This is a genomic window from Shewanella sp. Isolate13, from assembly GCF_022398325.1.
GTDB lineage: Bacteria > Pseudomonadota > Gammaproteobacteria > Enterobacterales > Shewanellaceae > Shewanella.
Window position 1 is genome coordinate 56,920 of the sequence record NZ_JAKEVD010000009.1, and the last position, 57,671, is coordinate 114,590.

Annotated in this window: 51 protein-coding genes (2 of these 51 only partly in view); 22 read left to right on the forward strand and 29 right to left on the reverse strand. The window is 46.2% G+C overall.

The features are described from left to right. Both L1D44_RS08195 and L1D44_RS08200 read right to left on the reverse strand, forming a co-directional pair. Positions 1 to 388: the 5' portion of a DUF3019 domain-containing protein gene (locus tag L1D44_RS08195; RefSeq protein ID WP_345773630.1), read on the reverse strand. The gene continues 29 nt to the left of window position 1, outside the view; only the first 388 of its 417 coding nucleotides appear in the window; the start codon lies at positions 386 to 388; the stop codon falls past the left edge of the window. Positions 389 to 393: 5 nt separating this feature from the next. Next, the gene (locus L1D44_RS08200; protein ID WP_239889671.1) at positions 394 to 1,269 is read right to left on the reverse strand and encodes a MipA/OmpV family protein; all 876 of its coding nucleotides are present in this window, start codon (positions 1,267 to 1,269) and stop codon (positions 394 to 396) included. A 248-nt stretch (positions 1,270 to 1,517) separates the two neighbouring features. Between L1D44_RS08200 and L1D44_RS08205 the strand changes: the two genes are divergently transcribed. Then, the gene (locus L1D44_RS08205; protein WP_239889672.1) at positions 1,518 to 2,054 is read left to right on the forward strand and encodes a GNAT family N-acetyltransferase; all 537 of its coding nucleotides are present in this window, start codon (positions 1,518 to 1,520) and stop codon (positions 2,052 to 2,054) included. On the opposite strand, the gene L1D44_RS08210 is transcribed toward L1D44_RS08205, so the two are convergent. Further along, positions 2,051 to 2,536: a YcxB family protein gene (locus L1D44_RS08210; RefSeq protein WP_239889673.1), complete on the reverse strand. Its 486-nt coding sequence runs from the start codon at positions 2,534 to 2,536 to the stop codon at positions 2,051 to 2,053. The genes L1D44_RS08205 and L1D44_RS08210 overlap by 4 nt on opposite strands. Before the next feature lie 136 nt (positions 2,537 to 2,672). Here L1D44_RS08210 and L1D44_RS08215 point away from each other — a divergent pair, with 136 nt between their 5' ends. Next, the gene (locus L1D44_RS08215) at positions 2,673 to 3,008 is read left to right on the forward strand and encodes a DUF1971 domain-containing protein (RefSeq protein WP_239889674.1); all 336 of its coding nucleotides are present in this window, start codon (positions 2,673 to 2,675) and stop codon (positions 3,006 to 3,008) included. 33 nt (positions 3,009 to 3,041) lie between these two features. Here the strand turns inward: L1D44_RS08215 and L1D44_RS08220 are convergent, their stop codons facing one another. Continuing rightward, positions 3,042 to 3,926 carry a universal stress protein gene (locus L1D44_RS08220; protein ID WP_239889675.1) on the reverse strand — a complete coding sequence of 295 codons (885 nt, stop codon included), beginning with the start codon at positions 3,924 to 3,926 and terminating at the stop codon, positions 3,042 to 3,044. Positions 3,927 to 4,250: 324 nt separating this feature from the next. Between L1D44_RS08220 and L1D44_RS08225 the strand changes: the two genes are divergently transcribed. The 3 genes from L1D44_RS08225 (at position 4,251) to L1D44_RS08235 (ending at position 5,641) form a co-directional block, all read left to right on the forward strand. Further along, positions 4,251 to 4,487 carry a hypothetical protein gene (locus tag L1D44_RS08225; protein WP_239889676.1) on the forward strand — a complete coding sequence of 79 codons (237 nt, stop codon included), beginning with the start codon at positions 4,251 to 4,253 and terminating at the stop codon, positions 4,485 to 4,487. A 23-nt stretch (positions 4,488 to 4,510) separates the two neighbouring features. Continuing rightward, positions 4,511 to 4,756, forward strand: a complete 246-nt coding sequence (locus L1D44_RS08230; protein WP_239889677.1) for a hypothetical protein — start codon at positions 4,511 to 4,513, stop codon at positions 4,754 to 4,756. A 129-nt stretch (positions 4,757 to 4,885) separates the two neighbouring features. Further along, entirely contained in the window at positions 4,886 to 5,641 is a 756-nt protein-coding gene (locus L1D44_RS08235) for an SDR family oxidoreductase (RefSeq protein WP_239889678.1), read from the forward strand. A 98-nt stretch (positions 5,642 to 5,739) separates the two neighbouring features. Here L1D44_RS08235 and L1D44_RS08240 read toward each other — a convergent pair whose 3' ends face one another. Together L1D44_RS08240 and L1D44_RS08245 are read right to left on the reverse strand one after the other, a co-directional pair. Beyond that, complete coding sequence (locus L1D44_RS08240; RefSeq protein ID WP_220769100.1) at positions 5,740 to 6,159, reverse strand: VOC family protein; 420 nt, start codon at positions 6,157 to 6,159, stop codon at positions 5,740 to 5,742. Between the two features lie 37 nt (positions 6,160 to 6,196). Then, complete coding sequence (locus tag L1D44_RS08245) at positions 6,197 to 6,805, reverse strand: NAD(P)H-dependent oxidoreductase (protein ID WP_239889679.1); 609 nt, start codon at positions 6,803 to 6,805, stop codon at positions 6,197 to 6,199. A gap of 149 nt (positions 6,806 to 6,954) precedes the next feature. Between L1D44_RS08245 and L1D44_RS08250 the strand changes: the two genes are divergently transcribed. The 3 genes from L1D44_RS08250 to L1D44_RS08260 all read left to right on the forward strand — a co-directional run bounded on the left by L1D44_RS08250 (position 6,955) and on the right by L1D44_RS08260 (position 9,395). Beyond that, a complete protein-coding gene (locus L1D44_RS08250; protein WP_239889680.1) occupies positions 6,955 to 7,590 on the forward strand; it encodes an HTH domain-containing protein in 636 nt (211 codons plus the stop codon). Between the two features lie 3 nt (positions 7,591 to 7,593). Next, complete coding sequence (locus L1D44_RS08255; protein ID WP_239889681.1) at positions 7,594 to 8,298, forward strand: 16S rRNA pseudouridine(516) synthase; 705 nt, start codon at positions 7,594 to 7,596, stop codon at positions 8,296 to 8,298. Between the two features lie 497 nt (positions 8,299 to 8,795). Next, positions 8,796 to 9,395 carry an acetate uptake transporter gene (locus L1D44_RS08260; protein WP_239889682.1) on the forward strand — a complete coding sequence of 200 codons (600 nt, stop codon included), beginning with the start codon at positions 8,796 to 8,798 and terminating at the stop codon, positions 9,393 to 9,395. A 119-nt stretch (positions 9,396 to 9,514) separates the two neighbouring features. Here the strand turns inward: L1D44_RS08260 and L1D44_RS08265 are convergent, their stop codons facing one another. The 3 genes from L1D44_RS08265 to L1D44_RS08275 form a co-directional block, all read right to left on the reverse strand. Beyond that, positions 9,515 to 11,050 carry an MFS transporter gene (locus L1D44_RS08265; RefSeq protein WP_239889683.1) on the reverse strand — a complete coding sequence of 512 codons (1,536 nt, stop codon included), beginning with the start codon at positions 11,048 to 11,050 and terminating at the stop codon, positions 9,515 to 9,517. A gap of 423 nt (positions 11,051 to 11,473) precedes the next feature. Further along, on the reverse strand, positions 11,474 to 12,163 hold the full coding sequence (locus L1D44_RS08270) for an LrgB family protein (protein ID WP_239889684.1): 690 nt from the start codon (positions 12,161 to 12,163) through the stop codon (positions 11,474 to 11,476). Further along, a complete protein-coding gene (locus L1D44_RS08275; protein ID WP_239889685.1) occupies positions 12,160 to 12,618 on the reverse strand; it encodes a CidA/LrgA family protein in 459 nt (152 codons plus the stop codon). The genes L1D44_RS08270 and L1D44_RS08275 overlap by 4 nt, the downstream gene beginning before the upstream one ends. A gap of 109 nt (positions 12,619 to 12,727) precedes the next feature. Here L1D44_RS08275 and L1D44_RS08280 point away from each other — a divergent pair, with 109 nt between their 5' ends. Further along, complete coding sequence (locus L1D44_RS08280; protein WP_239889686.1) at positions 12,728 to 13,627, forward strand: LysR family transcriptional regulator; 900 nt, start codon at positions 12,728 to 12,730, stop codon at positions 13,625 to 13,627. A gap of 91 nt (positions 13,628 to 13,718) precedes the next feature. Here the strand turns inward: L1D44_RS08280 and L1D44_RS08285 are convergent, their stop codons facing one another. From L1D44_RS08285 to amrB, 3 genes are all read right to left on the reverse strand, one after another. Beyond that, positions 13,719 to 13,883, reverse strand: coding sequence for a YqaE/Pmp3 family membrane protein (locus tag L1D44_RS08285; RefSeq protein ID WP_220769109.1), 165 nt, complete (start codon positions 13,881 to 13,883; stop codon positions 13,719 to 13,721). 279 nt (positions 13,884 to 14,162) lie between these two features. Continuing rightward, positions 14,163 to 14,750: an AmmeMemoRadiSam system protein A gene (gene amrA / locus L1D44_RS08290; protein WP_239889687.1), complete on the reverse strand. Its 588-nt coding sequence runs from the start codon at positions 14,748 to 14,750 to the stop codon at positions 14,163 to 14,165. Then, positions 14,728 to 15,564 carry an AmmeMemoRadiSam system protein B gene (gene amrB, locus L1D44_RS08295; protein ID WP_239889688.1) on the reverse strand — a complete coding sequence of 279 codons (837 nt, stop codon included), beginning with the start codon at positions 15,562 to 15,564 and terminating at the stop codon, positions 14,728 to 14,730. The genes amrA and amrB overlap by 23 nt, the downstream gene beginning before the upstream one ends. Positions 15,565 to 15,637: 73 nt before the next feature. Here amrB and amrS point away from each other — a divergent pair, with 73 nt between their 5' ends. Next, positions 15,638 to 16,747, forward strand: coding sequence for an AmmeMemoRadiSam system radical SAM enzyme (amrS, locus tag L1D44_RS08300; protein WP_239889689.1), 1,110 nt, complete (start codon positions 15,638 to 15,640; stop codon positions 16,745 to 16,747). A 138-nt stretch (positions 16,748 to 16,885) separates the two neighbouring features. Here the strand turns inward: amrS and L1D44_RS08305 are convergent, their stop codons facing one another. Continuing rightward, a complete protein-coding gene (locus tag L1D44_RS08305; protein ID WP_239889690.1) occupies positions 16,886 to 19,849 on the reverse strand; it encodes an ImpA family metalloprotease in 2,964 nt (987 codons plus the stop codon). Between the two features lie 401 nt (positions 19,850 to 20,250). On the opposite strand from L1D44_RS08305, the gene L1D44_RS08310 reads away from it, so the two are divergent. Then, positions 20,251 to 21,972: a methyl-accepting chemotaxis protein gene (locus tag L1D44_RS08310; protein ID WP_239889691.1), complete on the forward strand. Its 1,722-nt coding sequence runs from the start codon at positions 20,251 to 20,253 to the stop codon at positions 21,970 to 21,972. Between the two features lie 104 nt (positions 21,973 to 22,076). Here L1D44_RS08310 and L1D44_RS08315 read toward each other — a convergent pair whose 3' ends face one another. Further along, complete coding sequence (locus L1D44_RS08315; protein WP_239889692.1) at positions 22,077 to 24,977, reverse strand: valine--tRNA ligase; 2,901 nt, start codon at positions 24,975 to 24,977, stop codon at positions 22,077 to 22,079. A 19-nt stretch (positions 24,978 to 24,996) separates the two neighbouring features. Continuing rightward, positions 24,997 to 25,488, reverse strand: coding sequence for a DNA polymerase III subunit chi (locus L1D44_RS08320; protein WP_275660430.1), 492 nt, complete (start codon positions 25,486 to 25,488; stop codon positions 24,997 to 24,999). A 254-nt stretch (positions 25,489 to 25,742) separates the two neighbouring features. Between L1D44_RS08320 and L1D44_RS08325 the strand changes: the two genes are divergently transcribed. Together L1D44_RS08325 and L1D44_RS08330 are read left to right on the forward strand one after the other, a co-directional pair. Next, positions 25,743 to 27,032, forward strand: a complete 1,290-nt coding sequence (locus L1D44_RS08325) for a DEAD/DEAH box helicase (protein WP_239889693.1) — start codon at positions 25,743 to 25,745, stop codon at positions 27,030 to 27,032. Positions 27,033 to 27,074: 42 nt separating this feature from the next. After that, complete coding sequence (locus L1D44_RS08330) at positions 27,075 to 27,983, forward strand: LysR family transcriptional regulator (protein WP_239889694.1); 909 nt, start codon at positions 27,075 to 27,077, stop codon at positions 27,981 to 27,983. A gap of 21 nt (positions 27,984 to 28,004) precedes the next feature. Here the strand turns inward: L1D44_RS08330 and L1D44_RS08335 are convergent, their stop codons facing one another. Together L1D44_RS08335 and L1D44_RS08340 are read right to left on the reverse strand one after the other, a co-directional pair. After that, positions 28,005 to 28,538, reverse strand: a complete 534-nt coding sequence (locus tag L1D44_RS08335) for a peroxiredoxin-like family protein (RefSeq protein ID WP_239889695.1) — start codon at positions 28,536 to 28,538, stop codon at positions 28,005 to 28,007. Positions 28,539 to 28,638: 100 nt separating this feature from the next. After that, positions 28,639 to 29,175 (reverse strand): nuclear transport factor 2 family protein, encoded by a 537-nt coding sequence (locus tag L1D44_RS08340; RefSeq protein WP_239889696.1) that lies wholly within the window; start codon positions 29,173 to 29,175, stop codon positions 28,639 to 28,641. Between the two features lie 469 nt (positions 29,176 to 29,644). On the opposite strand from L1D44_RS08340, the gene L1D44_RS08345 reads away from it, so the two are divergent. Further along, positions 29,645 to 30,967: a hemolysin family protein gene (locus L1D44_RS08345; protein WP_239889697.1), complete on the forward strand. Its 1,323-nt coding sequence runs from the start codon at positions 29,645 to 29,647 to the stop codon at positions 30,965 to 30,967. Between the two features lie 267 nt (positions 30,968 to 31,234). Here L1D44_RS08345 and L1D44_RS08350 read toward each other — a convergent pair whose 3' ends face one another. From L1D44_RS08350 to pepA, 3 genes are all read right to left on the reverse strand, one after another. Further along, on the reverse strand, positions 31,235 to 32,464 hold the full coding sequence (locus L1D44_RS08350) for an EAL domain-containing response regulator (RefSeq protein WP_239889698.1): 1,230 nt from the start codon (positions 32,462 to 32,464) through the stop codon (positions 31,235 to 31,237). Next, positions 32,461 to 36,453 carry a transporter substrate-binding domain-containing protein gene (locus L1D44_RS08355; RefSeq protein ID WP_239889699.1) on the reverse strand — a complete coding sequence of 1,331 codons (3,993 nt, stop codon included), beginning with the start codon at positions 36,451 to 36,453 and terminating at the stop codon, positions 32,461 to 32,463. Before L1D44_RS08355 ends, L1D44_RS08350 begins: the two co-directional genes overlap by 4 nt. 392 nt (positions 36,454 to 36,845) lie before the next feature. Beyond that, entirely contained in the window at positions 36,846 to 38,354 is a 1,509-nt protein-coding gene (pepA, locus tag L1D44_RS08360; RefSeq protein ID WP_239889700.1) for a leucyl aminopeptidase, read from the reverse strand. A 223-nt stretch (positions 38,355 to 38,577) separates the two neighbouring features. Here pepA and lptF point away from each other — a divergent pair, with 223 nt between their 5' ends. After that, complete coding sequence (gene lptF / locus L1D44_RS08365; protein WP_239889701.1) at positions 38,578 to 39,693, forward strand: LPS export ABC transporter permease LptF; 1,116 nt, start codon at positions 38,578 to 38,580, stop codon at positions 39,691 to 39,693. Further along, the gene (gene lptG, locus L1D44_RS08370) at positions 39,690 to 40,748 is read left to right on the forward strand and encodes an LPS export ABC transporter permease LptG (RefSeq protein WP_239889702.1); all 1,059 of its coding nucleotides are present in this window, start codon (positions 39,690 to 39,692) and stop codon (positions 40,746 to 40,748) included. Before lptF ends, lptG begins: the two co-directional genes overlap by 4 nt. Before the next feature lie 155 nt (positions 40,749 to 40,903). Here the strand turns inward: lptG and L1D44_RS08375 are convergent, their stop codons facing one another. The 4 genes from L1D44_RS08375 to L1D44_RS08390 form a co-directional block, all read right to left on the reverse strand. Beyond that, positions 40,904 to 41,413: an RDD family protein gene (locus tag L1D44_RS08375; protein ID WP_220769132.1), complete on the reverse strand. Its 510-nt coding sequence runs from the start codon at positions 41,411 to 41,413 to the stop codon at positions 40,904 to 40,906. 71 nt (positions 41,414 to 41,484) lie between these two features. Next, complete coding sequence (locus L1D44_RS08380; RefSeq protein WP_202720540.1) at positions 41,485 to 41,739, reverse strand: DUF2960 domain-containing protein; 255 nt, start codon at positions 41,737 to 41,739, stop codon at positions 41,485 to 41,487. A 45-nt stretch (positions 41,740 to 41,784) separates the two neighbouring features. Further along, entirely contained in the window at positions 41,785 to 42,264 is a 480-nt protein-coding gene (locus tag L1D44_RS08385; protein ID WP_239889703.1) for a GNAT family N-acetyltransferase, read from the reverse strand. Between the two features lie 69 nt (positions 42,265 to 42,333). Then, positions 42,334 to 43,824 carry a carboxypeptidase M32 gene (locus L1D44_RS08390; protein ID WP_239889704.1) on the reverse strand — a complete coding sequence of 497 codons (1,491 nt, stop codon included), beginning with the start codon at positions 43,822 to 43,824 and terminating at the stop codon, positions 42,334 to 42,336. A 496-nt stretch (positions 43,825 to 44,320) separates the two neighbouring features. Between L1D44_RS08390 and L1D44_RS08395 the strand changes: the two genes are divergently transcribed. Then, the gene (locus L1D44_RS08395; RefSeq protein ID WP_239889705.1) at positions 44,321 to 46,147 is read left to right on the forward strand and encodes a S8 family serine peptidase; all 1,827 of its coding nucleotides are present in this window, start codon (positions 44,321 to 44,323) and stop codon (positions 46,145 to 46,147) included. 84 nt (positions 46,148 to 46,231) lie between these two features. Here the strand turns inward: L1D44_RS08395 and L1D44_RS08400 are convergent, their stop codons facing one another. The 3 genes from L1D44_RS08400 to L1D44_RS08410 form a co-directional block, all read right to left on the reverse strand. After that, positions 46,232 to 46,870: a DUF2913 family protein gene (locus tag L1D44_RS08400; RefSeq protein WP_239889706.1), complete on the reverse strand. Its 639-nt coding sequence runs from the start codon at positions 46,868 to 46,870 to the stop codon at positions 46,232 to 46,234. A 193-nt stretch (positions 46,871 to 47,063) separates the two neighbouring features. Then, entirely contained in the window at positions 47,064 to 48,362 is a 1,299-nt protein-coding gene (locus tag L1D44_RS08405) for a DEAD/DEAH box helicase (protein ID WP_239889707.1), read from the reverse strand. A gap of 464 nt (positions 48,363 to 48,826) precedes the next feature. Then, positions 48,827 to 50,614: an aminopeptidase P family protein gene (locus L1D44_RS08410; protein WP_239889708.1), complete on the reverse strand. Its 1,788-nt coding sequence runs from the start codon at positions 50,612 to 50,614 to the stop codon at positions 48,827 to 48,829. 255 nt (positions 50,615 to 50,869) lie between these two features. On the opposite strand from L1D44_RS08410, the gene L1D44_RS08415 reads away from it, so the two are divergent. Continuing rightward, complete coding sequence (locus L1D44_RS08415; RefSeq protein WP_239889709.1) at positions 50,870 to 52,057, forward strand: MFS transporter; 1,188 nt, start codon at positions 50,870 to 50,872, stop codon at positions 52,055 to 52,057. A gap of 163 nt (positions 52,058 to 52,220) precedes the next feature. Continuing rightward, a complete protein-coding gene (locus L1D44_RS08420; protein ID WP_239889710.1) occupies positions 52,221 to 52,991 on the forward strand; it encodes an ROK family protein in 771 nt (256 codons plus the stop codon). Positions 52,992 to 53,060: 69 nt separating this feature from the next. Here L1D44_RS08420 and L1D44_RS08425 read toward each other — a convergent pair whose 3' ends face one another. Beyond that, complete coding sequence (locus L1D44_RS08425; protein ID WP_239889711.1) at positions 53,061 to 53,861, reverse strand: phytochelatin synthase family protein; 801 nt, start codon at positions 53,859 to 53,861, stop codon at positions 53,061 to 53,063. Between the two features lie 344 nt (positions 53,862 to 54,205). On the opposite strand from L1D44_RS08425, the gene L1D44_RS08430 reads away from it, so the two are divergent. Continuing rightward, on the forward strand, positions 54,206 to 55,423 hold the full coding sequence (locus L1D44_RS08430; protein ID WP_239889712.1) for a Xaa-Pro peptidase family protein: 1,218 nt from the start codon (positions 54,206 to 54,208) through the stop codon (positions 55,421 to 55,423). Between the two features lie 78 nt (positions 55,424 to 55,501). On the opposite strand, the gene L1D44_RS08435 is transcribed toward L1D44_RS08430, so the two are convergent. After that, positions 55,502 to 55,972 carry an FKBP-type peptidyl-prolyl cis-trans isomerase gene (locus L1D44_RS08435; protein WP_239889713.1) on the reverse strand — a complete coding sequence of 157 codons (471 nt, stop codon included), beginning with the start codon at positions 55,970 to 55,972 and terminating at the stop codon, positions 55,502 to 55,504. 273 nt (positions 55,973 to 56,245) lie between these two features. Here L1D44_RS08435 and L1D44_RS08440 point away from each other — a divergent pair, with 273 nt between their 5' ends. Then, positions 56,246 to 57,316: an OmpA family protein gene (locus tag L1D44_RS08440; protein WP_239889714.1), complete on the forward strand. Its 1,071-nt coding sequence runs from the start codon at positions 56,246 to 56,248 to the stop codon at positions 57,314 to 57,316. Between the two features lie 2 nt (positions 57,317 to 57,318). Next, a protein-coding gene (locus L1D44_RS08445; RefSeq protein ID WP_239889715.1) for an Ig-like domain-containing protein crosses the window boundary here: on the forward strand, positions 57,319 to 57,671 show its 5' portion. The gene runs 4,648 nt beyond the window's last position; 353 of the gene's 5,001 nt are visible here — the first part of the coding sequence; its start codon is at positions 57,319 to 57,321; its stop codon lies off the right edge, out of view.

Here is a 57,671-nt window from a genome sequence, read left to right on the forward strand (position 1 = left end):
GTCGCCTAACTTGAGGCGAAGAAGCTGGTGTTACTTTTAATTTTACACCCGCTAATGTCTCGTGGGTATCTTTGTCTATCATCACAAACTGAATATCACGATCAGAACTGATATTGACGGTTAAAGAGTGAATGCTTGGTGACGGAGAGCACCATTTCTTTAAATCTTTGTAGTCAGATATGATGCAGATTGTTTTGTTTGTTAACTGGTTCCATTCTAAAGTGACTTCAATATCGCAGGACTGCGCATTCTCGGATGTAATGCAGATCTCTGGAGATAGACTGAAATTAGGCGTCGAGTCTTCAGTACTACCTACTGCGACAGCAGAGGAGCTCAGGAATGAGCCCAACAGTATCCACAGCAATATGAGTTTTAATTTTGAAAACACTCGAGTTAAAACCTATACGCTGCGCCAACAAAATAGGTGGTCGTATAATCTTTATCGACAAGAGGGCTGTCAACGATTTCATCGGCGATGTCGGTGTAACGAGCAACTAAGAGTAAATTCCAGTTTTCAGTGAGTACATACTGACCCGTAAACTCAATGCTCTGATTCAATGCAGACTCCGCTTGATATTCTTGGTTCCAGAAGAGGCTCTCGCTCGGCCTTACACCATAATAGTAATCGACCACCTCTTCACTCTTCCAGTCTAATACGGCAGCAAACTCAAAATTCCATTTATCTAGAGGAATGTTGTAGAACCACTTTAACTTAGACTCAAGGCCGTCATGAACATTTAAAATATCATGAGCGACGCTGGCATGCACTATACCAAATCGGGTGTAAATAAAAGCCTCGGCTCCGCCAAGATATGTAAAGTTTCGATTTTCTAGTTCGCCAATAACAGGTTCCGGTGCCACTCTGCTACCGAAGGTGGAGACCATAGGTGAAATGGCACGTTGATTACCGCTACCACTTAATAGAAAAATATTCGAAGGATCCCAACGATAGAAGAATGCGCTGTCATTACTGAAGGTGGTGACGAGGTTAAGGGTGTAGTTTTCTCCCTCTGCCAAGGTGTAGCCAATATTCCCGTTATCAAAAAACCAACGCTCGCCGTAATAGGCGATGGTCGGTACCACATAGAGCGGAATATCTTTGTAATCTTTGAGGAGGTTAGATTTATTACCATAGCCAAGAGTAAAGCCAAGATCCCAACGACCGACTTCAATACAATCGGTGTTGTTGTCACAGCTTGTTGGAACGCTCGCTGAGCTAGGGCCAGAATATAGGCTAATAGCCAACAAAAGCGCTAATAAATATGGCATTGAAAAAGTCGACTCACGATTACAAAATTAACAAATGAACCCATAGAGTATCATCTATTAGAAAAAGCAGCATGTTAGATAATAAATTTGTTGCAAACTGATACAGGTTGTAAATTGAACAATTTCTCTTGTCGATTTATCCATTAAGAGGAAGTAAGTAAGGTTAAGAAAAACCTTAGGCCTTGACACTCAAGGCGTTTTCTTGAAAGTTAACCTATAGGAATAGCATAGAGAAATAGGAGAGGCTGGTGACTGACTCGCATATACCACTGGATACGGTGAAAACTAATTTGGTAGATATTGATATTCGTCACAGTCTAGATGGCGATATCGAGGGGATCTGTCAGCTCTATAGCCAACCTAGCTGTTATAGAGAAACACTGCAGCAGCCTTTTCCATCTTTGCAGTTATGGCAAAAACGGTTGCAGGACTTGCCAGCTAACTTCTATAGCCTAGTGGCTATCAGAGATGGCGAGGTTGTGGGCCAAATCGGGATGGAGGTGTTTAGTAATCCGCGTCGAAAACATGTGGCCAATATTGGTATGGCGGTGCATGAGGCTTACCGAGGAATGGGTATCGCTTCGGCTCTACTCGATACCATGGTGTCCTTGGCGCAAAACTGGCTTGCAGTGAGGCGGATTGAACTTGAGGTCTATACGGATAATCACTTAGCGATCAGCCTCTATAAAAAGCATGGCTTTGTGATAGAGGGAGAAATGCGTGAATATGCTTTTCGTGATGGCGAATATATCGACGCATTTCTGATGGCGAACGTCAGAGACTAACCGTTTTTCTCTGGTGTCTTGTTGAGCACAAATTGAGTGGCGGTCTCATCTAAACTGCGCTTCGATAGGTAACTGGTTCCTTTACTGTGTTTGATTAAGAAACCTTGTTCTGTTGGCGTGATGCTAGTGACATCTTGCCACAAGATAGTACCTTGCACATAGAATGAGTCATTAGTAATGCCTGACTCATCTATGGTAAGGGTCACTTCGTTGTTAGCGGCTTTGCTCATCATCTGGCGCATCAGCCACCAGGGCTTTCTAAAGTAGACACTGACGGCTTCGAGTGCGCCTAGGGCGATGATGAACCAAGAGGCATAACCGTTGATATTGGTTAGCATTAAGGCGGTACCCACTACCGTGAAGATAATGGCCTTGCGATACGCGCGTATAGAGGTGTCGACCACAACAGATTCATCGTAGCACTCACTAAAATGGCTTTTATCTAATGTGTATTGTGTGGTGTAGCTATATTGTTCGTTCATTGTTTCTCATTATTACTGCAAGGACTTGCGAATGAATATCGGAATAATTGCGGTTGATTATAGTGGTTAGTTTGCTGATAGTCGCTTAACTTGAGCTTAAATAGCATTAATTAGATTTTATAAATAAGGATGGAGTATGGCTAAGATCCCTGCTGATTACGTGAACTACAAATCCACTCCGGTATTTGAAAAAAATAATGTACCTAAGATGTTTCTTCATCTGCATAACACTAAGGCGGGTGTTTACGGCCAAATTCAGGTGTTGAGTGGAGCGCTTAAGTTCTATGGATTTAAAGACCGGCGTGGAGAGGTGGAGCAAGAGCTTGTCATCAAGGCGGGCGATACAGGTGTATCACCTCCTCAGTATTGGCATAAGGTGGAACTTCTCAGCGATGATACCCAGTTTAGAGTCGACTTCTGGGCACAAAAGGACTCAGATATCGTCGTTCAAAATTTATCAGAGCGTGATTAAAACAGCCAATGTTAGTGAGTTAGTGTTAGTGGATTAGTGCAGGTGGGGTTTGATGGCTAATATATCGCATTTCAGTTCATCAACGAGTACAGATGATGTGTGGCCCTTTAACTCACTGATTAACCCATGGTGCTCTCCGGCGCCAATAACCAAAAGGTTGGCATCACATTGGTTTGCGACGGTGGGGATCACGTGATCAGGTAACCCCAGCTCGAGGTGTAGCTGGTCATTTGTTAGATGGTAGCTTTTGGCGCTGCTGACTAAACGGTCCCAGTGTTGTTGTTTTTGCTCTTTATCAGAGCTTTGGTTACTCACTTTATTAACCGACATACTCCAGTTTTCCAACTGATAGCAGTTAAGTAGGTGGATGTCATTGTCCAATAGTGATGCGAGTTGTTGGCTATCATCGATTAGGCACTGGTTTAACTCTTTGTGTTCGGTATTGGAATCGGCAGTTTCTAAGGCTGTGAGGATATGTCCTTGAGCACGCCAGCTTTTATTGCCCACAATCATAATGGGTTGCTCACAGTCACGCAAAAGATGGGCTTCACCGCGAGGGAGAAACTCACTCAAGATTGCATTGTGATGTTTATTGTTGATGATGATTAAGTCGTAATCGCCGCTATGGGTTTCATTGAGGAGCGCGACATGGTCTTTGAGGTTATTGATACTTTTTATCTCAACCTCTACGCCTTGGCGTTGGTATTTGGCTAAGAGTTTTTTGACGTAAAGCATAGGGTCGAGAGCGTTATTTGGAATGAGCCCTATTTTGCTTAATAGGTTGCTGTAGGGGCGATCGATTTTCAGTGCAGTGACTTTAGAGTGGGTTTTTTTGGCGAGCTGTAATGCCTTGTTTAGTGCAAATTGTGCCGGCGAGTCATTATCTATCACCGTTAATGTATGGTGGTACGCTATCATGGGGAGGTACTCCGTTAGCCTTACACTCCCTTGCGATTAACGCTTGTCCTTAACTTAAGTAAACTTAGCCCATTACCCAGTAAAGGCACAGGTTTACTAATACTAAATCACACTTAAAGCAAGCTTTGTAAGTGCATTCTGGTCTACTGCAATATAAGTGATTGATTTAGCCCATATCCATGAATTACTCATTCAAGTTATTTCAATGAATTTCTTTAATTGAAAAACCATCTTACAGTTGTTAACAATTGTTAACCTGATATTAACCTTGGGTGTCGGTATGGTTTTACGCTATAGGAAAAGGGCGATACAGGGAGGTGCAAGATGCAACCAAAAATGGATAAGCCAAAAAGTGATGCAATGGAGTCTAAGAGCCAACTTGAGCCGCAAACTAAGCAGATGGAGAATAGGAGTTGGGGGCTAGTTGATTTAATCGAGATGCAAACTGAATTTGCTCTATGCCAATCGATGGCAGGTTCGAAGACGTTGACGGCTATGGTCTGTCTCGGGCTCTTGGGATACGGCGGATTTATTTTATTGCTATTTAAAATGGCATCGTGAATTTAATCGCTAAGGAGAGCGTAATGTTTGCATTGGCAGCTGAATTACTGTTTTGGGTTATCTGGGAGTTTGCTCTCTCTTATCTGTTTTACTTTACAGGAGCACTGCTGCTCTATCTATTTAGTCTTGGAAGCGTTAACTATCCTCTGTCTCCAACACGGTTTCTATCTAGCTCAAAAATAAAAGGCAGAAGGGGCAGTGATAAACCTTTTTTGTTGGGTTTTGCTTTTTACATTGGCTTATTTGTGCTTGCAATCTGGATGTATTGAATAGATTAAACTGCTAATAAAGAGTTTCTTAAGCCGTTGCTGAAGTAATTATTTAATGCCTAGGTTTACATTCATGACTCTCATTAGTAGCTTGGGAAGCACTAGAGAGATTGGCAATGAGTGATAGCGATGGCAACTAAACGTAAAACAATTTTGATAACAGGGGCTAGCTCAGGCCTAGGTAAAGGCATGGCGCTGGAATTTGCTAAGATGGGGCGAGACCTCGCGCTATGTGCACGGCGAGTCGACCGTTTAGAAATCCTTAAACAAGAGTTGCTGCAGTTAAATCCCAATATTAAGGTTTCGATAAAAGCACTCGATGTTAATCAGCATCAGGCAGTCTTTGCGGTGTTTGATGAGTTTAAGCTAGAGTTTGGTCAGCTAGACAGAATTATTCTTAATGCGGGGATGGGCAAGGGAGCCTCTATCGGCAGCGGACACTTTGAAGCTAACAAGCAAACCGCTGAAACTAACTTTGTTGCTCTTTTGGCACAAGCCGAAGCGGCAATGGCCATTTTTCGTAAACAAAATGCTGGTCATTTAGTGACTATATCTTCTGTGAGTGCGGTTAGAGGCTTTAGACGAGCGATGACTGTGTATGCGGCGACGAAAGCGGCGGTCACCTCGTTAACAGAAGGGATTCGAATCGATGTGATGTACACGCCGATTAAGGTTAGCTGTATTCACCCTGGCTTTATTCGTAGCGAGCTAAACGAACAGGTTGAAAAGGTGCCGTTTATCGTCGATACCGATGTAGGCTGCAGAGCCATGGTTGCTGCCATAGAAGCCGAGAGAGCGAGCAGCTTCGTTCCGCGCTGGCCTTGGGCGGCATTAAACTGGTTATTACGAATTACTCCCAGCCGTTGGATAAGACAAATGAGTTGATCAAGCTCATCTTTATTTAGCCCAGTGTACTGTTAGGCTACATCTTAATAGCCTCAGCCTTAACAACTTAAGCCTTAACAGCTTTAGCGATAACGTTTTTAGTCGTAGCGATTGCGCAGGGTTGGAATGTCTGACAAGTACTCGACAAACTCCACTTCATAGCCATCAGGATCGATGAAGTAGACGTTACGTCTGTAGGGATCATCTGCGCCAGGCTTGTCTATGTCTCGCCCTATTTTAGCTAAGCGTTCTATCACACCGTCGAGATCATCGGTGACATAGGCAAAGTGCGCTAAACCCACCTGATGACCACTTAAGTCACGATTGTCTTCATTGCCATCATCGTTAAATGTCAGGTATTGAAAGTCATCGCCAAAATGAACCCAGTTACGCTCCACCCCATGCCAAACCGATTTCCCTCCACCTCTTATCTGCCAATGAGGAAACACTGCCTGATAAAACTCCAGTGCTTTTGAAATATCCCTTACCACTAAATTTAAGTGTTCTAAACGCATCATCATTTGCTCCTTGGTTTAATCGTGTTTACTTGACTGTTTACACACCGTAACAGTACTCCTGTTGCTTCGGGTACGGTTGTTGTTGGTGGTTGAGTCGGATAGTTTTGAGTGCCTGAGCGTATTGCATCAACATATGCAAACTGTAGTCTATGCGCTCCCGTATATGTAACTCTCGCTTATCCTCGGGCTCGTCATGGTTAAGCACCTGCTCTACGTTGCGAATGATTAAGTGATCGGGGGTCGCCACAAGCTTATTGTTCTTCAAGGCATTCATTCTCAATTCTGCGATGGGATAGGCGCCGCTGATCCCGCTGACAACCGCCACTAGAAGTGCTGGCTTATGGGCGCTGTCTTGGCTGTCACACATTAACAAGAAGTTCTTCATTAATGGCGAAGCCATGCCACCCCACTCAGGAGTAATTAATACGAGTGCATCGGCGTTTTTGATCTGCTGAGCGATTAAGGGCCAGGAACTATCATCGGCCGACTTAGAATCGGCAGAGCCATCCCAAAAAGGCAGTTGATACTGGCAGAGCTCAACATGATTGATCTTACGGAAGCTATCGGCTTTTTCACTCAGATAGCGAGCGATTTTTGCACTCTGAGAGCCGGTTCTTTGGCTGGCACTAACGATGAGTAATTCCATTTAAGTAAACCTTTTTGTTTATTTAAGCTTTAAGTAAAGTAATCGCTTTACTAAACAAAGTAAAGAGAAAGTAAATAAAAAAGTTTACTTAACTTCGGATTCAGTAATAATAGTTTGGTAGCCAATAGGTATCAGCAGTGGGAAATTAAATGAAAACCAGCGACAAAATTTTGCAGATGCTAAAAAACCAAGGGGAGCTAACCGCTAAGGTCATTGCCACAGAGTTAGGGCTTACGACTATGGGGGTGCGCCAGCATCTACAGAGCCTTGAAGATAGCCAAGATGTGACCTTTGAAGATAGAAAGGCGACTCGAGGAAGACCTACGCGTTACTGGGCACTGACCCCTAAAAGTAATAGCCACTTTTCCGATAGGCATGAAGAATTAACGGTGCAGCTAATCGATTCGGTTAAAACGGTATTTGGCAATGGCGGTCTAGAGCAATTAATCAGCCACCGTGAACAGGAGTCCTTGAAGCTTTACCGAGATGAGTTAGTAGGCACCTCAGGTTTAGTCGAAAAGCTACATGCCTTAGCAAAACTAAGAACCCTTGAGGGGTATATGGCTAAGGTGGAGCAAGCCGATGGCCATTACTGGCTACTTGAAAACCACTGTCCTATTTGCGCTGCCGCATCGGCCTGTCTTAACTTCTGTCGCTCAGAGCTAGCGTTATTTCAAACTCTGTTTGAGAATGACGCTATCGTGAGCCGTGAAGAGCACATTATCGAAGGCGCACGTCGCTGCGCCTATAAAGTGGTGCCTCATAATAAAGAGAATGGTCAATAAGTCATGGAATCAAAACGCGCGCGTTTAGATAGGTTTATCAGTGCTAAAACCGGCATCAATAAAAAACACGTGAGATTGCTGCTCGCCAAAGGTCAAGTGCTGGTTGACGGTGAAGTGGCAAGAGATATCGACCTGATCATCGATCAATTCTCCCATGTTTGTTTAGACGGCAAGGTGTTACAAGCGAATGCGCCGAGTTACGTGATGCTACATAAGCCTGTCGGTGTGGTGAGCGCCACAGTGGATGACAAGCATAAAACGGTTATCGATCTATTAGACAGAGAAGACAAACACAACTTACACATAGTCGGGCGACTGGACTTGAATACATCGGGTTTGCTGTTGCTGACTAACGATGGTCGCTGGTCGAAGAAGTTAATGTCGCCGGAGCATAAGGTAGATAAGGTGTACCGAGTGACGCTTAAAAATCCTATCGATGAGTCCTATATTGCAGCCTTTGCTGGTGGGATGTACTTTGCGTTTGAGGATATTACTACCCAACCCGCTAAACTTGAAATTGTCGATGAGCATACAGCCTTGGTGACCTTGGTTGAGGGGCGTTATCATCAGATTAAGCGGATGTTTGGTCGTTTTCGTAACCCTGTTATTGGTTTGCACCGATTATCGGTAGGGACCATTGAACTGGGTTCGCAACTCGCGGTAGGGGAGAGTCGAGATCTGTTAGCGACTGAAGTGCAAAATGTATAGCCATTGCTGTTTTTCATAGGAGAAAGTTCGCTGATTTAACACCTACAGTGTTAGTGTTTTGTCATGCAAACCTGCTGTTGGCAGTATGTAGACTGCAACTTTTTGCCGATAAAATGTAAATTTGATAGAAAAAGATCCATTTTATTAGTTTGTGAGCTGGTGCAATTTTTCGACACTTTTACAGAGTTAATTTCATTAGCTGCTAATGTGCTTAATCAAACAAAGCGTGTTCAGTGCGTCAAAACGCCTCTTAGGTGTGACCTGTGTCACACTTGGTTCGCCAGCTAGCTACCTTGGTTGTTGGCTGAGGCTAACACATTGATTATATAAGAATATGTAGCTTTTCAATCCTTCTTTATGGTTTTCCCTGCGTAAGTTCCCAGATTTGCTCGGCGTCATGGCTTCAACTAGAATGCGCGCGCTCAAATTAACTTAATTTAATAATGCGCCTTAATTGGGGTGCGTTTTTTATTGAATACTTCCTGTAGGGGAACTCAATGTCGACACAATTAGCTAACCCAGCTCCACTTGGTCTTATGGGATTTGGTATGACTACCGTCCTATTAAACATCCATAACGCTGGATTCTTCCCAATAGATTCAATGATCTTAGCAATGGGGATCTTCTACGGCGGTATCGCTCAGGTTATCGTAGGTATTATGTGCTTTAAGCGTGGTGATACTTTCGGTACCACTGCATTTACTTCTTATGGTTTATTCTGGCTAACGCTAGTAGGCCTATTGGTTATGCCTAAGATGGGTTTTGCTGCAAGCCCTGCTGCTTTCATGGGTTGGTACTTGTTACTATGGGGCCTATTTACTGGTGCACTATTTATCGGTTCATTGCGCTACCCACGTGCTAAGCAAGTTGTATTTGCTTCATTAACTATTCTGTTCTTTTTACTTGCTGCACGTGATTTCACTGGTAGTGAGTTAATCGGCACTATCGCTGGCTACGAAGGTATCTTCTGTGGTTTAAGCGCGATTTACTTTGCTATGGCACAAGTATTGAACGCTGAGTTTGGCCGCGTTATTTTGCCAGTTGGCCCAGTAGCTATCGCCGCTTACGAGCCAAAAGCTGAAGTTAAAGCCGCTTAAGTAAAGCGTGATTATCGCAATTTGTTGTGATGATGCGTGATTGAAGCGAAAAAAAAGCTGACCTAAGGTCAGCTTTTTTTGTATCTAGGGTAGCAATAGGCTAAGTGTTAATGACTCATTTAGCGTTGCTGCTGTAGTTTGAACAACCACTTACCGTACAGGTAGATCCCCACGGCGGAAATGGTGCCAATCGCAGCGATAATGTACCAAGCCATGCCAATATTGTGGGTGTTATAAAGCAATGTTGTGAGTGCTTTTTCAGACTCTCCGGTATAGCTTACTAGCGTTGTAAAGGCTTCACCCTGTGGAATCGCACTTATCTCAGTTGGGTTCATACCACGCTCAGCCAACAGCTCACGAGAGAAGATCTCTTTAGAGGCAAACATCTCATAAAGCTTAGGACCGAAGTAACCTTCTAATGTCCAGCCGATCCCTTGGGGTAGCATAACGAAGCCTAAGTACATGGCTTTTTTGCCCTCAGGCGCGATGTTACCCATAAACTCGTTTTTCTTTGGGCTAATCATCATCTCGCCGAAAGAGAACATCGCAATCGCCAAAACGATCATCCAAGCGGCATTAGTTGCACCAATCAGTACGAAGGCCAAAATACTCAGTAGGCAGCCACCTAACATGGCTGTGGTAATACGGTACTTCGCGGTTAAGGCTGCCACTAAGAAACAGCTGGTCATAATCATACCCGCGTTAAGGTTAAGCATACCTTCAGGCATGACCTTAGTACCTGTGTTATCTAAGCCTAGCCAGAACTGCGCCATTCCGTTCGAGGTGCCTTCTGCGCCAAATAGCGAGGTGACAATGACGCTGGTGTCGACCCACTCGGCGATATGGATTGGTAGTACGTCAAATAGTGAGTTGAACAGGAACCAGAAACCTGCAAATACCAACATGTAGTAGATCACTACAGGCTTTTTCAGTTCATGCCATGCATCACGCCATAGTGCCTCTTGGTGGATTTCACCCGCTTTAATCTTACGGTTACGCTCCATACGCTCCTCTTTACCGGGCTCTTTATAGGCAAGGAGGAATAGGAAGTTCAGCGAGATAATGGCGGCGCAGGCATAGAAGACGTTGTCCCAAGATAGCTGGCGCATATGTACAGCGACGAGTGGCCCTAAGAAACCACCAATATTCACTACTTGGTAGAATATTCCCCATGCCATCGAGGTATTTTGTCTACCCGTGGAAAGTACTAAGGTGCCTTGGATCCCCGGTTTAAATACCCCTGTACCACCGGCAAGCAGTATGGCACCGAACAGGAAACCATAAAAATTGGGGAAGAAAGCCATCACTAAGTAGCCAGCAATCTTGATGATGGTGGAGACAAAAATGGTTTCTTTGTAGCCTACGCGGTCGGAGATCCCGCCTGTAAAGACTGGAATAAAGGTCTGCATAAATGCCCAGATAGCGATAATTACACCGTAATCGCTAAGGCTAATCCCTAAGCCACCTTCTGATGTCGGTGCTTTCGCATAGAGGCCGGCACTGGCTTTCACGCCATAGTAGGCAATACGCTCAACCAGCTCCATGCCACCGACAATCCAGAATATATAACTTAAGCTGGCGATAGAGGCCCACATCCCCAGCTGCTTAACTTCCCTTAGGTCGTTATCTGCGTAAGCATCGTTCGAATCGCTCATAACTTTCCTTCAAATGTTCTAATTATTTATATTTATTATCTATATGGCTTATTGTGTTGCTTTGGGGTGTGATTGACGTGTCACTCTTTACCAAAACGCTGCAAGCTTGTAATTGCAGTCGACACTTTACCTAATTTGGCTGCAAACACCAAAGCGTTAATTAGAACTATTGCAGTAGCATGTTTTAAACAGAGGGAAAAATGAGTTGAGCCGTGGTAAAAATAACTGCTTATGTGAGGGCGAGTTGGCACAGGAAAGCATAGGCTAGGCAATCGATTGCAAGGAAATTCATAGAGCGCTTTTACTCTTAAGTTTGCGAGTGCTAACGCCTTAATGAGCTGACGTGAAAAATCTTTAAGTTGGTTATAAGCTCGGTAAGAGTTGGCTGCCGATATTGCTTATCTGACAGCCACAATGCTTGGGTTATTTTATTATTACGGCAAATAGCGGTGCACTTAAGACCATGGCGATCCCAGTGAAAATCATGGTTAAGCTGGCAATAACTCCCTCTTGTCTGCCTATTTCACTCGCCTTGGCTGCGCCCGCACCGTGGGCCGATGCGCCTAACGCGACTCCCTTCGCCACTGAGCTGCGAATTCTAGCCACTTTAAACAGTGGCTCACAGATTAACATGCCCATAATGCCTGTGAGCAGCACTAGCATTGCAGTTAACTCGGGGATGCCGCCAAAGGCCCCCGTCGCTTCCATCGCGAACGGGGTTGAGATCGTCCGCACCATCAAGCTGTGGGAGAGCTGTGTTGGCATATTGGTGACTAAGGTTAATAACCAAGATGATCCAACCCCTAACATCAAACCGGTTAATACCCCAAGGCTTAGTGTGAGTGGATACTGTTTTATCAACTGCCTCTCGCGGTAAATCGGTACCGCAAAGGCAATGGTTGCAGGGGCTAATAGGGCGGCGAGCCAATGGGTATAACTAAAGTAATCGCTCACACTGATATTTAGATTGATGACCACGGTGACTATGATCACAGGGGCAATAATAATCGGAGCAAACCATATCTTACGCTGACGGCGATAGAGAACCTTGCTGGTGTAGTAGCCGACTAGGGTAAGGCCTAAGCAAAATAATCCGATACTTGTATGGCTCATAGCGGCACACCTTGGTTTATTTCCTCGAGATTAGTGTCCGCTTTAAGCTTCTTTAAGCGTTGTTTATGCTCAAACTTAAATAATCTATCGACGGTAAACGCCGTGCCTAGCAGTACGCAACTGCTTGCGACTAGCATAGAGCCAATAAGCACTACACCATAATGTTCAAGCAGATCTTGGTATTTAATCACGGCAACCACAGGAGGGATAAAAAACAGCAGCAGATCGCCAATCAGCCAACTGGAACCTAAGTTGATACTGCTCTCAGGCAGTAATTTGCTGGCCAATAATAGCAGTAGGATCCCAAGGCCGATAACGCTACCGGGAATTGGGGAGTTAATCTGATCTGCTAAGATTTGACAGCCCCAAGCAAACAAACAAAGAAGGGCTATTTGGGTGCCAGTAAGGACCTGGTGTTTGAGATTAATCTGAGCACGTTTGGCAAGGCTTGCCATGATGAGTTCCAAGTGAGCAAAGTATGATGATTTAGCGTGAGTTTACGCTTGCTTAATGAATAAAAAAAATGAATATTAAGAATGTAATCTATAAAATTTGGTTATCTTAATGGATCTTAAAGCGCTGCACTATTTTACTCAGGTCGTTGATGCCGGTGGTTTTGCCAAGGCGAGTCGCAATGTCTTTCTCACTCAACCCGCACTTTCTAAGGCGATAAAAGCCTTAGAGGAGGAGCTCGATATGGTGTTGCTGGAGCGAGGAAAGCGAGGCACCCAGATTAAGCTTACTGCTGCCGGAGAGCTGGTATATCGTCACGCTGAGCTGCTCATGTCCCAGCGCCAATCTATGCTATCTGAACTGGATGCACTGCGAAATCTAACTGGCGGTACATTAAAACTAGGCTTAGCGCCCCTTGGCAGCGCCGAGTTATTTGCTCCTGTGATTGCTAAATTTCGACAGCAATACCCTAAGGTGGAGATGCAGCTATTGGTGCGCGGTGGTATAGAGCAAACCTTAGCCCTACAGAAAGGAGAGATTGAGTTGGCGACTGGGATCATCGAGTTTGGTGGTGAGTTCGACGGGCTTAGGATCCGTAACGACCCTATGGTCGTGGTCGTGCCTAAAACCCATGCCCTAGCTGGGTGTACGGAGCTACAGCTTAAAGATTTACAGTCTCTTTCTCAGGTGATGTTTGAGCCTGAATATGCTCTCTATGAGTTGATTTTGGACGCTTGCGATAAAGCCGGGTTTATTCCCGCAGAAATAACACGAGTCAGTCATGCCGATTTTGGTATCGCCCTAGTTGCGGCAGGAACAGGAATCATGGTGTTACCGCAAATCATTGCTGAGCGTTACCGCGTCGATGCGGTAGTCAATGTGCCGCTTGCCGCTAATGATCTCAGGTGGGAGCTATCGTTGTTTTGGCGTAAGCAGCAGAACCTATCTTTTGCGGCCAAGGCGATGATTGAGTTGATTAAGCAGCAACTTGAACAGACTGCCGCGCCTTAATAATACGAGCCATCTGATTCGGAAAATGAACCGCCTAGCAAGAATGTTATATATGTCGTAATCGAGCTAGGCTATTCAGTTGGGCGAGGCTTTACTTAGTGACGACCCAGAGCGCGTGTAATAGGCCAGGAACAAAAAAAAGCAAGCACAGGATGATGTTGATCAATAGGTCTTTACCTACACCACTTTTTAGAAATACCGCTACAGGTGGCAGTAGAATCGCGATGATGATGAGTAATAGCTTGTTAGTATCCATGTCGTCATTCCCTTAAGTCGAGTGTCTATTGTTAATTTTCTAGATCTTACAGAGTGAATTACAGAGCCTTATCCGTAGGAGTTAATTAAACCTAATCTAGTTTAGCACCAATGTAAATCTCATGGTCTTGCAGCTTAGCTAGCGCTGACTATGGCTAAGCCGTGACCGCAGATGTGCGTTATACCAATCAGTATAAGAAGTTGATCTACTCAGAGCGTTTTTTGGCAAACTAATTCAAGGCGAATAGCTGAATGAATGGTTGTTCCCTTGTGAGGTTTATTACAGCGACTCTTCGCAAAAATGAGTCACGCTAAAGACTTCGACTTCCATATTAGAAGACCAATAGTCTCTGTCCCAGCCTCCCTTGACTTTGAGTGCCTCAACAAACCCTTTCGGCTCTGGTAATTGTTGCCATACTTGTGGCAGGAATACGGCTCTTTTATTCCCTTCACTCAGTACTAAGCCCAACTTAGTCGCTTCAAGGTAGGTCTGCAGCTGTGACTGAGCACTGAACTCAAGCTTTTGCATTTCTGATAGGAGTGAGATCTCTATACGAAGTGAACTTAGCTGAGATTCGTCTAAGGGCTGAAAGCGAAGATCGTTGAAAGCGCTGCTGTGAGCGAGTGCTGGCACCAGCTCACCGATGGGACGGTCAGCCTCGATATGGCCCATGCACCCCTTGAGAGCCCCATCTAGGGTGAGGGTAACGAAACAACCAAGTTTAAGTTGCTCAAGCCTCCGTGTGATGAGCGGTTGTTTTGCAGCAAGATAGTCGGGATTGAATGCTGCAACAAGCGTGTCACGGGCTAAGGTTAGTAGTTGCAGTTTCTCTGACTGGCTAAGTTTAACGGCTGGCAAAGCTGGCATAGCCGACTACTCGATCTTTGTCTCCAGCTGTGTCGCCTGAGTTTTGGTAACTCAATTGTGCAAGGCGCAGCTGGTGGCGTTTAAGTTGCGGCAGTAGGGCATTGAGGCTTGAACTACCACAGGCTTGCTCGGGGAGGATGCTTTCCTGCCCCTCTACAATTTTCTGGCAAGTTACCCTGTCAAGATTCGTCGCTTCGACATATCGATGAAAATGACTTAAGTCAGTGCTTATCACGACTAAAGTTTCCTCTCCTCCCCATAGTTGCTCTAGTAGCTCTGCCATCTCTTGGGGATCACTTTCGCCTATTAATAGTGGAATGAGCTCAAATTGGTTGAGGCAGCGTTGTAGGAACGGCAGCTGCACCTCGAGGGAATGTTCTTGCTGGTGGGGCAGATTTGAGACAGTAATATGCGGCTTGCCCTCTAGCATCTCCACGCTAGGCCGATCGATTCTTACCTGACCCAAGGGTGTTTCAAAATATTGACTCTGTGGTAGCGCGCCGCCCTGTAGGTAAACTCGATGGGCGGGACCAATGAGTAGCACCTTGCTGACGCTAGCAGCCATCGACTCAATCAGGGCGTAAGCATGGGCAGCGACAAGGCCTGAATAGATGTAGCCTGCGTGGGGGACAATAATAACTTTAGGTGAGCGAGGTGAGTCTAAGTTTTCGGCTTGGGACTGCCGAGTGCTTACTTGACCAATAAGGTTCACTCTAGCCTGACTCAAATAGCTGTCGAGCATTTCCCTCAGCTCATCGGCCGCGGCTGGGTAGAATAGACCCGCAACCGCAGCGGGTCGAACTGAAGCAAACATAGACTGATGAGCTCAAGGTTATCAACTAGGCTTTAAGTATAGCTCACTAAAGTTGCGCCCTAGGGACGTATTTATGTCTACAAACCACACAGTGAATGCAACCAGTCATAGTGATATTTTTACGGTAAAGACTCAGTATTGGCACAGGCTCGATGACGGCCGAGTGCAGTGTGACCTTTGCCCACGGCACTGCCAGCTCAGAGAAGGAAAACGTGGGGTCTGTTTTATTAGGCAAAACATAGATAATCAGATAAAGCTGACAAGCTATGGCCGCTCTAGTGGATTTTGTATCGACCCGATAGAGAAGAAGCCGTTAAATCACTTCTACCCCGGCAGCTCGGTACTCTCATTTGGCACCGCTGGTTGCAACCTGAGTTGTAAGTTTTGCCAAAACTGGGATATCAGTAAATCGAGAGAGTTCGATACCTTAGGCGCCAAAGCCATGCCCGATGATTTGGCCGCTACAGCCAAACGCATGGGCTGCAAGAGTGTGGCCTTTACCTATAACGACCCGGTAATCTTTCATGAATACGCTATCGATGTGGCAAAGGCTTGCCATGAACTGGGGATCAAGGCGGTAGCAGTGACCGCAGGTTATATTTGCCCTGAACCTAGGGTCGAGTTCTTTAAATTTATGGATGCCGCCAATGTCGATCTCAAAGGCTTCACCGAAGGTTTTTACCGTAAGATCTGCGGCGGGCATTTAAGTGATGTGCTCGATACCTTACTCTATCTGCGCCATGAGACTCAGGTCTGGTTTGAGCTAACGACTCTATTAATCCCTGGAGAAAATGATTCTAGCCAAGAACTCGAGGGGCAGTGTCGCTGGATAAGGGATAATCTAGGCTCAGATATACCGCTGCATTTCAGTGCGTTTCATCCTGATTTTCATATGATGGACACTCCTGCGACTCCAGCCTCAACCCTGATACGGGCAAGGGAGATAGCCCTCGACCAAGGATTAAACTTTGTCTATACCGGTAATATTCATGATCCGAGTGGCGGCAGTAGTAACTGTGCTAACTGTAAAAAGTTGCTGATAGGTAGAGATTGGTATGAGCTTGGCGAGTATCACTTAGATAATCGCGGTCGGTGTGACTACTGTGGCTGCCAACTGCCTGGGCGATTCGATGGTCCACCGGAGCATTTTGGTCGACGTAGGATCCCTATTTCAATCGCTTAATTGGTGGTAATCACCTATTAAAGCCACTGACTTGGGGCTGAAAAGAAAAAGCCAGCTAATATTATCCTGATTGCTATTAGCTGGCTTTATACTGCAGGTGCTTAGGTGGTGGCTAACCGACTCAATCCGCTCTACTGGCTAAAGCGGCCATGGCTGCAGTCCATCCACATCAACCGCCTGTAGCTCTAAGCTTAGGCAGTAATCCCCTGGGTTGTAGACATATACTTTTCTGTCGACAATCGTGAAGTTGAAGGCTGCCACTTGATCTTTGGCCGCTTGGGTCGTTGCTAAGCCCCACATCTGATAAAGCTCACGATAATCCAGTTTAGTGGAGTAGCTCATCGCCACCATTAAGAAGTCATTATTGGAGATGTTCTTGACGCTATCGAGGGTAAACTGGCTGAAACCTAGCTGAGCTCGCTTCTCTAGCCATAGCTCTTCAGAGGCTTTTGCGCGCTCAAATTCGCGTAGTAAGATGTGTAATCTCGCGAGAAGATGCCAGCCATTTTCAAGCGCCCCCTGTTTCTGCGCCGCCACCATCATCTGTAGCATGGTCGCCATACCGTTCGACCAGCTGGTTAACTTAGCCTCTTGCATATAAGCGAACGGATCGGCTTGATTCATACTCGCTTGCAGCACGGCAAACTCATCATCAATATCTAGTCCTTGGCAAGAAGGTAGCTTACCAAGCTCTGTGTAAGCACGAGACTTAGTATAGTAAGAGTATGGGTTGGTCGATGCGTGCCCCTCATGGCCATCGAAACGCAGGCGCCCCTTTTCAAGCCCGTGACCTAACTCGTGAATGTCGCCGTGCCCAGTGGGGCTAAATGACCAGTATGCATCGTAAGGGTTGCCTGAGCAGCCATAACCACAGGTGGCTTGGTCGGCATTCATATGCTTGACCGTGTCGATGCTATCGATCTCCCAGCCTTGGCTGGCGGCAAATTCAGTGATCTCGGCGACTTCATCGATAAAGGGTCCCTTAAATCCTGCTAACAGATGCGGGTAACTATGTACCTGAGTCATGATGGCGGTGGCCATCTTCTCTGGGGTATTCCAAAGCGGCTCATGCTCCATGGTATTTTGCATCTTATCGAGCTTTGAATGCACTTCAAAGTGATCGGTTGCAAGTTCGGCCCAATCATATTGGTTTGCCGCTAAGTCTTGTAAAAACTGCTCACCGTCCATACCTTTGCGCCAGTATGGGTGTAGACCAACCTGCTCGAAGCTAAACTGCGTTGGCAGATCAGTTTGATCGAAACGAATCTGCATCGGCCCGCCATAGGGGCTGGTAAACTTAATGGTTTCACCCGCTTTGACTTCGATATGGGTCGATTGCAGTAGTTTAGGGCGGTTATAGCCATTGCTAGCAAACTCATGGGTAGAGCCTGAGCGTAGTGTGTTGATAAAGACCCAGCTGCGTACCTCGCTGTTGTCTTTTCGCGTCACACTCACCGTTTGGCCTGGGAGGGCGTATATACCTGCAGAGCGGAAGCCTTTCTTACTCATCAAATTCACATCTTGGTCAACGGCATTGATGTGGCTAAAATCAGTGCGGCTAAAGTTACCAAGATCCTGTTGCACGGCATTGATATCGCGGAAGTTATATACGCTGTGATCGGCATAATAGGCTTTGAGAAAATTTAGGCTATCGCTGGTGGCTATATCCATCGGGTACTGGATAGCTTGACGATAGTTGTCACCTAAAAGAATGAGCAGCTTATACAGGGAATAGTCTGGTTGATTAAAGATATCGATCCTATTGGTTTCTATCCCTTGGATATTACTGCGAATACTCGCTAGTGCTGGACGATAGTCATCGTTAAACGCGGCATCGCAACTGCTGGCACAGTTGGCGAGATTGAAGTCGACTCGCTCATTGTCAAACAGAGTTAGCCATAGCTGTTCTTTTTCCAGGGCGCTGTAACTGCCTAACATGGCATTTGCAGAGCCCCAGTCCGCTTTATCTTGAGCGAAGTAGTTACCTGGGCCGCCTGGTCCCTGCATACTAAAGCCCATTGGATTAAGTACCGTTTGAGTCAAAGGTACGCTATTCCAGCTGTGCAGATGCATATAAAGTAGAGGTTGTTTTTCGCTCTGTATTTGGGCAATCAGTGGCTCAACGATCTCGATTGAAAATAGCTCGGATGAACCTGTGATCACTAATTGCGCTTGGCTTAAACAGCTTGAGAGTGTTGCTTCATCACTACAGGTTTCAACCTGCCAATGAGGGAAATGCTCGCCAATCCAGCTATTGATGCGAGTCACTGTACTACCGCCCATCAAAAACAGCCTTATCTGCTTAGGTTGTGCAAGGGCCTCTTGATCTTGTTCTAACATCCAACCGAGTAAACGCTTAAAGCTTGGTTCAAAACTGGTGTTATTGCCTTGCTGTATGCTGGAAATGATATCGGTACCAAAAGCGGCATTCCGCTGGCCCGCCTTATCGTTAGTGGCTGCAAAGGTCAGGCCCTTGTTGCCTGTGACGATGGCGTAAGCTTTATTTTGTGGATAGGCATGCTCGGCACCGGCAAGTTGGATCATCTGTGAGTGTCGACCTTGGTCATACTGCACCACGTCGGCTTGGTAGAGCTTGTTAATCAGCGCTGCGCCATCTGAGCGATATTGCTCGATATGCTGTAGTGCCCGCTTGGTTATCTGCGCAGAGAGCTCACTGGCAATGCTGGCATCGCCAGTTGCCATCGATGCGCTAATTCTATCTTTGAGCTGGATACTGACCTGATCGCTAGCGGTCTGATTACTGCTATCGGTGACCGTTAAGCTGAGTGTAATATTGCTATCTTGTTCAAGCGTTCTGGCATCGATAGTCACACCGTCAAGGCTTGCGCTTGATAGTGACACCTCTGGCCCAGAGACTTGCTGCCACTTGAATGTAGAGCTGCCAGAGGCATAGATATCCACTTTGGCCGCGAGGGTGATTAGCTTATCGTTCCATGTGGTCATCCCTTCGCCAAGTTCAACACTAGGTGCTTGAGCCAAGGGCGGTATTTCGCCACCATTATCTTGGGAGCCTGAATCATCAGATCCTCCACACGCCGATAAGCCTAGCAACACGCAACTCGATAGCAACCAATGCTTCATTTTATTAACACCTATTGAAATTTGCTCACATCTTGAGTGTTTTTGATATTTAAATCAATAAAAGATAATAAATAAGCCTTAAAAAACAATGGGTAAGTCGATTTGTTGACGTTGTCATCAAATTGACGAAGGCTGCAATTACTGGGGATTTGAGCTGAGCGTAAGGCTATAGAGTGTTTGAATTACTGCAAAGTAAAGCGACCAAGATAGCGACTCTCAGGGAAATAATCTTACTCTTGTGAGCAATATCAATAATTTAAACACATGTTTTATATTTGTATACCAAATTTGGGCAATTTCACTATGCTGCTTCAGCTGCGTTTTACTTAGGGTAAGACGAGTGTAATTAGAGAGCTTTGTTTTCATGATTCCATCAATACTGGTGGGGAACAGGAATTAATATGTCTGTATTAATCGAACAGCTAGGGCATGATGAGGTTCGCCAATCTCATCAATCACAGTCCGGCTTTATCTCGCTTTTTAAATCGGTACGATTTCAACTTAAACTCATCGTATTTCTGACCGTAATATCATTTTTATTCTTAGGCTATAAAGGCATTACCGGTATGCAAGATGCCGGAGAGTCGATAGGCGAGCTGCATGCCGAGGGTATGCAGCATAGTATTCGCGCAGGTAAAGTTCTTAATGAATTAGCGACAGCACGTAGTGAATTGTTATTAGCATTTCAGCATGACCCAAGTAGTCAATTTTCTGAAATGCATAACCATCCTCTTACGCAACACATTAGCCAATCGCAAGCGGCAATCACATTGCTGCATAGCATTATCGAGAATGAGATCTTAGGAGCAAGATTAGATAATCAAGAGCGTTTACAAGTAAATAGGTTAAAAGCACAGCTTGATAACGTCGTAGCGCAGGGCTTTAATCCTACGATAGATGCACTTAAGCAAGGTGAGTATGAAGCGGCAAACAGAGTGCTGCTGACAACGATTAATCCGATGTTTAAGAATATTACCGCCGAGGCGCAATCATTCTTAGATCTGCAGGTTGTTAAGGGGGAAGAGACTTTTACTCAATTTAATCACGATATGCAGATCTACATTGTTTGGGTTGCGCTTTTTTCTATCGTCAGCATGTTAGTTATTTCGATTAGCTCGACCTTAATTGTTCGCCGTATGGGCAAAGCGATGACAGAGCTTGAAATGACGGCTAACGATATTGCTAACGGCGATCTGACTAAACGTATCGTGATTGGCGGTGATGATGAGTTTTCTCATATCGCTGGCTACGTTAATCGGATAGCGGCAAGATTTCAGCATGCGGTACAAAATACCCATGAGTCGACTTCTCGCTTAGCCAGCGCGGCCGAAGAGAATTCTGTAGTATCAACGCAGACTCAACGTAATGTGGTGGAGCAGCAACAACAGACGCAGCAGATAGCTGCGGCGATTCATCAGTTTGCTGCGACGGTGAGGGAGGTAGCCCAAAGCGCCGAAGCTGCTGCGAGTTCATCGTTAGAGGCTAGCGATGCGGCGCATCACGGTCAGGCTGTTGTTGATGAGAGTATCTCGGTGATTGAAACTCTATCTATTGAGATGGATGGCGCAACAGAAGCAATGAAGTTGCTGTCTAAGTCTTCCGATGAAATTGGCAGTGTAGTGGATGTGATCCAAGGTATTTCAGAGCAGACCAACCTGCTAGCACTGAACGCCGCGATTGAGGCTGCCCGAGCCGGTGAGCAGGGTAGAGGCTTTGCCGTAGTCGCCGATGAGGTGCGCTCTCTTGCCAAGCGTACGCAAGACTCAACGGAGGAGATTCAAAAGATGATCCAGCGTCTACAGCAAGGTGCACGTGACTCAATGCTCATGATGGAGCGTGGTAGTGAACAGGCTAAGTTAAGTGTGGAGAAATCGGCACAAGCAGGTGGTGCTTTACTGCAAATCATGACCAGTATCGAACAGATTAATGGCTTGAATACACAGATAGCAACCGCGTCAGAAGAGCAGAGCTTAGTAACGGAAGAGATCAACCGTAATATTATCAATATTAGCGATATTTCAGATCAAACCGCAGCGGGCGCTGAACAAACCCAAGCTGCCACTCATGAGTTGGCCCAGCTTGCAGAGTCTATGCAGCAAGAGATAGCCTACTATCGCGTATAGCAGGCGCAACGTATTGGTTTAGATTGTAGATAACAAAAAGGGCTGTCGATGACAGCCCTTTTTTATGCTTTATAAAGCTTAGCTTTTAGAGTTAGCTTGTAGAATTAGCCTTCTAGTTTTGCAAGCTCAGCTTTCTGCTCGGTTAGCTTATCCATATCGCGTTGGTATTCAGCTTGCTTAGCACGCTCTTTTTCAATCACGGCTGCTGGAGCTTTGGCAACGAAACCTTGGTTTGATAGCTTGCCTTCGATACGCGCAAATTCAGCTTGGGCTTTTTCAAGTAGCTTGTCGATACGTGCCACTTCTTTAGCTACGTCGATTAGGCCAGCCATAGGGATCAATAGCTCCATGTTGCCAACTAACTGTGTAGTCGACATAGGCGCTGCTTCACCATCGGCTAGAATCGTCATAGACTCAAGCTTAGCTAGGGTCTTGAAGAAGGTTTGGTTAGCCTCTAAACGTGCCTTATCTTGCTCGCTCACGCCACGTAGTAGTGCGTTTAGCGGCTTAGATGGAGCAATGTTTAGCTCTGCACGGATGTTACGTACCGCAACAATCACCTGCTTAACCCATTCAAGATCTTCCATCGCTGCTGCATCAACCTTATCGGCCTGATACTCAGGGAACTGGGCTAGCATCAGGCTGTCGCCTTCAACACCTGCAAGCGGCTTAACGCGCTGCCAGATAGTCTCAGTTAGGTATGGCATGATTGGGTGCATTAGTCGCTGCATCTGCTCAAGCACAGTAACCAAAGTATGGCGAGTACCACGAAGTTGAGCTTCGGTGCCACTTTGCATTACAGGCTTAGTTAGCTCTAAGTACCAGTCACAGAACTGGTTCCATGTGAACTCGTAAATGGTGTTAGCAGCTAGGTCGAAACGGTAGTTTGCCATGTGCTCGTCAAAGGCTTTAACGGTTTCATTGAACAGACCGATAATCCAGCGATCAGCAATCGACAGCTCCATCTCGCCGCCGTTTTGGCCACAATCTAGTGCTTCACCGATGGCATCATCACTAGCACCTTCAGCTTGTACTTCAGTGTTCATCAGCACGTAACGAGATGCGTTCCAGATCTTGTTACAGAAGCTGCGGTAACCATCAAGACGCTTCATGTCCCAGTTAATGTCACGGCCTGTTGATGCCATAGACGCTAGGGTAAAGCGCAGAGCGTCAGTACCGTGAGCTTCGATGCCATCGGCAAACTCTTTACGGGTGCTCTTTTCAATCTTAGCCGCAAGTTGTGGTTGCATCATGTTGCCAGTGCGCTTTTCAACAAGCGACTCAAGATCGATACCGTCAATCATGTCTAGTGGATCGAGTACGTTACCCTTAGACTTAGACATCTTGTTACCCGCTTCATCACGGATAAGACCTGTCACGTATACCGTCTTGAACGGAACCTGTGGCTTGCCGTTTTCATCTTTGATGAAGTGCATGGTCATCATGATCATACGGGCAACCCAGAAGAAGATGATGTCAAAACCGGTAACCAATACATCCGTTGGGTGGAAGGCTTTAAGCTCAGCCGTATCTTCAGGCCAGCCTAGAGTTGCGAAGGTCCACAATGCAGAGCTGAACCAAGTGTCCAGCACGTCTGCGTCTTGGCGAAGTACCACTGAATCGTCAAGCTTGTGCTTAGCACGCACTTCATCTTCATCACGGCCAACATAAACTTTACCGGCTTCATCGTACCAAGCTGGAATACGGTGACCCCACCAAAGCTGACGAGAAATACACCAATCTTGAATATCACGCATCCAAGAGTTGTACATGTTTTCATACTGCTGCGGTACAAACTTGATATCACCGTTTTCAACGGCTTCCATCGCAGTCTTAGCCATAGGCGCAACCGAAACATACCATTGGTCGGTTAGCAATGGCTCAATCACTACGCCAGAGCGGTCGCCATAAGGCACCTTCAATGCGTGTGGATCGATTTTGCCGAGTAGACCAAGTTGTTCAAATTCTTCAACGATAGCGGTACGTGCCTTGAAACGATCAAGACCGGCATAACGCTCTGGTAGGCTGTTATCTAAGTCGTTGTTTGCACTGCCATCTGTGTTAACCACTTCGGCGCTTGAGCGGATCGCAGCGTCGATAGTTAAGATGTTGTACATAGGTAGTGCGTGACGCTTACCGACTTCATAGTCGTTAAAGTCGTGAGCAGGCGTGATCTTCACACAACCTGTACCGAATTCCATATCCACATAATCGTCAGCAACGATAGGGATAAGACGGTTTACGATTGGCAGCAGAATAAACTTACCAATGAGTGATTGATAACGCTCATCGTCTGGGTGAACTGCTACGGCGCTGTCACCAAGCATGGTTTCAGGACGGGTAGTTGCCACTTCTAGATAATCTTTACCATCGGCTGTCAAAGCGCCATCGGCTAGCGGGTAGCGGAAGTGCCACATGCTGCCCTGTTTTTCTTTGTTTTCAACTTCTAAGTCTGAGATAGCCGTGTGCAGGGTCGGATCCCAGTTCACAAGACGCTTACCGCGGTAGATTAGGTCATCTTCATAAAGGCGTACGAATACTTCTTGTACAGCGTTCGATATGCCGTCATCCATGGTGAAACGTTCACGATCCCAATCGACAGATGCACCAAGGCGGCGTAGCTGCTTAGTGATTGTGCCACCCGAGTGGTTTTTCCAATCCCAGATACGGTCGATAAAGTTTTCACGACCAAGATCGTGACGGCTTAAACCTTCTTCAGCAGCCACTTTACGCTCAACCAGCATCTGTGTGGCGATACCTGCGTGGTCAGTACCGACCTGCCAAAGGGTGTTCTTGCCCTTCATACGCTGATAACGGATCAAGGTATCCATGATGGTATCTTGGAAGGCATGACCCATGTGCAAGCTACCCGTCACGTTTGGTGGCGGGATCATGATGCAATAGTTGCCTTGAGACTCATCGCCGTGTGGCTTGAAGTAACCTTGCTCTTCCCAGTTTTGGTAGAGAGACTGTTCGATAGACTGCGGGTTATATGTTTTTTCCATGGGGCGTGTTTATCTCAAACTAAAAATTAATAGGTTGTGTTGCTATATCTTGGGTGCTTAATGCAATTCCAAGTGCGCGATACTGCCGGTAGCGATCGCGAGCAATCGCTTTATGGCCATCGTCGTTGGCAACGAAATCGATAATCTGTCCAAAGTTTACCGCAAATTGCGGCACTTGGTCTGCAAGATTAATCAGAAGATGACGTTTTTTGTTGGCACCAAGTCTATCAAAGCCAATTTCTACTGGTGCGCCGCCTAACGGACCTTCACCTTTAAGGTTATGGGGCACGAAAGATTGCGGCTCAAATTGCCATAGTAATTCATCAATAGCATAGGCCTGCTGTTGGTCTTGGCAATGAATGTAGACCAATTGCTGAGTGGCAAAGGCTCGCTGCGCTAGTTGGCAGGCAAGTAGATACACTTGCTCCAGCGCCGATTTGGGCGCGTTTGATACTTGCTGTGCATCCTTTGGCATCAGATAAAACTGGGCCTGATTCTGACTTGGCGACATGCTTGAAGACCTGCTCGAAGAGATAGCTTGCTATTGCTTCTGCTTTTTGGCTGACGAAAGAGAGGATTTTACACTAAAAGTCGCTCAGAGATCAGCCTCTAATCGCGGATTTATTTATCGACAAATTCAGCCGTCCTCTATCGCTTATCATGCAGTAGGCTTTGGGTCTGTGTGGCAACAAGCGCAAACAGTACATTTTACTAATAGAGCGGCTGTGGTTACACTCCATGCAATTGTCGTTATTAGCCCATACTATGAAATTTTCCGACCTTAATCTTAGCGCCGAAATCCTATCTAAACTACCAAGCAAGCTGGTGAACGCCACCGAAATACAACGACTTGCTATCCCAGAAATACTCACTGGGAAAGATCTGTTAGCACTGGCACAAACTGGCAGCGGTAAAACCTATGCTTTTGGTTTACCACTGCTGCAAAACATTATCCATGGTGATACCCACTCGGGGGAGATAGAGGCGCTGGTGTTAGTGCCCACTCGTGAGTTGGCGTTGCAAGTGGGTGATGCGCTTAAGTTAGTCTCTGTTAGCACTGTGATAACTGTATTGTGTGGTGGTGTTGATAAGGCTGAGCAGATTAAGGCGCTAGAGCTGCATAGATTACAGAGAAAACCACAGCTTGTGGTGGCAACGCCTGGCAGGTTATTGGATCTGTTACGTGAGCAGCACCTTTCACTGGCCTCGGTAACACAGCTAGTATTCGATGAAGCCGATAGACTGATGGATATGGGTTTTTGGCCAGATCTAGAGCGCATACTCGAGTATATCCCCAGCAAGCGACAGACATTACTATTTTCGGCGACCCTTGCACCAGAGCTAAATAAAAAGGCGCTCGATTTGCTGCATAAGCCAGTTAAGGTCGCAGCGCAGGCTGCTAATAGTGTGGCTGCCGATATTAATGAGTCGTTTTATTTGATTAATAAAGGCGATAAGGCGAGGGCATTAATCGCGCTGATTCAAAGACAGCAATGGCCGCAGGTGTTGGTATTTATCAATGCAAAGGATGATGCTGATAAACTTGTTAAACGATTAGTAAAGGCGGGCATCAACGCTAGCGCTTTGCACGGTGATAAAGCGCAGCTTGATAGACAGCAAACATTAGCCGACTTCAAGTCGCTTAAGTTAGCGGTTTTAGTCACCACAGATCTGTTATCTCGCGGCATACATATTGATGCCTTGCCGGTGGTTATCAATCTGGATCTTCCTGCTAGCGCACCTGTCTATGTTCACCGTATTGGCCGTACAGCACGTGCTGGTGATAAAGGCCTTGCGATCTCCTTAGTGTGTCATGGTGAAGCTGATTGTCTTAAGGCCATCGGGCAATTAACCCATCGAGAGCTGACGCTCGAGAGACTTGATGGATTTGAGGTGACCGACAAACCGTCGACAGGAGAGAGTAAGCGAGCACCGCGTGATAAAAAGGCCAATCGCCGCAGCCAAAACAAACGCAGTGCCAAAGATTTTGTTTCTAAAAAGCCTGTAGCTAAGAAACCTGCAGTTAAGAAACCGAGCACGGCTAAGCAGCCGTGAGCGGTTTGAATGCTGGGTTGACCAATTAGATTGGGAGTTTAGATGGATCAATTAGGTGCAATGAAAGCCTTTGTGCGTGTGGTACAAACCGGTAGCTTTTCTGCTGCAGCCAGAGAGCAGAATACTACGCAGGCTACAATCAGTAAGAAAGTCGCTGCCTTAGAGAGTCTGCTAGGGGCAAAATTACTCACTCGCAGCAGTCGTGAGCTTTCGATGACTGAGGTCGGTGCGGTTTATTATGAAAACTGCGTGGCGATTATCGCTGAGCTCGATGAGGCGCAGGCTCAGGTGCGATCTCAGCAAGCGTCACCGAAAGGTATTTTGCGCGTTACGGCACCTGTAGTTTTTGGCTGTCAGTTTATTGCGCCTATCTTGGGTGACTTCCTTAAAAGTTACCCTGAGATAAAAGTCGATCTGATGCTCAGTGATAAGCATGTGGATCTCGTCGCCGAAGGAGTCGATGTCGCTATTCGTGCTAAGCAACTCGAGGATTCCTCCTTGGTGGCAAGGCATCTATTCGATAATCCTTTAGTTGCGGTAGCTTCGCCACAATACCTAAATCGTTTTGGCGAGCCTAAAGCGCCTTCTGAACTCAAATCCCATAACTGTATCGTCTACTCGATGTTGAAGTCGGTCAATATCTGGCACTTTGAACAGACTGGTGGAAGTGTTGATGATATTGCGGTGCCTGTGAGTGGTAATTGTCGCTGTGATAATGGCGAGGCGATATTACAGTTGGCACTAGATGGTGTTGGTATTGCCCAGCTACCGACCTGGATGGTGGATGAACATATTGAACAGGGGAAGCTAAATAGAATTATGCCTAATTATCTTTCTCACCCCTTACCTTTCAATGCTATCTACCCCCAGAGTCGTTATGTGCCGTTAAAAGTTCGCTGCTTTATTGATTATCTAAAGCAGCGTTTAGCCGAAGACTCAAGCTATCGCTAAGCGCTGTAATCAGCTCTAGGATTAACGATAAGTGCCACGGATAGGGTAATTATTTTCAGGGTCACGGATAAAGGAGAGTCCTGATAATAAAGTGGCGAGCTCTGGACGAGCAAAGGGCCCATTGGAAATATCAATGAGTTGTACTGTGCCTTTGTCGTTAATCACAAACAAGCCGGGCTCGGCAAAGGGATGATCGGTCTCTTTTTCTGAGCGCGGGTGAGAGATATAAAGCCCAAGCTGCTGCATATGCTCAATAGTGAGGTTGTAAGCGATAGGGAAGCTGACTGTTAATTGAGTCTTGTGAAACTGTGCCTGCTCGAGAGAGTCGGCCGATGCGGCAACGATATCGATGCCTAACTTCATAAAATCAGCTGCTAACTTTTCCAGCTCATTGAGATAGCGCGTGCACAGTGGACAGTGCTTGCCACGATAAATGATCACTAACCGCCAGTCATAACCTGAAGCGGGCGTACCAAGAGAGATTGACTCGCCCGTTAAGGCGGGCAGTTGAATGCTAGGAAAGGCCGCTCCTGCAGTAAACTTCATTGATGCCATATCATTATCCTTATTAGGCTTATAGCCCGCAAATGTGTACCCGTTTTTAGGAGGGATAAAGGTCTGTGACGGCCTTTATCCACCTACTGCTGTCAAAAGATTAGATTGAGATGTAATTGTAGCTGTCATCTTGATGATTGCGTTTACCGCGGTATTTATCGCTGAAATTATCGGCCCAAATTGCTGTGGCATTCTGGCTTTGGTTCCAGTCGAATACGGTAGAGCGATGTTTAATCTTCCATACACCATCACGGCGCTCGAAGCGGAAATGGTGTCGGCCACCTAAGATGCCCTCTTTATCGACACCGTCCTCTTCATGTACATGGTAGGCCCAGACATAAGCTTCAGCGGTAGCAGTATCACCATCGATCTCGATAAGAGGATTACTAATTCTGTGCTGTGTGGCTTTTAAGGCCCTGAAGCCTTCCATTGCAGGCTCAACAAATTGATGAGCGTTATCATTGTAAAAGAATAGCTCTGGGAAAATAGGATCTTGATGTTCCTCAATGGCATCTTCCCAGTAGGTTGATTTCATTAAGTCGCCATCGACTCTATCTAGCGCACGAGCGAATTTGTACATAAGCTCGGTCATCTCTTGTTTGTCTAGTAACTGCTGAAGTTTTTGCTGCATATCCATGGTGGGATCCTCGTGTCATTTTCATTTGGTTTAATTAGCCGCCGAAACTCAAGTTGCCGAAGGCGTCAATGGGCTGTTAAAGCGATGGCAAGATATTAGCTATTCTCTTTTGTTTTGATAACTAGCGTTATATCTATAGCAGCTATTCCTTTATGGAATGGCGGGGGTGGTTTGTGCTCTAAAAAGTTGTGGAATTTGATGGGTATGAAAGTAATTTGTGACTATTTTCTATACAAATAAGGGCTTGGGTGAGGCTCTTAATATCTGCCGATATGATAAAAATTTAATCGATCACATTGGTCAATTTATTAGCTGGTGAGTTCTCTGTATTGGGGATATACTCCGCGATCGCGCCAATAGTGATTGGTCATTATTCGTTGTTCTACTATTAGGGAAGTCAGTACCGCTAAGAACAAATAATGATATGCAGTAAAGGGATAGTGTGTTTTTTGTTTTGGTAAGGTGCTAGATGAGCTTCTTTGATAATGCTGTGATTATATTGATCCTGATTGGAGTCAGTTGTTTTTTCTCTATGTCTGAAATTGCCCTTGCGGCTGGGCGTAAAATTCGTCTGCGTCAGCTTGCGTCTGAAGGAGATGCACGGGCAGACAAGGTGTTGCTGCTGCAATCTCAGCCAGGTAACTTTTTTACCGTGGTACAGATTGGCCTGAACGCGGTAGCCATCATGGGCGGTATCGTGGGTGAGTCAGCCTTTACGCCTTATTTTCACTCGTTCCTTTCAAGTTGGTTGAGCGGCCCTTGGCTAGATAAGATGAGTTTCTTACTCTCTTTTGTCTTCGTGACTAGCCTGTTTATCTTAATCGCTGACTTGATGCCTAAACGTCTAGCCATGGCGTTTCCTGAAAAGGTAGCCATGACCTTTGTTGGCCCTATGATGGTCTGCATCGTGGTACTCAAGCCTTTAGTGTGGTTCTTTAACGGCTTAGCTAATTTTGTGTTCCGTGTTCTGCAAATTCAAACGGCACGTAACGATGCGGTGACCTCCGATGATATCTATGCGGTGATGGACGCAGGCGCAGAAGCGGGTGTACTCGATAAAGGCGATCAGCTAATGATGGAAAAAGTGTTTGAGATGCAAACCATTCCAGTGACTGCAGCCATGACGGCTCGTGAGAGCTTAGCGTATTTCTTGCTACAAGATAGCGAAGAGGAAATTAAGGCCAAGATTGCCCAGCAACCTCACTCTAACTTCTTAGTCTGTGATGAGCAGTTAGACACAGTTGTGGGTATTGTTAACGCTAAGAAGTTACTTATCTGCTTAATTAACGGTGAAAACATAAGCCTTAAAGATAAGAACTTGGTGAGTAATTGCTTTATTATTCCAGACACCCTAAGTCTGTCGGAGTCGATGGATTATTTTAAGAATTGCCGAGCGGATTTTGCGGTAGTCATGAACGAGTACTCTTTGGTTGTGGGTGTAGTGACGGCTAAAGACTTACAAGATGCGGTGATGGGCGCCTGGTCTTTACCCGAGAGTGAAGAGCAGATCATTGCCCGCGATGAACGTTCTTGGCTGATGGATGGCGTGACACCGATTATTGATGTTATGCGAGCGTTAGATATTGAAGAGTTTCCGCAAAACCATAACTACGAAACCATCGCCGGATTTATGATGTTTATGCTGCGTAAGATCCCAAAGTGCACTGATGCGGTTGTTCATGCTGGTTATAAGTTCGAAGTGGTCGATGTGGATAGCTATAAAGTGGATCAACTGCTGGTCACTCGTATCGATGAGTCGAGTAAGGCTGAAGAGTTAGAGCTCAAGGCTTAATACTTAAGGCTTGGCGTTAAACCTAGCTCTTTACACTCAATAATGGACGCAAGATGCTGTAACGATTGAGTCTAGTCAAAGGTGAGTCAAATCTGACTCACCTTCATGTTTATAATTATTACCGAATAGCCATTTTCAGCTACCAACTCACGACTCTTAATACAACGTTCACTTCCCACTCTCTACTCTTTACTCACTATTCTTTACAAAGAATGAATCTGTGTGGCTGAGCTTGATAGGCTTGTATCGCTCGAGCGTAGGAGAATCTTAGGCGTGATAACTTGCTATCTTTTGCTGTAGCTGATGTTTATCAACTTTTAGTAACCAGCTTTGATGCCAATCAGTTAGGCGTTCAACCGGCATCGGTGCTGCTATGTAATAGCCTTGTGCTAAGGTACAGCCTAATAATTGCAATCGCTGCCACAAGGCTTGGGTCTCAACGCCTTCGGCTACCGACTTAAGCTCGAGTCGAGTGCTCAACAGTAAGCAAGCCTCAACAATGGCCGCTGCCGTTTTGCTGTTTTCCATAGCTCTAATAAAGCTCATGTCTACCTTTAGTGAATCAAAAGGCAGGGTATCTAGCAGGGTCAAGGATGAGTAGCCTGTACCAAAATCATCGATAGATAGATTAAAGCCGTGCATCGCTAGACGTGAAGCCGACTTCAGTGCTCTGCCGGTATTTTCCAAAGCATCTGATTCGGTGATTTCAAAATAGACCTGCTTACATAGGTTGGGCTGTTGTTTGGCAATATCCAGTAATCGGTCGACGAAGTGGCTATGCATTAAAGTCATAGGGGTGATGTTGATCGCCACCGAACGACCTGCAAGATGCGCTTGGTGTTGCAAGATGTAATTGACACTCAAGAGTGCTAACTCAGCATCTTTTTGCATCTTACTCAATTGAGGCAGAAAACTGGTTGGCGGTAATACTCCCAAGATCGGGTGGACAAAGCGAATTAGTGCTTCACAAGATTGCCACTCGGCGTTATCGAATGCGACCAAAGGTTGGAAGTAGGGCTTTATCCAGCCCTGTTCAAGGGCGTGCTCAAGTTCTTTCTCGGTGAAGGCTTTACTCTTTATTGAGCCATGACTGGCAAATGTTGAATTTGTCAGATTCTCGACATAGGCCAAGTGTAATAGCTCTTTGAGGATATTTATCTTTACGGGCTTGCTAATGGCACCAATCACTTTTAAGTGATAGCTCATACACATTTTCTGTACGGTATCGAGTACGATCTGATTGCTGGCACTAGTGATAATGATGGAGCCGGTAAACATGAGTTCACTGATATGACTCAAGAAGGTAATTCCATCCATCTCAGGCATTTTCAGATCGCATAGCAGTATGTCAGGTTTGAAGTTTGCCATTATCTGTAGTGCTTCAACACCAGAGGCTGCAGTTCTAATCTGCGAAATCTTAGGTGTTGTGATCAGTTCGAGTTGCATTTGCATCGCTTCGCGCTGAAATAGATGATCTTCAATCAGTAAGATTTTCATTTTAACTTGTTTACCTGGTTAGAGATCTGCGCGATTAATTTTTCTAGCTGTACCAGCAACTCTTTTATTGCATCAATATCTTGCGTCGAAGCCGCAGTTTCTATCTCGGCGCAAGTGATAACGAGGAGCTCACATTCAATCACACCCGCAGCGCCTTTGAGTTTATGAGCGCTATGGGCGGTGGCGTCAAAGTCGTGTTCTGCGACTGCTTGATTGAGTATTTGCATATCACTGTCACAGGTTGCAATGAACTTAGTCAGTAAGTTGATACAAAGCTGCAGATCGCCGAAGTTAGCCTCAAGCGCTTTGATATCAATAACGGCGAGATCATTGAGGTCACACTTGAGCGTTTCGCTGGAGCTTGCTGCAATAAAAGTCCTATCTTGCATCGATGGCTCGTGTTGTTGAGCATGATCTGCGATGGGAGCTTGCTGAGCCTCAACTAAGTAATTATTGAGTACGTTCTGCAGCTGCTCTAAGGTCACTGGTTTTATTAAATAATCATCGAACCCATACTGGTGGCAGCGGGCTTTTTCACTCGATATGGCATTAGCCGTGAGGGCGATAACACCGAGACGGTTCAGTTTTTCTTGTTGTTCATGCTCTCTAATAGCACTCACTAGACCGTAACCATCGAGTTCAGGCATGTGGCAGTCGGTCAGAACCAGGTCGTATCGATTCTGTTTATAGGCCGTAAGCGCCTGCTGACCGTTATCAAAAATATCACCAAAGTAGCCTAATTTACTCAGTTGCATACGGATCACATCTTGGTTAATTGGGTGATCTTCTGCAACCAGAATCAGTCTGTTGCTCGCGATGGCTTGCTCACGGGTGATAGCTTGCTCAGGTTGGTTTTGTTCTGCACTAGGTTTGACGTCAAAAAACTCTGGTTTAGTGAGTAGGTGCAATAAGTGCTCAGGGAGCAGTGGGTTAACAGACAGTGCCCAACCTAGCTCTGCGGGTGTTGGCGAGAGCATACTCTGTCTTCTGAGTTGAATGACTTGCACATTGGTAAGGTTGCGTTTGGCCCAGCTTGGGGTCAATGCATGTAGCTCACACCAATCCTGAGGTAAAAGTAAAACTTGAATTTTTGCTTTGGCTACATGCGCTGCTAGTGCTGCTTTATTCTCTAGGTGTTGTAGATTGTAGGCGGTACATTGCCAAGCGCGCAGATACTCACAAAGCAGATCATAGTCGCTTTCATCCAACATCATGACACCACAGCGCTTGTTGACTGTGGAAGGAACCTCTACAGCGGCAATGGGGAAGGTAAGCGTGAAACGGAATGTGCTGCCTTGGCCTTGCTTACTGTTGACCGAGATCTCGCCGCCCATTAGTTTGACTAGCTGTTCACAGATAGATAGTCCCAAGCCTGTTCCACTAAAGCGACGTTCGCTACTGAGATCGACCTGTTCAAACGGAATGAATAGTTTGGCGATATCCTCTTCACTGATCCCTATGCCGCTGTCAGTAACTGCAAAGCTGATCGTTTGCTCTTTATCTGTTGCAGAAACCAAGTCTACAGATAACCAAATTTCGCCCTCAGTTGTAAACTTAGAAGCATTATTTAACAGGTTATTTAGTACCTGCTTTAGGCGCAAATTATCTAAGTTTAATGAGTAAGCAAGTTTGGGGTCTAGCCATAACTTAAACTTAATGCCTTTGCGTTCGACATGGACAATATGGGGTTGAACTAACTCACTGATAAAGCTGCTTAACTGGCATACTGCGGGGCTTAACCCTAGCTTACCCGCTTCTATTTTAGAGAAATCGAGTACATCATTAACAATGTTGAGTAGGTTATTGCCTGAGTGGGTTAGGTTCTTATGGATCCCATGAAGTTCGCTACTATTTAGGTGTGGAGTCATCAACTCTAACAAGCTCAAAATGCCGCTAATTGGGGTGCGGATCTCATGGCTCATCATGGCAAGAAAACGAGACTTAGCCTCGGTTGCTGACTCTGCAATCAAGCGCGCTTCATCGAGTTCTGCTTGCTTCTCTTTGAGCAAAGAAATATCTACGAGGGTGTAGGTCCAATGTCTATTTTTATCAACTTTAGTGCAGATCCCAGTGAGCTGGAACCAAGAGATCTTGCCGTCAATATTAAGCTTCATCGTTGTGTATAGAGAATCACAGAAGCGAGACTCTTCGATATCTTCTAAGAAATCATGCTCATCTGCGTGCTTAGCCAGGAACTCCATCAGCAGACTAGGTGTTTGATAGAGTTGCTCGGGGCTTAAGCCTAGATATTTTTCGATATTGCCACTGACATAGCTCCAAGAGATATCATCCACATCGTCACCGTAGCGAATTAACTGCGCAACGATGCCACCAAAGTTATTGTTAACTAGGCGCAGCTCTTTCTCGATGCTATGACGCTGTGCGATCTCATTTTTCAATTTTCTGTTGGAATAGACGATAACTAAGAAGATGCTTACGCTGCCGCCGAGAAGCAGTAAGATCCAGCTCGGGATTTTTTCATAGGAAAAATCACTGTTGATACTGATATCATTCCACTTATGCTTGATTGCTTCTAGCTCATCCTCATGAATTGCCGCCTTAGCCTTATTTAAAATTGAAGCTAGTGTTGCTGAGTCTTTGTTGACCCCGAAGCTAATGGCGCGGGTATATTCGCCGATAGGGTTTGGAGTTAACTTTAATTGTCCCAAATAGCGAATGCTGAGGACTGAGCTGGCCTTCGATAGAGGCAATAGCCCTACCTCTACCTTACCTGCAAGAATTGCATTGAGTAGATGTTTAGTTGAATTAAAAGTCGTTATTTCCGCCTGTGAAAAGTACTTGGCTGTGTCTATATGTTGCTGGTGTAGATTTAATAGGCCAAGTTCCTTAGTGTTGGTAATTTGCGCTGTGATTAAGTTATTTGCGGTGACGGCAACCCATGGATCTTTTGTATAGGAAGACGTACAGAGAACATAGTCCAAGCTGTTTTTTTCACAGGTGAAAGCGGGGATGAGGTCGAAGTTGTTCTCGGCAAAGTGCTGTTCTAACTGAGTACCACTATAGGCTGTTGACTCGATGTTAAGATTCAGGTTTTCGGCCACAACTTTTAAGATGTCTACGCTCATACCATCCATTTCACCCATATCATTAGTAAATGCAAATGGATAATTATCGGCTGAATAAAGCACTTTTAGCACTTTCTGATCTCGTAGCGCATTGAGTTCGGGTTCGGTTAGATTTAAGTCGTGCTGTTGATAGACATATCTAATTTGTGAGCTCGTGAGCCAGGTCTCGTATAATTTAGTAAATGTCTCATTAGGTATGAGTTTTAACCCTTTATTTAAGTCGTCGATCAACTCGCTATTTTTCATCGTTGCCGCGAAATGGAGCTGGTCGAATGGCATATCGTTCAGTAGCTTGATATCAAGCTTATTTGCGGTGTCTTGGTGGGTATGTAAATAATCCAAAGTAATAGCGTTACCTATATAGGCATCGGCCGCATGATCGACAACCGCTGAATAAGCCTCTTGGCTACCAGAATAGCCTGTAACTTTTAATTGGCTACCTGCCGAGTTTGATAACACCTCATTGATGGCGAACCCCGTTTCTGTCGCTATGTGCTTGCCTTTTAACTCTATAAAGCTGCTGACATTAGTATCATTGGTAATGGCGGCGTAGGGGAGTAGCATCAGGGGTGAGCTAAAGTGCATCCACTCCATTCTTTCTGGCGTCATCGAGACACCCATAATGATGTCAATTTCATCGTCACGTAGTGCTTGCAGCACTTCAATATAGGTCGGATAGCTTACTATCTGTGTTCGGTAGCCGCTGTTATTGGCGATCTCTTGAAATAATGATGGCAGAAGGCCTATCATTTTTTTCTCTTTAGTGACGTAGGTAAAAGGTTGCCAGTCAAAAGCTGGGTAACCAACTCTAACGACTTGCTCTTCGTTTACTGAAGGCATTTCTTGCGCTGTTGTGCCTATGGAAACGAAAAAGAGAATGAATACGAATAATACCTGACGCATACAGCTGCCTTAAATTGGGTGAACACAATGATTAAACTTGAAATGTCTATGCACAGTCAGCGGACACTGGCGATGGGAGCTCGCAGTGGAATCGACAAAAATTTATGACTCGAGTGTGGCTGGTGTCAGTGTTTGGCTCTAGAAAAGGGGGCTTAAAACTGAGGCTGTGAAACTTGCGCGTATTGTAAACTTAAATTTTTCTCTGTCGATATTTTACGAAAAATATATTGTCAGTTAGCTCTCATTTTTTAGTTGTTTGCAACAAATGACTTAAGCATGCCCTAGGCGGGAAACGGCCTTTTGTTGAGGTGTGTAGCAGCAAATAAAAAAAGGCTAAACCACTCTATCTAACCGTGGTTTAGCCTTTACCGTGTAAGTCTGTCTTACTGGAATTACTCGCCCTGCTCGATACCCGCTCGGTTGATCAGGAACTGAGCCAATAATGGCACAGGTCGTCCAGTCGAGCCTTTATTGGCGCCACTGTTCCAAGCTGTACCTGCCACATCAAGATGGGCCCAGTTGTACTTCTTAGTAAAGCGAGACAGGAAGCATGCGGCGGTAATTGAACCAGCTGCACGGCCACCTAGGTTGGTCATATCGGCAAATGGGCTTTCCAAGTGCTCTTGATACTCATCCCATAAAGGCATGCGCCATGCGCGGTCACCACTTTGTTCACCGGCATTGAGTAGCTCGTGGGCAAGTGGGTTGTGACCTGAGAACAAGCCAGATGCATGCTTACCTAAAGCGATGACACAGGCGCCTGTTAAGGTTGCTGTATCGACAACCAGCTCAGGGTCGAAGCGCTCGACATAAGTCAGTACATCACACAATACCAAGCGGCCCTCTGCATCGGTGTTTAACACCTCTACGGTTTGGCCTGACATAGTAGTTAAAATATCCCCTGGGCGATAAGCATTACTCGATGGCATGTTTTCACAGCCAGCCAAGATCCCGATAACATTGATCGGCAGCTGCATCTGACAGAGTGCCTTCATGGTACCGATCACACCCGCTGCACCGCCCATGTCATACTTCATCTCATCCATGGCTTCGCCAGGCTTAAGAGAAATGCCGCCCGAGTCGAAAGTTAGGCCTTTACCCACTAGCACAATCGGCTTTTCGGTATTATCGACTGCGCCCTTGTACTCCATGATGGTCATCACTGACTCATTATGGCTGCCACGGCCTACAGCTAGGTATGAGTTCATGCCTAGGGCTTCCATCTGCTCTTCACCGATAGTGGTTACCGTTAGGTTCTCAGTATTTTCGGCGATTTGACGGGCTTGAGAGGCTAGATAAGCTGGATTACAGATGTTTGGCGGCATATTTGCCACATCGCGGCAAAGGTGCATACCAGCAGAGACGGCCATACCGTGCTCGATGGCGCGCTCGCCTACGGTCAATTCACGACGAGTCGGTACATTAAATACTAATTTACGCAGCGGACGACGGGTTTCGCCTTTGCGTGTTTTTAATGCATCGAAGCTATAAAGACTGTTTTGTGTTGTTTCAACGGCTTCACGTACTTTCCAGTAGGTATCGCGTCCTTTGACATGTAACTCGGTAAGGAAGCAAACAGCCTCCATAGAACCCGTTTCATTTAAGGTATTGATGGTTTTGGTGATGATCTGCTTATATTGACGTTCATCAAGCTCACGCTCTTTACCGCAGCCAACGAGCAAAACACGCTCGCTAAGTACGTTTGGTACATGATGAAGCAACAACATCTGTCCTGGCTTACCTTCCAAGTCACCACGACGAAGTAAGTTGCTGATATAGCCTTCACTTATTTTATCTAACTGTTCGGCGATACCGGACAAGCGTCTTGGTTCGTATACACCTACAACGATACAAGCTGAGCGTTGTTTCTCTGGACTGCCGCTCTTTACGCTAAACTCCATGAGCTCTCCTAGATTCTTAAAGACAAATTTTATTATTTATTAGATAATGTCTGCTTATGCCCAAAAAGGGCCGAAATATGGCGCACTCAAGATCTTTCTTTTCGAGTGTTTTCCCTGGCCATGTTATGTAATTGTTGGTTACAAAACTACTAAAAGTAGACAGTCTACATGAAAGTTGTATTGATACCAGCATAAATGAAAGTTTGGAGACCGGATCCTCACTGTGATTGTATTTAGATACCTGATTCGAGAAGTTTTAAAAGCACAAATTGCAGTACTTTTAGTGCTGTTAGCTATTTTTATTAGCCAACATTTTGTGCGCGTGCTTGCTGATGCCTCCGATGGCGAGTTTCCTGCATCTCTCGTTATGACCTTACTGGGTCTTAACATGCCATTTCTCACAGTTTTAGTGTTACCGCTGAGTCTATTCTTGGGGATTTTGCTCGCCCATGGGCGCATGTATGCCGAGAATGAGATGGTTATTTTTCATGGCGTAGGTGTCAGTGAGTGGTATATCACTCGAGTCACGCTATTGCTTGCGGTGATCAACATGGTATTTACCGCGTTCCTATCTATTTATGTAGCGCCTTGGGCCGAGGAACAGCAGAACCAAGTACTAGAACACGCCCAATCTGAGGCGGGTCTTGCGGCGTTAACTCAGGGCCGCTTCCAGACAAGCCCTAATGGTCGTGCGGTACTGTTTGTTGAGCGTATTGGTCGTGATAACCAATTAGACAAAGTATTTGTGGCTCAGTTGCCCGAACCCGATGATGAAACTGGCGTGGCCAATGTGGTAGTGGCGCGTACAGGTAAAGTGGTCGAAGATGAAACCGGTGGCCAGCGTCTGCAGCTTGAAGATGGTGTACAGTACCAAGGCAATCCTAAACGCGTTGATTATCAAATTGTCGAGTTTGGGGGCTATCAAATGCAGATTAAAGAGCAGGAGGTCGATGAGCGCCGCCGTAAGCTGTCTGCCATGCCTATCGGTGAGCTAATGAATATCGATAGCCCGGAAGCTACCGCAGAATTTCATTGGCGCTTAGCGATCCCTCTGGCTATTCCGCTGATGACCCTGATTGCTGTGCCTATGGCACGAGTGAACAACCGCCAAGGTAAGTTCGCCAAGATGTTCCCTGCGATTCTACTCTATTTAGGCTACTTTGGTTTGATGGTGGCTGGACGTAAATCACTAGAAGATGGGGTGATCCCACAGTACTTAGGTATGTGGTGGATCCATGCCTCCGCGTTGTTCATAGGCATATTGCTACTGGGCAAAGAGCGGCCGTTAGGAGCGAAAGTGACGGGCTTGTTTAAGCGCAAAAAGGCGGTCAAGGCATGAGAATATTAGATCTATATATTGCTAGAGTTCTGATTAGTACCTCATCTTTAGCGCTGCTGGTGTTAACCGGTTTATCGGGGATTATTAAGTGGGTCGACCAACTGCGCCTTGTTGGGCGTGGTACGTATACCATGATGGATGCCGGTGTCTATGTACTGTTTTTGATCCCACGAGATATCGAGCTGTTCTTTCCTATGGCCGTGTTACTCGGTGCCTTGATCGGTATGGGTATGCTTGCTTCTAACTCCGAGTTAGTGGTGATGCAGTCATCGGGTTTATCTCGTTTGCAAATTACCATGTCGGCGATGAAGACGGCAATTCCACTGATGATCATCGTTATGATGCTAACTGAATGGGTTGCGCCAGTCGCTGAGCTACGGGCGAAGGAGATCAAGCGCACCAATGTTTCTGGTGGTAGCTTGATTGAGTCTAACCGTGGCATTTGGGCAAAAGATGGGCCGTTATTTGTTAATATTGGTGGTGTGGTCGATAGCCATAATCTGCGAGATATTACCCTGTACGAGTTTAGTGATACGACTAACTTAACCAGCACAGTACATGCAGATTCTGCCGAGTATAAGGACAAGTATTGGCAGCTAACCGATGTGAGAAGAACCACGCTGAAGAATGAGCAGGTCGTGCTGACAAATCTTGAAGAAGATAAGTGGATCTCCTCACTGACTCCTGAAAAGCTGAGTGTGGTATCGGTTAAGCCTGAGTCACTGTCGATAGCGGGTTTGATCGATTATCTCGATTATTTGAAAAATAACAACCAGGCATCTGAGCGTTATGAGTTAGCGCTGTGGCGTAAGCTACTGCAACCTGTAACCGTTGCGGTGATGATGTTGGTGGCTCTATCGTTTGTATTTGGGCCGCTAAGAACCGTTACCATGGGCGCGCGAGTGCTGCTAGGGGTTGTGGCTGGCTTTAGCTTTTATATCTGTAGCGAAATCTTCGGTCCATTGAGTATCGTTTATGGCTTACCCGCATTTATCAGTGCCGGCATGCCCGCTCTGCTGTTTAGTATTGGAGCGCTGTACTTTATTAGGAAGTAGCCTAGCTTAAAAACTGGGGGACTCGCTACAATCATTAAAAAAGCCAATCAACAGGTTAAGTTCTGTAGATTGGCTTTTTTGTTTTGCTCTTTCTCGCTTCTCTAATGAGGACTAAGCATTACAATCTTGTCTGTCTTGCTATGGACTCAGGACGATTAAACACCGTGCCAGTTACGCATCTGGTTGGCTTCTTTTGACAGTACAACCACTTCTGAGCGAGTCATCATATCTTGCAATGCCAGTTTATCGCGGTTAATCAAGATCCATAAGTTACCAATGCCAAGTAGCGACCAAACCAGTCTTGCTGCTGCGGTCACCATACTCAGGTTTTGCCCATTCGGATGTTGGATCTTGAGACGCCATGCACGCATACCTAATGTTTGACCGCCTTTGCTCCAAAAACTGATATAAAACAGGCCGACACAGGCCATAATCCAGCACTGATAAATACCTTTATACAGCGGCGTGCCATTGAGCAAGTCTGACACATGCTCAAAGCCTGCCATATCGATCAAGCCACTGCTGGTTAAGCCGATAAAAATACCAAAACCTATGGCGCCAGCCACCATATATACGGCAACGGCAAGCAATAGATCATAAACGATAGCACCGCAGCGCTTAAAAAAGCCTGCTCGTGGAAAGTTGGCGTGTTCGTTATTGGGCATGTAATGAGTCGTCATTGATATCACTTATTATTAGGTTTATTGGATGATGATGGCGAATACTGGCTTAAGGGTTATGACTTTTTCGGTTCATCTTTGATGTAGTAGATGTCACTAAAGCCAAATCGTGCGAACTCTTTAGCACGGAAGTCTTTCACTGCTGATGATCCCTTTGAGGTCATAGCGATCTGTTGCTCCATCATGAGGTATTGCGTTAAATCAACGCCTTCTGCTGCGGCTACGGCCTCATAGATGTCATGATATTTGTCGTAAGCAAAGTTAATCTCTTTCGCTTGGTTCTTAAACTTATAGGTAATTCTGGTTGCCATGTTTAGCTTCTCTAATGAAATTGCCTCTATGATAGCAAATCTTGGCTATAAGGTATAAACCATATAGCACGCGTCCTCTGGGTAACATGAAAGGTCTTTGTCTATGGCTCTAGCTTTAAAGCCCTGTTTAGCCCAGTAATGGTGCGCCCCCTGCACCGCGACTAGAGAGACATTTGGGTAGTGATGACTGCGGGCAAACGCTATCAGGCTGGTTAACGCGGCTCGTCCCGCTCCTTTGCCCTGTGCCTTCGAAGACAGCGCAATATCATGTAAGTAGAGAGTATTTGGCTTGCCTACCTTAGTCAGCACCTGCTCGAGCGAGGGTGGGCTATCTTGAAGCCAAGGGTGAGCAAGGCAATAACCTATTACCTCATCTTGTGATTCCAGCACAAAACAGCTTTCAGGTGAAGCCAGCCACTTGCTCTGTAGCACCTCAAGAGATTCAGGTTCTATCTGTGGGTAGCACTCGAGTTGGATTTGTAAAATCTGTGGCCAATCGGATGGCGCGATACTGCGTAATTGCATAAAAAGATCCTAAATATGGGCGTCTATTATTCCCATTAACAGGGAAGGGCTAATGGGAATATTGTCACTCTAGCGCGACAAGTAACGGGTTTCTAGATGTTTCTTGAAGTGAGCAGGATTGAGCGTCTCAGCTGTAGATTGACGCATTAGCTCATCGATACTGAGTAGGCTGCCCTGGGACCAGACTTTATCATTTAACCAGCCCATGACACTGGTGAGATTACCTGAGTCTATTAGGTGTTCTACGCAGCCGAGCTCTGTTTCCATCGCGGCTCTAAATTGCGCTGCATACATGGCACCTAAGGTGTAACTCGGGAAGTAGCCGAGCTCGCCAACCGCCCAATGGATATCTTGCATACAACCATTCTTATAATCACCATCGGTATTGATCCCTAATAGTGACTGCATATGCGCCGACCAGAAATCGGGTAGATCGGCAACGGCCAACTCGCCACTAACCAGTGCCTTTTCCGCCTCAAAACGCAGTAATATATGGCACGGGTAGGTGACCTCATCGGCATCGACTCGAATAAGCCCCGGGTTGACTCGAGTGTAGATGTTGGTCAACTGACTATGGTTCAACTGACTGCCCAATGTAGAGGTTAAATGGGGCTCAATCAGCTTAAGGAAAGCAGGGCCGCGGCCAATTTGCATCTCACAAAATAGGCTTTGACTCTCGTGCAGTGCCATCGAGCGCGCTACTCCTGCTGGTTGCCCATGCCATGCCTTAGGTAGACCCTGCTCATACTTCGCATGACCGGTTTCATGGACTATGCCCATCAAGCCACTGGTAAAGTCGGCTTCATCGTAACGTGTCGTTAGACGTACGTCACTGGCAACACCGCCACAGAAGGGGTGACTACTGATATCGAGTCGGCCGCGGTTAAAATCAAAGCCTAAGATGTTCATGACTTCACGCCCTAGCTTGGCCTGACTCTCTGCGCTGGCTGTTGGAATGGTGAACTTAGGTTCAGATTTCTGCTTGTCTTGCACCTGCTGGATCAACTGCGGCAACCAGCTCTTTAAATTGCCAAAGATCTGCTCAAGACTCGCCGTTGTCATGCCAGGCTCGAATTTATCGAGCAATGCATCGTAAGGGGAGACATTTTGCGCCTCGGCGCGAATAGTCGCTTCCTCTTTGACGAGTTGCATTAGGTGTTCGAGATTAGGCTTAAAACCTTGCCAGTCATTATTTTTGCGCTGCTCACGCCAAGCTTGTTCGCAGCGATAGGCGGCCTTTGTCTTAGCCTCTACAAGCTCACCCGGTACAACATTGGCCTGAAGATATTGGTAGCGCATCTCAACGAGGTTAGCCTGCTGCTGTTTTGTCAGCGGTAACTCTCCGGCGTCATTAATGGTCTGCGCCAGCATGGGAGCTGTCTTTAGGGAGTGAATATGTTTGGCAAGCTCAGCCATCGCTGCGCCGCGTGCTTCACCGCCCCCCATAGGCATCATGGTGGCCTGATCCCAATCACCCAGTGCGCTTAGGTGCTCGAAGTGGCTAATGCTTTGAAAGTGCTTCACTAAGGTATCGTAATGAGGGTTGCTTTGTGCGCTCATAGTATCTGATTTCAATCCGGTTATTTGTCGTTATGCTAGCACAAAATTCAATTTTTCAATGGTTATTTCCCTATCGCCAACCTAGGCGCAGCTTGGCATGAGAGTCTCGCGTTATTGATGAAAGGCTGATTTTAACGGCGCTAGCCAAGTTGAATGGACGTAAAATAAAATCAACGTGTTTTTATTCAACTTTTCGATATTTAAATTCATCGGTGGTAAGGACATAGGGCGGTTATTTTTCCCCTTAAATAGATGAGGTTCAGCTGCCGTCACCATTTTGGACGCCTGAATAATACTTTTGAACTATTATTCAACATAAATGTAATCACTAAATGTTACGCTTGTTAATAAATTGTTATTTCATAAGGGCTGTGCTAGGTTGATTTTCGTGTTCCGGTTTTTTTAACCAATAAACCACTAAAAATAAGTTTAAAAAACTAATAATAAATTGGGCTTGGGTTTGCGGCCTAATATCATGATTTTGGAGCGAATAAATATGAGATTAACAAAAGTAGCTACGGCTCTCGTCGCCTTGTCTCTCGGTGTTTCAGCAGGTGCTGCGGCTAGCGAAAGGTATGTTATTCAGGTCGATAATGATAAGAAAGGCGTGATTAAGGCACTTGCTAAGAAGATCGGCGGGGAACTGAACTTAGATGGTAACGGCTTTATCGCGGCGACTTTTTCAGGAAAGGACCTATCTCAAGTTAAAGGTTTACTCAATAATCCACATGTTAAGTTAGTTGAGGTGGATCAGCCTCGTTTTCTGATGTCGTTTAGCGATGATGCGGGTAATCCAATGACTCAGCAAGTCACGCCTTATGCGGTTTATCAATCAAACGTTAATGATATTGGGTTCAACGCCAGCGCAGGTATGAAGGTCTGCGTTATCGACTCAGGTTTAGATAGAAGCAATCAAGATTTTGCTTGGAACAATATCAGTGGTGATAACGATAGCGGCACAGGTAACTGGGACGAAAACGGTGGCCCACACGGTACACACGTAGCCGGTACGATTGGCGCTGCAGATAATAATATCGGTGTGGTGGGTATGGCACCGGGCGTTGATATGCATATTATTAAAGTATTTAATGCCGATGGCTGGGGTTATTCATCTGATCTCGCTCATGCAGCAAACCTATGTAGCGATGCGGGCGCGAACATTATTAGTATGAGTTTAGGTGGTGGAGGCTCGAACTCTACCGAGTCTAACGCGTTTCAATCATTCAGTGATGCCGGTGGTTTAGTCCTCGCCGCTGCGGGTAACGATGGTAATAGTGTTCGCTCTTACCCAGCAGGTTACCCTTCGGTGATGATGGTCGGAGCCAATGACGCAAATGACGCCATTGCCGACTTCTCACAATTCCCAAGCTGTACGACGGGGCGCGGCAAGAAGCAGCGCACCGATACCAGTATCTGTGTAGAGATCGCGGCAGGCGGTGTCGATACGCTATCTACTTATCCTGCGGGTATGGCAACAGCCTCCAACATGAGCCTTGATGGTAATCCGTTAGCCAGTTCTGCAATGGAGAACTCTGGTTCTGTAAATGGCAGTACCTACTTTATGGGAACGGCCGAAACGACAGATTCAAATGCGAATGGTAAGGTCTGTGTTATCGACCGTGGTGTTATCTCATTCCATGACAAAGTACTGAATTGTGAAACATCAGGTGGTGTCGGTGCCATTATCATCAACAATGAGCCTGGCATGCTTTACGGCACATTAGGTGATACAAATGCGACAACGATTCCGGCCGTTGGTGCGACATTTGAAGACAGAGCGTCGATCGTTGCTGCAAGCACTGCAGAGCTTTCAATTGGCACATCTGATTACGGCTTTATGAGCGGAACATCGATGGCGACACCTGCGGTATCGGGGATCGCTGCACGTGTTTGGTCTAACCATAACCAGTGTACGGGTGAAGAGATCCGTGCGGCGCTAAATGCGAGCGCAAGAGACTCGGGGGCTAACGGCCACGATGTGTACTTCGGTCACGGTATTGTTGATGCACAGGCTGCCGATGCATACCTAACGGCAAATGGTTGTTCAGGTGGTGACGGTGGCGGTGATCCTGGTACAGGTGATGGCCTGACCGTAACGACGAATCACTACAAACAAAGAGGCGTTAAGATTGTTGAGCTGAGCTTTAGTGGCGCAGCGGGTAGCAGTGTCGATGTTTATCGTAACGGTACGCAAATTGATACAGCCTCTAGTGCAGCGACTTATACCGACAGCATTAGCACTAAAGGTGGTGGAACCTACACTTACAAGGCTTGTGATACAGGAACAACAACTTGTAGTGCAGATGTCAGCGTGACTTTCTAAGTTTTTCTACATAATAAGAAGGCCTGCTTGATGCAGGCCTTTTTATATTCAAGCAATGCTGAACATACACTTGGTCAAGGGGTCTTAAAGCGCTTGCAGTATCGTGAGTGCTGGCTGTAAGTTTTTTGGCCAAACTTGGTAGGCTTTATGATGCTTGATCAAAGAGCTCTTCTTATTGCCAGGGCTTAGCAGTAAGTTGTGGCGATAAGCCAGCTCGGCGAACTTGGTTTCATCGGCACGAACATAAAGGGTGATTGGTTTGATAATCTCATCACCATCAATGCGCTGAGTAAATTGCTCTTCTGAAATAACCAAGCTATTACAGCCATCGCTATCAAGCTTAAGTTTCTTGGTAACTTCTTCATCGGTGATGACAATCCAATCTTGGCTTTCAAGCTCAGCTAACATTGATTTAAGACACTGACCTAGACCCGTTTGCTTGTCGCTAATATAGCTATATTGCGCCTTAATCTTCTCGAGTAAAGTCTTAAGTTCAGCGCCCGCACCCATGCTGCGGCCTTGACGTACCCACAGAGTTAAATCATCGGCAACTAACTTTGAAAAGGTGCGCTGCTTTAATGCGGTTACCATCCAGCTGCAAAGAAAATGACTCTCAGCTGCGGGTGTTCTTACGCTACTACTCTTAGCGCTCGCTTCAGAAAGAGCCTTAAGTCCGGCATTAGCGAACTCTAAAACAGCTTGGTTATAGGTGATATCTGACATTGTTTCTCCGCCGTGTTGGCGTGATAAAAAGTGACGGCATGAGGATTATACCTAATGGCCTTACAAGTACGAAATTAACTTTCTACTCAATATGCCAAACAAAATATTTGCCTGTTAAATCGTCGTTATGATTAAAAAAGGCACCAAAAGGTGCCTGTTTTGTTTATAAAATAATTTGGTGTCCGTACAGCGATTATTTTATCTTCTTGATCTTAGCTGTCGATGAGTTTTTCACTTTCACACGGCGTCCTTGCATGTTTTTCTCTGCAATCACCTGGGCACCTGCGTTATCGACACGCTGCTGTTTCTTGGCGAAACTACGGCGCTTTTGCAGTTGTTTGATCAATAGATCGCGGCTGCCAACTTCGTAACCAGGAATGCTAATACGGCGCAGCTGCTGACCGATTAACTTTTCGATATCTGCAAGAGTGCGCTCTTCCTCGCGGCTCACAAATGAGATAGCCACGCCTGATTTACCCGCACGACCAGTACGGCCAATACGGTGAACATAATCTTCAGCAAGGAAAGGTAGATCGTAGTTAACTACGTACTCTAAGCCTTGAATGTCCAGACCACGGGCAGCAACTTCGGTCGCCACTAGCACGCGCATTTTGCCCTCTTTAAACTCACGAAGAGCACGACGACGGCTACCTTGGGCTTTTTCGCCGTGAACAACGGCAGTTGGAATACCATCAAGGTTTAGCTCTTTTTCAAGCTTGTCTGCAGCATCGCGGGTGGCGGTAAAGACGAGCACCTGTCGCCAGTTTTTCTTGCCGATAAGCTCTGACAATAGCTCACGCTTACGGCGTTGCTCTACAGGGTAAACCACTTGGCTTACCGTTATCGCAGTGGTGTTTTGCTTGTCGGCTGCAATCACATTAGGTTTTACCATCATCTCATTAGCAAGTTGCTTCACTGCCGATGAGAAGGTGGCCGAAAACAGTAAGTTTTGGCGCTTCTTGTTTACAGCCTGCAGAATTTTTTGAATATCGGCACTAAAGCCCATATCTAACATGCGGTCTGCTTCATCGAGTACTAGAGACTCAACGTTTGACAGGCTTAGGTTACAGGCAACAATGTGCTCAAGCAGGCGGCCAGGCGTTGCGATAATGATATCTGCACCGCGCTTTAATTTGGTTGCTTGAGTATCTGTTTTTACGCCACCGAAAACAGTTACGACTTTGACGTCTAGGTATTTGGCATAATCATTGATGTTGTCTGCAATTTGCATTGCCAGCTCACGAGTCGGGGTCAAGATCAACGCGCGTGCATTTGAACGGCCCGTGGTGCTTGGGTTATCTAACATCTTTTGCAAGATAGGCAGAGCGAAAGCGGCGGTTTTACCCGTCCCGGTTTGTGCACTGGCCAGTACGTCTTGACCGCGACGAACGGCTGGGATCGCTTGCTGCTGAATTGGTGTCATTTTTTCATAACCACATTCAGAGATTGCGCGCAAAATCTCAGGAGCAAAACTAAAAGATTCAAATCTCATGATTGAGGAGTCCTATGTTCAACAATTCAATTGCTAACAGGCAGAGCTAGCATTCTATCTATACCATTAAAATGGCGGTCGCGGAGTATAGCAAACTTTTATACCAATCAGTATAAGAAACTGTTCTACTCAGAGCGTTTTTGGCAAACTAATTCAAGGCGAATAGATGATGGAATAGTGGATCCCTTGTGAAGCTATTCAACATTGAAGTGGGCCGCCCAAAACGCTCCTGAAAGGCGACTTTTAGCGCTTATGATGCTGCGTTAACAAGCTTAAACGTAGAATAACTATGCTCCTCACTCGTTGCCTTGCCTCACAAGCGCTAAATTCTCGCTGAGCGAAAAGATCTTTATACTGATTGGTATTAGGTTAAAACCTGCACTTTTTCAATGGCTATTTAGGGGGTGGGGCATTAAAAAAGCAGCGCCGAGGCGCTGCCGTTATTAAAGTGGTTTATGGCAAAGTTAAATAGCCGCCGTCACTTTATTTAACCAGTCTAAATCATCACCCTGCATAAATGGCGAGAGTTTTTCTCTAACTTGCTGATGATATTGGTTAAACCAGCTAACTTCTGCATCAGTTAGGTATTTTTTATCGATTAAGCGAGCGTCCATAGGAATAAAGGTTAACGCCTCAAATTCCAACATCTCTCGTTCGCTATTAGCTAAGGCTTCACAAGGGCGGACGGCGATTAAGTTTTCTAATCGAATGCCAAATTCATCGGCGCGGTAGTAGCCTGGCTCGTTTGATAATACCATGCCTTCGAGCAGCGCCACATTTGAGCGCCCCTTAGCGATACCTTGTGGGCCTTCATGGACACTCAGGTAATGACCGACGCCGTGACCCGTGCCGTGATCAAAGTCGAAGCCGTGTTGCCACAGGTATTGGCGAGCAAATGAGTCGAGCTGCATGCCGCTTGTGCCTTTAGGGAACTTGGCTTGGTCGATTGCGATATGTCCCTTTAGCACTAAGGTCACCATCTTTCTCTGCTCATCGGTAACATCCCCAATGGCAATGGTACGGGTGACATCTGTGGTGCCATCTAAATATTGTGCGCCAGAGTCAACAAGGTAGATGCTGTTCATCTGCATTTGCGCTGGCGTGCCATTGTTGTGGTTATAGTGACACATGGCTGCATTGCCGCCGGTCGCTGAAATCGTATCGAAGCTTGGTTCTTGATACATAGGATCGCTTAAGCGGAAGCTCTCCAGTTTTTCGGCAAGCAGGGCTTCATCATAGAGACGGTTCGCGTTAACTTCGCGGTCTAGCCAGGCAAGGAAGCGGCTCACTGCCACGCCGTCACGAATATGGCAGGCTTTCATGCCAGCCAGTTCCGCTTCATTTTTTTGAGCCTTAGGCAAGGCTACCGGATCGCTACCCGCAATAAGCTGTGCGCCAGCATCTTGAGCGGTCAGTTGTAGCCAAGCGTTGCAGCTATCAGGACTGGCTAACACTTTACAGCCGCTTAAGCTGAGCAGTTCAGCGGCCAGCTCAGATTCCGCTTTAAAGCTGACGCCTTCACCGACGTGATCGATAACGTTTTCAGGTAACTTGTTGAGATCGGTGAAGAGCAACATATCGCCATTGGCGTGCAGTAGGGCAGTACCTAATACCACAGGCAAGCAAGGAATGTCTTTGCCGCGAATATTGAGTAGCCAACAGAACGAATCGAGTGCCGAGATAATGGCAATGTCCGCGCCCTGTTTCTTGATCTCTGAGCCTATGGTTTTACGCTTCTCTAGGCTGCTTCGTCCCGCGCTTTGTTCGCTAAATAGCATGACTGGGGTAGATGTTGGCGTGGGTCTATCGTGCCAATTCAGATCAATCGGGTTTTGCGCAACCTGTACCAGTTCAATTTGCGCCTTAGCCAATTCGCCATGGGTTTGATTAAACCAGGCCAAAGTGTGCAGGCGCGCATCGAAACCGACTTTGGCATTTTCGCCTAGCTGCTCAATTAACCATTGAGCTTGCGGCGTGTCGTGTAGGCTTAAGTAATCAAATAGCGCGGCATCCACTTGCTGACGCACCTGTACCGTATAACGGCCATCGACAAAAATCGCAGCACTGTCCTTGAGGACGATAATCATGCCTGCCGAACCGGTAAAACCGCTGGCCCATAGCATGCGTTCATTATGCGCTGGTACGTATTCGCCTAAGTATTCGTCGGCTCTAGGAATAATAAAAGCATCCAGATTGGATTTGGCCATTTCTGTGCGAATGGCGCCGAGGCGTGCTGCAATTGTATTTGACATTCAAACTCCGTTATCAGCCTTCGAGTCCAGTTAAAGTGTGGGCTTGAGGCTGTTTATTTTTGTACGAATTTAGCGCGGAGATTATCACAAAGTGCATTTGCTGGGGAGGTTCACAGCATATTTTAATCTCGCGCCTTTATTGCAAGTGTTAACCAAAGTGGACAAATTGTTTATAAAATTGTGTTTGCATGCCAGTATAGCTCGAGTGACTTATTGGTAAGTAAGGGCTAAAGCGGTGAATAGGAGCATAGGTTTATGCCATTTAATGTTTGGCTATTAACACTCGCGCAGGCGTTTGCCATGAGTGCCACCCCTATGATGATGTTACTCGGTGGTTTAATTGGCGCCGATATCGCACCATCTCCAGAAATGGCAACGCTCCCCATTGCTTTTATGGTGATAGGTCTCGCGCTGTCAGTACTGCCAGTATCGAGATTGATGCAGCGCTTTGGCCGTAAACCAGTATTTGTTGGCGGTGCATTACTCGGTGCTTGCTCAGGACTAGTTGCTGCGTTTGCGACATCGCAGCAAAGCTTTGCCCTATTTTGTCTTAGCGCGGTGATGCTCGGCGCAGCGGGAGCTGTGGTGCAGCAGTACCGCTTCGCGGCAATGGAGTCGGTCGACGAGCCGTTGATTGCTAAGGCCGCATCACGAGTGTTACTCGGTGGTCTCGCTGCGGCAGTTATCGGGCCTGAGCTGGCCGTTTTAGGTGCTAAGCTCTGGCCACAGGCCTATGTTGGAGCATTTTTCTGTCTCACTTTGGTGAGTCTTATTGCCGCAGTGATCTTGAGCTTTTATCGAGAGAGGGAATTTGACAGAGACGGTAGCGCGCAGCAGGTTCAGGATAAGGCACGCCCCTTATCCGAGATTTTAACTCAGTCACAGCTGTGGGTAGCGGTTGCGGGCGCTACCTTAGGTTACGCCATGATGAGTTTTGTGATGACGGCCACGCCTTTACATATGCATCATGTTGAGCATCACTCTCTTACTGACACTAAGTGGGTGATACAGAGCCATATTATTGCCATGTACTTGCCCTCCCTATTTAGTGGAGTATTGGTGGCGCGTTTGGGGGTATCTAAAATGATGCTGCTTGGACTATTGGCTTATCTTGTTACCATCATTAGCGCAATCATTGGACGCGATCTACTTAACTACTGGACAGCCTTAGTTCTGCTCGGCATTGGTTGGAATTTCTTATTTGTTGCCGGTACCTCCCTATTACCTCGTTGTTATGACAAGAGTGAGCGCTATAAGGTGCAATCCTTTAACGATAGCTTTGTGTTTGGTGCTCAAGCGTTGGCATCACTCAGTGCAGGCTGGGTGATCCACCAGCTAGGCTGGAACATATTGCTAATCAGTTGTCTTCCCTTGATTGGGGCGCAGTTACTGCTTATCTCATGGTGGAAGTGGAGTAGGAGTAAGCAGGCATCGAGTCTTTAATCTCATATTTGCCATTTGTCTTTTTTCGGATGTGCGATAAGCCTCAAGTGACCCAAATTAAAGTCGTTGCAGTAACTTTCTCCCTAAGTCTTTATTATGTATAATTTTGTTGGGTATGGCGGAGGTTTTTGAATCGGATATTTCTGCATTAATGGAGTGGTAAATGCAAACATTGACAATAGATATTAGTGGTTCCAAAGCCTTATTTGAGATAGATATTCAAGGCCGAATTGAGCAGTATAAAATTGCGCTGGCTGATAGCTTCAATCTCGCGAGTTTGAACTCGCTGATAGCGGAATTGGAACAGGACTATGGTCTGAATGATTATGCTCTGGGGATAGCCGTCCCTGGTTTGGTGCAGGCGCAGGAGTTGGTCTCATGTCAGTCTTTACCCGGCCTTAAGGGACTAAGTGCTGCTAAGTTAATCACTCAGGCGAGTCAGACTCTCATTGCCAATGACTGCGACGCAGGAATGCAGGCTTTAGTCGATCCTAAGCAAGTGTGTGAGTTGCTAGTGATGTGCGATGTGGGGATCGGCTTATCGATCGCCATCAACGGCGTACCTTTTACTGGCGCATCTGGCATGGCTGGGGAGTTGGGGCACAGTCGTTTATTGACAGAGTTTGGTGAGTTTAGCTTAGAGCAAGTCGCGAGTGGGGCAGCGATTAAACGTCGTAATTGGACCCGCAATGAAGATATTGCACGAGCGGGCAGCTATATCGGCGCGAGCCTTGCTTGGGTGGTAAACCTATTTAATCCATCTCGGATCTACCTAGCTGGTAGCTTGATGGATAACCCTCACTACTATCAAGCCTGCTTGGCTTCGATTAAAGAGATGGCACTGGCGATCCCTGTGGCGCAGGTGAAGATTAACCGTGTCGATGATCGTGAAACGATCGTCTGTCGCGGCCTTAAGGTGATGCTAGCGAAGTAAGCCTTAATATGGTGATGCAGCGACAGCCTAGCCGTCGCTGTTTTCATCTTATCTGAATACTGCTCAGCTTTAGCTTGGCTCCTCTACTATGACAAAGCCTCTATTTTTGTTTACATCCATCGTTGCCATCGCCTTTAACAGTGCCTGACTATTTACCCATACCCAGTTCTGATAAGTATTGGAGACATCCATTATCAAAAAAGAATCTGAATCATGGTGATAAGCCACTATAGGGGAGAAGTGCCCGGCTCCTTTCTGTTTTAAACTGGCCCTAGCGTAATTTGCAATAATATAGGCTCGTTGCTGTTGTAGCGCAGAGATTAGATGCTGCTTCACCCCTGAGAGATACTCAGTATTTGCCAGCTGTTTAGTATCGACATGGGTTTTGCTTGTTTTAAAGTTCAAAGATTGGGCTAATGCTTCTAGCTCTTCTAACTGCATACCTAACTGACCAGTGAACTGTGTCGTCTTAGGCTTACCCAGCAGCTGTGACTTTGTCAGCGTACTGCTGGCTAAAATACTCGCCTGACTGTAGCGGTGAAACAGTGGACTGACTCCCTTAGGAAAGTATGCACTCTCCTCCTTGCTGATTAGGCGGCTATCTTGCGGGATCTTTGTGTTGTCGGCGTCAACCCTGAGTGCATTGGCGATAATCGTCATCGAGGCTACCCCGCAAAAGACTTTATTTTCTTGGCCCTCAAAGTGTGGCGCTAGCTGGAAAAAGTCCTGCTTGGACTCTGCTAATATCAGTCGACTTTTGCCCTCTTGGCTCGACCAGTCAATGACTTGAGCTGTTGCGGTTTGCCATAGGCATATCAATACGCCGCCTAAATAAATTGTGGCTAAACTTACGCGTCTTTTTATCTGCATCTTGCTTCTTCGTATAACAGTGAGTGAACTGGCTTGAATGATCTCGAGTTACAGCTTTCTATGCATCACTAGCAGTCTTAGTTGTTTTAGTAAAACAGAGCTTGTTGTACATACGGGGAGCACCAATTTGAGTGCTAATCAAAGTTGAACCCAAAAGAGAAGTTAATAGAAGTCAGATTTTATGGGGATTAGATCGACAATTATTTGCACTTTAACTTATTTATTACTGACGTTTTGTATATTTTATGCTAGAAAGTGGGCATTGTGATTGAGTTAAACCATAGAGCCTTGTTTAAGGTTTGATTGTGTTTAAGTATAAATAATTAAAAGTTAAGGGTAAGTATATGACCTTAGGTGTTGGCGGTTCTACCGCAGAGCAGGAATTAGCAAAACTAACCGATATGACTCAAGGCGTTGAGCCTATTAGCCGTGAAGAGTATCAAGCTCGAATCACTAAGGCGCAAGGGATCATGAAGGAGCAGGGCATTGCCGCTATTTATCTAAATGCTGGCACGAACCTGTACTACTACACGGGAACGCGTTGGTACGCGAGTGAACGTATGGTTGGAGCGATTCTACCTGCTCAGGGCGATGTCGAATATATCGCGCCTGCGTTTGAAGTCGATACTCTGAATGGCTTTATGGTTATCGAAGGTAAGGTGAATACTTGGCAAGAAGATGAAAGTCCTTTTGCTTTGTTTGGTAACGTACTGGCTAACATGGGGATCGAAAGCGGTGATATCGGTATCGACGAGTCTGCGGCTTTCTTTATTTTCGATGGCGTGCGTCAAGCCCACCCTCAGTATAACTATGTTAATGCTAAACCTGTCACTGCCGGTTGCCGTATGATCAAGTCGGCTGTTGAACTGAGCCTGCTGCAACGCGCTAAAGATATGACAATGGAAGTGCATAAAGCGGTTGCGCGCATTTTACACGAAGGCATTACTACTAGCGAAGTGGAAGCCTTTATCAATGCCGCCCACATTAAAGTCGGTATTCCTGCGGGCTCATACTTCTGTATCGTGCTATTTGGTGAAGACAGCGCCTATCCCCACGGAGTTAAATCACCCAAAGCATTGGAGCTGAATGATACCGTATTGATCGACACCGGTTGTCAGCTACATGGTTATAACTCAGATATCACCCGTACTTATGTATATGGTGAGCCTAGCCCACGTCAGCGTGAGTTGTGGCAGCTTGAGCAAGACGCACAGATCGCAGGTTTTGAAGCGGCGCAACTCGGCGCAACTTGTGCTAGCGTTGACCGTGCAGCCCGTGATGTACTCGAAGCGGCAGGTTTTGGTCCCGGTTATGATGTGCCAGGACTTCCGCACCGCACTGGTCATGGCGTGGGGCTCGATATCCATGAATGGCCATACCTAGTGCTAAACGATCATACTCCACTTGAAGCGGGTATGTGTTTCAGTAATGAACCAATGCTATGTGTACCAAGCGAGTTTGGTGTGCGCCATGAAGACCACTTCTATATGAGTGAGGAGGGTCCTGTGTGGTTCACTAAGCCTGCGCACTCAATTGACGACCCATTCGGTTACGAAGCTTAATACAGCTAGCTTTTGCCAAACAAAAGCCCGAATGGTTATCCATTCGGGCTTTGTTTTATTTCAAAAAAATAATCAGTGTTAATCAATACTGATTAGCTCAACATCAAAGATTAGGGTGGAGCCTCCGCCGATCTTACCAGCACTACGATTACCGTATGCCAGCTCACTTGGTATAAAGAAGCGTGCTTTCTCGCCGACGACCATCAACTGTACGCCTTCGGTCCAACCCTTAATTACTCGATTAAGTGGAAATGCGATGGGTTCGCCACGTTCAACAGAGCTATCGAACACAGTGCCATCGATTAAGGTGCCATGATAGTGCACGGTCACTGTGTCGTTGGCCTTTGGGTGTACAGTGCCAGTTCCAGGCTCAAGCACTTGGTATTGCAGTCCAGAAGCCGTGGTCGTTACACCATCTTTTAGTTTGTTCTCGGCAAGGAACGCATTGCCTAAGGCGATATTTTCTTTGGCCGCTTTCTGGTTATTCATCGAGGAAAAAAAGTAAAAAACAACACAAGCAATTACCACAACCGCTAAAACCATTCTCATTTTTGAGCCACCTTGTTTTGATTTGACCACCTATGATAGCGAATCGCTATCTGTAGGTAAATCTTGGTATTAACACCAAAGTACGCCGCTTCTATCGTTTTGCTACTAAGCTTTAGGGTATTTGCTCAGAGAGAAAATTCGCCGCCAAATAATTGATTGATAAGCACTGCTTATATGAATTATTGTTGGCACTTATGTGTTAATGTTGCCGGGTTGGGCTACTATGTTCGGTTGCGAATCTAATCTTTAACACGCGGTTATCGAGGAAAAGTCATGTTTAAACCAAGCTCCGTGAGAAGTTTCTCAATTGTCCTTTCGACTCTGCTATATCTGCCTTTAGCTGTATCTTACGCCGCGCAGCTTGATGGCGCAGAGCCTGCACAAGAGTTTGAGCCTTACTTTTATCTTGGAGCAAAGGCAGGCCAGATGCATTATCAAAATGCGTGTGAAAGCTGGAGCATAGCCTGTGATGGAAACGATGTTGGCTTCGGCGGTTTTGCGGGTTATCAAGCGTGGCAATATTTAGGTTTTGAGACCGCTTACCTTGACCTAGGGGAGGCGGTGGCGCATTACTCAGAAAGCGGTGTCGATAATACTTATATTGGCAGCATGAAAGGCTGGGAACTCTCGGCAGTGACTCGGTTTAGCTTGAGTGAAAGTTTTGAGCTATTTGCAAAGGCTGGTGGTTTCTATTGGGATGGTGATAATCGTGGCCCTTACAGCCGTAACTCAGATTCTGATTGGGCGCCGATACTAGGTGCTGGGGTTGAGTATCAGCTATCGCCTTCATGGGTCGCGCGACTCGAATATCAATATATCGATAGCTTAGGCAGTGAGCTGATTGGTGGTAGCAATGGCCACTTAACCACTTTAGGTATTAGCTATCGTTTTGGTCAAAGTGCAGAAAAAGTGCAGCCGCCTGTTAAAGAAATTCCGGTAACCTTACCTGAAAAAATTCCTCCAGTAACACCTAAAACTCTTGTATTACCTGCAGTAACGGTAACCAGTTTATTTGATTTTGACAGCAGTAAATTAACCAATCCCGACTCTTTAGCACCAGTGGTTGAGCGGTTAAAGCAAGTCCCCACGGCTGTAGCCAATATTAAAGGTTATACCGACTCTAAAGGCAACGCAGCCTACAACCAAGCATTGTCGGAACGTAGGGCTCAAGCCGTCGCGGACTATCTCATTGCGGCGGGCATAAAACCCGAGCAGATAGAGGTACATGGTTATGGTGAGCAATTCCCGGTAATGAAAAATGATACCCCTGAGCATCGCCATGAAAACCGCCGAGTGTTAATACACATCCAATCAACGACATCAGAAATGAAGCCGGAGATCTAACTATGTCCTTATTTAAACAAGTATATCGCCAGCTGTTCTTGCTGACTTTATTGATTCTTGCTGGTTGTGGTGGCGATGACGATGGTTTTCCTACAGGGGGCTGCGGTGGACCCGGTGACCCATGCCCTGCCTATGCGGTCGCTCTTGATATTACTCCAAGCAACAGTGTTATCGCAGTAAGTACCCAGCAAATTTATCAAGCTATCGCGACCTACAGCGACGGTGAAATTAAGGATGTTAGCCAAGAGGTCAGCTGGTCGAGCAGTGAGCCTACGCTTGCCAGTATTTCTGCAAATGGTGTCGCTATGGGGGTCTTAGCGGGAGAGGTGCAGATCACCGCAAGTCTTCCCCCTGC

Bases quoted from the DNA above. Each gene is read 5' to 3' on its own strand.
- L1D44_RS08230 (WP_239889677.1), top strand. From the start codon at position 4,511: ATGTTTGCATTGGCAGCTGAATTACTGTTTTGGGTTATCTGGGAGTTT.
- L1D44_RS08400 (WP_239889706.1), bottom strand. From the start codon at position 46,870: ATGTCAGATATCACCTATAACCAAGCTGTTTTAGAGTTCGCTAATGCC.
- L1D44_RS08255 (WP_239889681.1), top strand. From the start codon at position 7,594: ATGGAATCAAAACGCGCGCGTTTAGATAGGTTTATCAGTGCTAAAACC.
- L1D44_RS08395 (WP_239889705.1), top strand. From the start codon at position 44,321: ATGAGATTAACAAAAGTAGCTACGGCTCTCGTCGCCTTGTCTCTCGGT.
- L1D44_RS08215 (WP_239889674.1), top strand. From the start codon at position 2,673: ATGGCTAAGATCCCTGCTGATTACGTGAACTACAAATCCACTCCGGTA.
- L1D44_RS08270 (WP_239889684.1), bottom strand. From the start codon at position 12,163: ATGAGCCATACAAGTATCGGATTATTTTGCTTAGGCCTTACCCTAGTC.
- pepA (WP_239889700.1), bottom strand. From the start codon at position 38,354: ATGGAGTTTAGCGTAAAGAGCGGCAGTCCAGAGAAACAACGCTCAGCT.
- L1D44_RS08260 (WP_239889682.1), top strand. From the start codon at position 8,796: ATGTCGACACAATTAGCTAACCCAGCTCCACTTGGTCTTATGGGATTT.
- L1D44_RS08280 (WP_239889686.1), top strand. From the start codon at position 12,728: ATGGATCTTAAAGCGCTGCACTATTTTACTCAGGTCGTTGATGCCGGT.
- L1D44_RS08220 (WP_239889675.1), bottom strand. From the start codon at position 3,926: ATGATAGCGTACCACCATACATTAACGGTGATAGATAATGACTCGCCG.
- amrS (WP_239889689.1), top strand. From the start codon at position 15,638: ATGTCTACAAACCACACAGTGAATGCAACCAGTCATAGTGATATTTTT.
- L1D44_RS08390 (WP_239889704.1), bottom strand. From the start codon at position 43,824: ATGAGCGCACAAAGCAACCCTCATTACGATACCTTAGTGAAGCACTTT.
- L1D44_RS08335 (WP_239889695.1), bottom strand. From the start codon at position 28,538: ATGGCATCAATGAAGTTTACTGCAGGAGCGGCCTTTCCTAGCATTCAA.
- L1D44_RS08240 (WP_220769100.1), bottom strand. From the start codon at position 6,159: ATGATGCGTTTAGAACACTTAAATTTAGTGGTAAGGGATATTTCAAAA.
- L1D44_RS08380 (WP_202720540.1), bottom strand. From the start codon at position 41,739: ATGGCAACCAGAATTACCTATAAGTTTAAGAACCAAGCGAAAGAGATT.
- L1D44_RS08435 (WP_239889713.1), bottom strand. From the start codon at position 55,972: ATGAGAATGGTTTTAGCGGTTGTGGTAATTGCTTGTGTTGTTTTTTAC.
- L1D44_RS08410 (WP_239889708.1), bottom strand. From the start codon at position 50,614: ATGTCAAATACAATTGCAGCACGCCTCGGCGCCATTCGCACAGAAATG.
- L1D44_RS08310 (WP_239889691.1), top strand. From the start codon at position 20,251: ATGTCTGTATTAATCGAACAGCTAGGGCATGATGAGGTTCGCCAATCT.
- L1D44_RS08245 (WP_239889679.1), bottom strand. From the start codon at position 6,805: ATGGAATTACTCATCGTTAGTGCCAGCCAAAGAACCGGCTCTCAGAGT.
- L1D44_RS08330 (WP_239889694.1), top strand. From the start codon at position 27,075: ATGGATCAATTAGGTGCAATGAAAGCCTTTGTGCGTGTGGTACAAACC.
- L1D44_RS08200 (WP_239889671.1), bottom strand. From the start codon at position 1,269: ATGCCATATTTATTAGCGCTTTTGTTGGCTATTAGCCTATATTCTGGC.
- L1D44_RS08305 (WP_239889690.1), bottom strand. From the start codon at position 19,849: ATGAAGCATTGGTTGCTATCGAGTTGCGTGTTGCTAGGCTTATCGGCG.
- L1D44_RS08375 (WP_220769132.1), bottom strand. From the start codon at position 41,413: ATGCCCAATAACGAACACGCCAACTTTCCACGAGCAGGCTTTTTTAAG.
- L1D44_RS08285 (WP_220769109.1), bottom strand. From the start codon at position 13,883: ATGGATACTAACAAGCTATTACTCATCATCATCGCGATTCTACTGCCA.
- L1D44_RS08235 (WP_239889678.1), top strand. From the start codon at position 4,886: ATGGCAACTAAACGTAAAACAATTTTGATAACAGGGGCTAGCTCAGGC.
- L1D44_RS08415 (WP_239889709.1), top strand. From the start codon at position 50,870: ATGCCATTTAATGTTTGGCTATTAACACTCGCGCAGGCGTTTGCCATG.
- amrB (WP_239889688.1), bottom strand. From the start codon at position 15,564: ATGTTTGCTTCAGTTCGACCCGCTGCGGTTGCGGGTCTATTCTACCCA.
- L1D44_RS08325 (WP_239889693.1), top strand. From the start codon at position 25,743: ATGAAATTTTCCGACCTTAATCTTAGCGCCGAAATCCTATCTAAACTA.
- L1D44_RS08225 (WP_239889676.1), top strand. From the start codon at position 4,251: ATGCAACCAAAAATGGATAAGCCAAAAAGTGATGCAATGGAGTCTAAG.
- L1D44_RS08350 (WP_239889698.1), bottom strand. From the start codon at position 32,464: ATGAAAATCTTACTGATTGAAGATCATCTATTTCAGCGCGAAGCGATG.
- L1D44_RS08210 (WP_239889673.1), bottom strand. From the start codon at position 2,536: ATGAACGAACAATATAGCTACACCACACAATACACATTAGATAAAAGC.
- L1D44_RS08250 (WP_239889680.1), top strand. From the start codon at position 6,955: ATGAAAACCAGCGACAAAATTTTGCAGATGCTAAAAAACCAAGGGGAG.
- L1D44_RS08385 (WP_239889703.1), bottom strand. From the start codon at position 42,264: ATGCAATTACGCAGTATCGCGCCATCCGATTGGCCACAGATTTTACAA.
- L1D44_RS08430 (WP_239889712.1), top strand. From the start codon at position 54,206: ATGACCTTAGGTGTTGGCGGTTCTACCGCAGAGCAGGAATTAGCAAAA.
- L1D44_RS08425 (WP_239889711.1), bottom strand. From the start codon at position 53,861: ATGCAGATAAAAAGACGCGTAAGTTTAGCCACAATTTATTTAGGCGGC.
- L1D44_RS08355 (WP_239889699.1), bottom strand. From the start codon at position 36,453: ATGCGTCAGGTATTATTCGTATTCATTCTCTTTTTCGTTTCCATAGGC.
- L1D44_RS08440 (WP_239889714.1), top strand. From the start codon at position 56,246: ATGTTTAAACCAAGCTCCGTGAGAAGTTTCTCAATTGTCCTTTCGACT.
- L1D44_RS08265 (WP_239889683.1), bottom strand. From the start codon at position 11,050: ATGAGCGATTCGAACGATGCTTACGCAGATAACGACCTAAGGGAAGTT.
- L1D44_RS08320 (WP_275660430.1), bottom strand. From the start codon at position 25,488: ATGTCGCCAAGTCAGAATCAGGCCCAGTTTTATCTGATGCCAAAGGAT.
- L1D44_RS08275 (WP_239889685.1), bottom strand. From the start codon at position 12,618: ATGGCAAGCCTTGCCAAACGTGCTCAGATTAATCTCAAACACCAGGTC.
- L1D44_RS08345 (WP_239889697.1), top strand. From the start codon at position 29,645: ATGAGCTTCTTTGATAATGCTGTGATTATATTGATCCTGATTGGAGTC.
- L1D44_RS08405 (WP_239889707.1), bottom strand. From the start codon at position 48,362: ATGAGATTTGAATCTTTTAGTTTTGCTCCTGAGATTTTGCGCGCAATC.
- lptG (WP_239889702.1), top strand. From the start codon at position 39,690: ATGAGAATATTAGATCTATATATTGCTAGAGTTCTGATTAGTACCTCA.
- L1D44_RS08315 (WP_239889692.1), bottom strand. From the start codon at position 24,977: ATGGAAAAAACATATAACCCGCAGTCTATCGAACAGTCTCTCTACCAA.
- amrA (WP_239889687.1), bottom strand. From the start codon at position 14,750: ATGCCAGCTTTGCCAGCCGTTAAACTTAGCCAGTCAGAGAAACTGCAA.
- L1D44_RS08340 (WP_239889696.1), bottom strand. From the start codon at position 29,175: ATGGATATGCAGCAAAAACTTCAGCAGTTACTAGACAAACAAGAGATG.
- L1D44_RS08420 (WP_239889710.1), top strand. From the start codon at position 52,221: ATGCAAACATTGACAATAGATATTAGTGGTTCCAAAGCCTTATTTGAG.